General features: G+C 56.3%; 49 protein-coding genes (1 of these 49 running past the window's edge). 21 read left to right on the forward strand and 28 right to left on the reverse strand.

Features of this window, described 5'->3' with window-relative positions; all coding sequences use genetic code 11:
• Window positions 1-280 (forward strand): hypothetical protein (locus NZ823_15465; protein ID MCS6806525.1); only part of this gene is annotated, 280 nt, incomplete at its 5' end.
• 209 nt (window positions 281-489) lie between these two features.
• Here NZ823_15465 and NZ823_15470 read toward each other — a convergent pair.
• From NZ823_15470 to NZ823_15520, 11 genes are all read right to left on the reverse strand, one after another.
• On the reverse strand, window positions 490-702 hold the full coding sequence (locus NZ823_15470; protein MCS6806526.1) for a hypothetical protein: 213 nt from the start codon (window positions 700-702) through the stop codon (window positions 490-492).
• A gap of 201 nt (window positions 703-903) precedes the next feature.
• The gene (locus tag NZ823_15475; GenBank protein MCS6806527.1) at window positions 904-3,408 is read right to left on the reverse strand and encodes a heavy metal translocating P-type ATPase; all 2,505 of its coding nucleotides are present in this window, start codon (window positions 3,406-3,408) and stop codon (window positions 904-906) included.
• 142 nt (window positions 3,409-3,550) lie between these two features.
• Window positions 3,551-3,880, reverse strand: a complete 330-nt coding sequence (locus tag NZ823_15480; protein ID MCS6806528.1) for a YnfA family protein — start codon at window positions 3,878-3,880, stop codon at window positions 3,551-3,553.
• A gap of 116 nt (window positions 3,881-3,996) precedes the next feature.
• Window positions 3,997-4,281: a hypothetical protein gene (locus NZ823_15485; protein ID MCS6806529.1), complete on the reverse strand. Its 285-nt coding sequence runs from the start codon at window positions 4,279-4,281 to the stop codon at window positions 3,997-3,999.
• A gap of 164 nt (window positions 4,282-4,445) precedes the next feature.
• The gene (locus tag NZ823_15490; protein MCS6806530.1) at window positions 4,446-5,165 is read right to left on the reverse strand and encodes a hypothetical protein; all 720 of its coding nucleotides are present in this window, start codon (window positions 5,163-5,165) and stop codon (window positions 4,446-4,448) included.
• A 15-nt stretch (window positions 5,166-5,180) separates the two neighbouring features.
• Window positions 5,181-6,140, reverse strand: coding sequence for a lytic transglycosylase domain-containing protein (locus tag NZ823_15495; GenBank protein ID MCS6806531.1), 960 nt, complete (start codon window positions 6,138-6,140; stop codon window positions 5,181-5,183).
• Window positions 6,137-6,685 (reverse strand): nitrous oxide reductase accessory protein NosL, encoded by a 549-nt coding sequence (locus NZ823_15500; GenBank protein ID MCS6806532.1) that lies wholly within the window; start codon window positions 6,683-6,685, stop codon window positions 6,137-6,139. The genes NZ823_15495 and NZ823_15500 overlap by 4 nt, the downstream gene beginning before the upstream one ends.
• Window positions 6,686-6,726: 41 nt before the next feature.
• Window positions 6,727-10,014 carry an efflux RND transporter permease subunit gene (locus NZ823_15505; protein MCS6806533.1) on the reverse strand — a complete coding sequence of 1,096 codons (3,288 nt, stop codon included), beginning with the start codon at window positions 10,012-10,014 and terminating at the stop codon, window positions 6,727-6,729.
• A 6-nt stretch (window positions 10,015-10,020) separates the two neighbouring features.
• The gene (locus NZ823_15510) at window positions 10,021-11,451 is read right to left on the reverse strand and encodes an efflux RND transporter periplasmic adaptor subunit (protein MCS6806534.1); all 1,431 of its coding nucleotides are present in this window, start codon (window positions 11,449-11,451) and stop codon (window positions 10,021-10,023) included.
• Window positions 11,452-11,464: 13 nt separating this feature from the next.
• A complete protein-coding gene (locus tag NZ823_15515; GenBank protein ID MCS6806535.1) occupies window positions 11,465-12,745 on the reverse strand; it encodes a TolC family protein in 1,281 nt (426 codons plus the stop codon).
• A gap of 191 nt (window positions 12,746-12,936) precedes the next feature.
• Window positions 12,937-13,407, reverse strand: a complete 471-nt coding sequence (locus NZ823_15520; GenBank protein ID MCS6806536.1) for a hypothetical protein — start codon at window positions 13,405-13,407, stop codon at window positions 12,937-12,939.
• Between the two features lie 178 nt (window positions 13,408-13,585).
• Here NZ823_15520 and NZ823_15525 point away from each other — a divergent pair, with 178 nt between their 5' ends.
• Both NZ823_15525 and NZ823_15530 read left to right on the forward strand, forming a co-directional pair.
• Entirely contained in the window at window positions 13,586-14,887 is a 1,302-nt protein-coding gene (locus tag NZ823_15525; protein MCS6806537.1) for a DUF1015 domain-containing protein, read from the forward strand.
• A 146-nt stretch (window positions 14,888-15,033) separates the two neighbouring features.
• A complete protein-coding gene (locus NZ823_15530) occupies window positions 15,034-16,404 on the forward strand; it encodes a M48 family metallopeptidase (GenBank protein ID MCS6806538.1) in 1,371 nt (456 codons plus the stop codon).
• A 49-nt stretch (window positions 16,405-16,453) separates the two neighbouring features.
• On the opposite strand, the gene NZ823_15535 is transcribed toward NZ823_15530, so the two are convergent.
• On the reverse strand, window positions 16,454-17,461 hold the full coding sequence (locus tag NZ823_15535; GenBank protein MCS6806539.1) for an abhydrolase domain-containing 18: 1,008 nt from the start codon (window positions 17,459-17,461) through the stop codon (window positions 16,454-16,456).
• Between the two features lie 205 nt (window positions 17,462-17,666).
• Between NZ823_15535 and NZ823_15540 the strand changes: the two genes are divergently transcribed.
• The 5 genes from NZ823_15540 (at window position 17,667) to NZ823_15560 (ending at window position 25,789) form a co-directional block, all read left to right on the forward strand.
• Entirely contained in the window at window positions 17,667-18,467 is an 801-nt protein-coding gene (locus NZ823_15540) for an enoyl-ACP reductase (protein MCS6806540.1), read from the forward strand.
• 195 nt (window positions 18,468-18,662) lie between these two features.
• Window positions 18,663-19,526, forward strand: a complete 864-nt coding sequence (locus NZ823_15545; protein MCS6806541.1) for a DUF72 domain-containing protein — start codon at window positions 18,663-18,665, stop codon at window positions 19,524-19,526.
• Window positions 19,527-19,706: 180 nt separating this feature from the next.
• Window positions 19,707-21,389, forward strand: a complete 1,683-nt coding sequence (locus tag NZ823_15550) for a TonB-dependent receptor (GenBank protein MCS6806542.1) — start codon at window positions 19,707-19,709, stop codon at window positions 21,387-21,389.
• Window positions 21,390-21,421: 32 nt separating this feature from the next.
• Window positions 21,422-24,334, forward strand: a complete 2,913-nt coding sequence (locus NZ823_15555) for an ATP-binding protein (GenBank protein ID MCS6806543.1) — start codon at window positions 21,422-21,424, stop codon at window positions 24,332-24,334.
• A 39-nt stretch (window positions 24,335-24,373) separates the two neighbouring features.
• The gene (locus NZ823_15560; GenBank protein MCS6806544.1) at window positions 24,374-25,789 is read left to right on the forward strand and encodes a sigma-54 dependent transcriptional regulator; all 1,416 of its coding nucleotides are present in this window, start codon (window positions 24,374-24,376) and stop codon (window positions 25,787-25,789) included.
• A 34-nt stretch (window positions 25,790-25,823) separates the two neighbouring features.
• Here the strand turns inward: NZ823_15560 and NZ823_15565 are convergent, their stop codons facing one another.
• Entirely contained in the window at window positions 25,824-26,471 is a 648-nt protein-coding gene (locus NZ823_15565) for a hypothetical protein (GenBank protein ID MCS6806545.1), read from the reverse strand.
• Window positions 26,472-26,654: 183 nt separating this feature from the next.
• Here NZ823_15565 and gcvT point away from each other — a divergent pair, with 183 nt between their 5' ends.
• The 7 genes from gcvT (at window position 26,655) to NZ823_15600 (ending at window position 35,317) form a co-directional block, all read left to right on the forward strand.
• Window positions 26,655-27,758 (forward strand): glycine cleavage system aminomethyltransferase GcvT, encoded by a 1,104-nt coding sequence (gene gcvT, locus NZ823_15570; protein ID MCS6806546.1) that lies wholly within the window; start codon window positions 26,655-26,657, stop codon window positions 27,756-27,758.
• Between the two features lie 17 nt (window positions 27,759-27,775).
• Window positions 27,776-28,171 (forward strand): glycine cleavage system protein GcvH, encoded by a 396-nt coding sequence (gene gcvH, locus NZ823_15575; protein MCS6806547.1) that lies wholly within the window; start codon window positions 27,776-27,778, stop codon window positions 28,169-28,171.
• On the forward strand, window positions 28,168-29,514 hold the full coding sequence (gcvPA, locus tag NZ823_15580) for an aminomethyl-transferring glycine dehydrogenase subunit GcvPA (protein ID MCS6806548.1): 1,347 nt from the start codon (window positions 28,168-28,170) through the stop codon (window positions 29,512-29,514). Before gcvH ends, gcvPA begins: the two co-directional genes overlap by 4 nt.
• A 9-nt stretch (window positions 29,515-29,523) precedes the next feature.
• Window positions 29,524-31,053, forward strand: a complete 1,530-nt coding sequence (gcvPB, locus tag NZ823_15585) for an aminomethyl-transferring glycine dehydrogenase subunit GcvPB (protein MCS6806549.1) — start codon at window positions 29,524-29,526, stop codon at window positions 31,051-31,053.
• 74 nt (window positions 31,054-31,127) lie between these two features.
• On the forward strand, window positions 31,128-33,056 hold the full coding sequence (locus NZ823_15590) for a glycoside hydrolase (GenBank protein MCS6806550.1): 1,929 nt from the start codon (window positions 31,128-31,130) through the stop codon (window positions 33,054-33,056).
• A gap of 405 nt (window positions 33,057-33,461) precedes the next feature.
• Window positions 33,462-34,091 carry a hypothetical protein gene (locus NZ823_15595; GenBank protein ID MCS6806551.1) on the forward strand — a complete coding sequence of 210 codons (630 nt, stop codon included), beginning with the start codon at window positions 33,462-33,464 and terminating at the stop codon, window positions 34,089-34,091.
• 17 nt (window positions 34,092-34,108) lie between these two features.
• The gene (locus NZ823_15600; protein MCS6806552.1) at window positions 34,109-35,317 is read left to right on the forward strand and encodes a hypothetical protein; all 1,209 of its coding nucleotides are present in this window, start codon (window positions 34,109-34,111) and stop codon (window positions 35,315-35,317) included.
• A 405-nt stretch (window positions 35,318-35,722) separates the two neighbouring features.
• Here NZ823_15600 and NZ823_15605 read toward each other — a convergent pair whose 3' ends face one another.
• Entirely contained in the window at window positions 35,723-36,193 is a 471-nt protein-coding gene (locus NZ823_15605) for a YbaK/EbsC family protein (GenBank protein MCS6806553.1), read from the reverse strand.
• A gap of 200 nt (window positions 36,194-36,393) precedes the next feature.
• Between NZ823_15605 and NZ823_15610 the strand changes: the two genes are divergently transcribed.
• The 3 genes from NZ823_15610 to ftcD all read left to right on the forward strand — a co-directional run bounded on the left by NZ823_15610 (window position 36,394) and on the right by ftcD (window position 40,559).
• On the forward strand, window positions 36,394-37,932 hold the full coding sequence (locus NZ823_15610; GenBank protein MCS6806554.1) for an AAA family ATPase: 1,539 nt from the start codon (window positions 36,394-36,396) through the stop codon (window positions 37,930-37,932).
• A gap of 114 nt (window positions 37,933-38,046) precedes the next feature.
• The gene (locus NZ823_15615; protein ID MCS6806555.1) at window positions 38,047-38,976 is read left to right on the forward strand and encodes a lamin tail domain-containing protein; all 930 of its coding nucleotides are present in this window, start codon (window positions 38,047-38,049) and stop codon (window positions 38,974-38,976) included.
• Window positions 38,977-38,996: 20 nt separating this feature from the next.
• Window positions 38,997-40,559, forward strand: a complete 1,563-nt coding sequence (gene ftcD, locus NZ823_15620; GenBank protein MCS6806556.1) for a glutamate formimidoyltransferase — start codon at window positions 38,997-38,999, stop codon at window positions 40,557-40,559.
• 279 nt (window positions 40,560-40,838) lie between these two features.
• Here ftcD and NZ823_15625 read toward each other — a convergent pair whose 3' ends face one another.
• The 9 genes from NZ823_15625 to NZ823_15665 form a co-directional block, all read right to left on the reverse strand.
• On the reverse strand, window positions 40,839-41,909 hold the full coding sequence (locus tag NZ823_15625; GenBank protein ID MCS6806557.1) for a VWA domain-containing protein: 1,071 nt from the start codon (window positions 41,907-41,909) through the stop codon (window positions 40,839-40,841).
• Window positions 41,890-42,870, reverse strand: coding sequence for a VWA domain-containing protein (locus tag NZ823_15630; protein ID MCS6806558.1), 981 nt, complete (start codon window positions 42,868-42,870; stop codon window positions 41,890-41,892). Before NZ823_15630 ends, NZ823_15625 begins: the two co-directional genes overlap by 20 nt.
• 115 nt (window positions 42,871-42,985) lie before the next feature.
• Window positions 42,986-43,933 (reverse strand): helix-turn-helix domain-containing protein, encoded by a 948-nt coding sequence (locus tag NZ823_15635; GenBank protein ID MCS6806559.1) that lies wholly within the window; start codon window positions 43,931-43,933, stop codon window positions 42,986-42,988.
• A gap of 43 nt (window positions 43,934-43,976) precedes the next feature.
• Window positions 43,977-44,387, reverse strand: a complete 411-nt coding sequence (locus NZ823_15640; GenBank protein MCS6806560.1) for an acyl-CoA thioesterase — start codon at window positions 44,385-44,387, stop codon at window positions 43,977-43,979.
• Window positions 44,388-44,426: 39 nt separating this feature from the next.
• Window positions 44,427-45,386, reverse strand: a complete 960-nt coding sequence (locus NZ823_15645; GenBank protein MCS6806561.1) for a hypothetical protein — start codon at window positions 45,384-45,386, stop codon at window positions 44,427-44,429.
• A 467-nt stretch (window positions 45,387-45,853) separates the two neighbouring features.
• Entirely contained in the window at window positions 45,854-46,780 is a 927-nt protein-coding gene (locus tag NZ823_15650; GenBank protein ID MCS6806562.1) for a bifunctional enoyl-CoA hydratase/phosphate acetyltransferase, read from the reverse strand.
• Between the two features lie 7 nt (window positions 46,781-46,787).
• Window positions 46,788-47,852 (reverse strand): butyrate kinase, encoded by a 1,065-nt coding sequence (buk, locus tag NZ823_15655; GenBank protein ID MCS6806563.1) that lies wholly within the window; start codon window positions 47,850-47,852, stop codon window positions 46,788-46,790.
• 189 nt (window positions 47,853-48,041) lie between these two features.
• Window positions 48,042-50,441 carry a hypothetical protein gene (locus tag NZ823_15660; protein MCS6806564.1) on the reverse strand — a complete coding sequence of 800 codons (2,400 nt, stop codon included), beginning with the start codon at window positions 50,439-50,441 and terminating at the stop codon, window positions 48,042-48,044.
• Window positions 50,438-51,220 (reverse strand): protein-L-isoaspartate(D-aspartate) O-methyltransferase, encoded by a 783-nt coding sequence (locus tag NZ823_15665; GenBank protein ID MCS6806565.1) that lies wholly within the window; start codon window positions 51,218-51,220, stop codon window positions 50,438-50,440. Before NZ823_15665 ends, NZ823_15660 begins: the two co-directional genes overlap by 4 nt.
• Before the next feature lie 118 nt (window positions 51,221-51,338).
• Between NZ823_15665 and NZ823_15670 the strand changes: the two genes are divergently transcribed.
• Together NZ823_15670 and thiO are read left to right on the forward strand one after the other, a co-directional pair.
• A complete protein-coding gene (locus NZ823_15670; GenBank protein ID MCS6806566.1) occupies window positions 51,339-51,479 on the forward strand; it encodes a hypothetical protein in 141 nt (46 codons plus the stop codon).
• 8 nt (window positions 51,480-51,487) lie between these two features.
• Window positions 51,488-52,642 carry a glycine oxidase ThiO gene (thiO, locus tag NZ823_15675; protein MCS6806567.1) on the forward strand — a complete coding sequence of 385 codons (1,155 nt, stop codon included), beginning with the start codon at window positions 51,488-51,490 and terminating at the stop codon, window positions 52,640-52,642.
• Here thiO and NZ823_15680 read toward each other — a convergent pair.
• From NZ823_15680 to NZ823_15690, 3 genes are all read right to left on the reverse strand, one after another.
• Window positions 52,634-52,906: a EutN/CcmL family microcompartment protein gene (locus NZ823_15680; GenBank protein MCS6806568.1), complete on the reverse strand. Its 273-nt coding sequence runs from the start codon at window positions 52,904-52,906 to the stop codon at window positions 52,634-52,636. The two genes, thiO and NZ823_15680, sit on opposite strands and share 9 nt — an antisense overlap.
• Window positions 52,903-53,199 (reverse strand): ethanolamine utilization microcompartment protein EutM, encoded by a 297-nt coding sequence (gene eutM, locus NZ823_15685; protein ID MCS6806569.1) that lies wholly within the window; start codon window positions 53,197-53,199, stop codon window positions 52,903-52,905. The genes NZ823_15680 and eutM overlap by 4 nt, the downstream gene beginning before the upstream one ends.
• 68 nt (window positions 53,200-53,267) lie before the next feature.
• The gene (locus tag NZ823_15690; protein ID MCS6806570.1) at window positions 53,268-54,074 is read right to left on the reverse strand and encodes a class II aldolase/adducin family protein; all 807 of its coding nucleotides are present in this window, start codon (window positions 54,072-54,074) and stop codon (window positions 53,268-53,270) included.
• Between the two features lie 206 nt (window positions 54,075-54,280).
• Here NZ823_15690 and ruvA point away from each other — a divergent pair, with 206 nt between their 5' ends.
• Complete coding sequence (gene ruvA, locus NZ823_15695) at window positions 54,281-54,895, forward strand: Holliday junction branch migration protein RuvA (GenBank protein MCS6806571.1); 615 nt, start codon at window positions 54,281-54,283, stop codon at window positions 54,893-54,895.
• 481 nt (window positions 54,896-55,376) lie between these two features.
• On the opposite strand, the gene aroB is transcribed toward ruvA, so the two are convergent.
• Window positions 55,377-56,540, reverse strand: a complete 1,164-nt coding sequence (gene aroB, locus NZ823_15700; protein ID MCS6806572.1) for a 3-dehydroquinate synthase — start codon at window positions 56,538-56,540, stop codon at window positions 55,377-55,379.
• On the reverse strand, window positions 56,513-57,671 hold the 3' portion of the coding sequence (locus tag NZ823_15705) for a hypothetical protein (GenBank protein ID MCS6806573.1). Its footprint extends 335 nt past the window's final position; 1,159 of the gene's 1,494 nt are visible here — the last part of the coding sequence; its start codon lies off the right edge, out of view — the gene reads right to left on this strand; it ends in the stop codon at window positions 56,513-56,515. Before NZ823_15705 ends, aroB begins: the two co-directional genes overlap by 28 nt.

Consider the following 57,671-nt stretch of genomic DNA (forward strand, 5'->3'; position numbering starts at 1 on the left):
AGCCACGGCGTACATGGCTTTGCAGCAATACGACAACGCTGAGGCCGCTTTGCTGAAGGCCATCGCGCTGGATGATGCTCGCCCATTGCCGCATCTGCGATTGAGCGAAGTGTACGAAAAGCAAAATCGGTTGGCCGATGCTCTCGTTGCGGCCGAACGCGCGCTCGAACGCGACCCGACAGGCCAAGCCGGCCTCAACGCTGAACAGGTGCGGCAGCGCATCGCACGGCTGCGCCAGCGGCTTGCTTCTTCCAGCGCCAACCAATCGCTTCCGCATTGAACAGGCAACGGGAATTGTGTCCGCCTTTGGGGGCGTCGCTGTGTGCACGCCTGCTGACGTGTCGTGTTTTTCTGGTGCAGCGACGCATGTTTGCAGGCGCATTGCTGTGTGGCCTACACGATAGTAGCCAGACGCACAACGTCTGGGAGCCGCCATCCCCCAATCCCTCGCGCCTTCAACAGGCGCTACCCGTTTCCTCATCGGTTCGTTCATGCTGTGCAATCGCCGGCCACACGCGCGCTGCTCTGGCGCGTCTCCAACGCGCCACGATGGTTCGCTCTGTTGTTCCAGACGTTGCACGTCTGGCAACGTTGCATGCGCCGCTGGCGCGGCTCAGCAGAAACGAGCGTAGCACGGTGAATCCCAAAGGCCATCAGAAAATCGGTGAGTGCCGCCTGCGACATTCTGCTGCTGCGTTCCATCTGGCTTCATCAAACATGGCCTTGTTCTGGACGATTGGTATTATGCCGCTGGCTCCTTACTCCCTGACTTCCGGCTCCTGCCTCACACACGGCCTTTCTCTGGACGATCGGTATTAGCTCGTGCCTAAAAATTCAGATGCAGCGCCAGTGGCGTCTAGCACTGCTGCTATAGGCTTGTCTAGGCGATGTCGTTCTCGTCACTCACAGCGGCAGTTTTCGTAACCGTAGCGCGTTGGTGATGACCGATACAGAACTGAGCGTCATCGCTGCGCTGGCCAGCATCGGATTGAGCAACAAGCCCACGAGCGGATACAGCAGACCTGCTGCAATCGGCACACCGAGCGCGTTGTACAAGAACGCGAACAACAGATTCTGGCGGATATTCCGCATTGTTGCCTTGCTCAGCGTGCGTGCCCGCACGATGCCGCCAAGATCACCCTTCACGAGCGTGATGTCTGCGCTCTGGATGGCAATATCAGTTCCCGTGCCCATCGCAATGCCGACATCGGCCTGCGCCAGCGCCGGCGCGTCATTAATTCCATCGCCAGCCATGGCGACGCTGCGCCCTTCGGCTTGTAGCCGCTTGACGATGTCTGCTTTCTGGTTGGGCAGCACTTCGGCGACCACCTCGTCAATACTGAGTTTGCGGGCCACAGCTTCCGCTGTCGCGCGGTTATCGCCGGTCACCATGACGATGCGTAGGCCATCCCGCTGAAGCGCGATGATTGCGTCCTGCGTTGAAGGTTTGATCGGATCGGAGACGCCTACAACTCCGACGACGTTGCCATCAACGATGACGAACATGACCGTTTGGCCGTCCTGTTGAAGCTGCTCTGCGTGGCTCAGCAGGCTCGATGCGTCAACCTGCATCGCTTGCAAAAATGTTTCATTCCCAACCGCGACCGTTCGTCCTTCAACGATGCCTGTCACGCCCATGCCTGCGTGTGATTGGAACTGGGTCACCTGAGCCAATTGCACCTGTTTTGATCTGGCACCGTTGATGATGGCAGCCGCCAACGGGTGCTCGCTGGCGCGTTCCAAACTGGCCGCCAAGCGAAGGATTTCACGTTCCTCGTGACCGGGCAGCGCCACAACCGACATGAGCTGCGGTTTACCTTCAGTCAACGTGCCGGTTTTGTCCACAACGAGCGTATCAACTTTGCCAAGCGCTTCCAAGGCTTCGGCATTTTTAATCAACACGCCGGCTGTTGCGCCACGCCCGATTCCAACCATCACGGACATGGGCGTAGCCAACCCCAACGCGCAGGGGCAGGCAATCATCAGCACGGCGACGGCATTCAACAGGGCGTAGCTCAGGCGCGGTTGCGGACCGAGTGTCGCCCACACGATGAATGTCAGCCCAGCGATGACCACCACAGTCGGCACAAAGTATCCTGCAACAACATCGGCCACACGCTGAATCGGCGCGCGGCTGCGTTGGGCTTCAGCGACCATGTTGACGATATGGGCCAGCAACGTGTCACGTCCCACTCGCTCAGCCTGCATGATGAAGCTGCCGGCACCGTTGACCGTTCCACCGATGACCACGCTACCGCTGGTTTTCTCAACCGGCATCGGTTCACCCGTGATCATAGATTCATCAACGGCGCTATAGCCCTCAATGATTCTGCCATCAACAGGAATCCGCTGTCCGGGGCGCACGCGCAATAGATCGCCAACGTTGACGCGCTCGATTGGTATGTCTTCTTCAGACCCATCAGGTCGGACAATCCGCGCTGTGTGAGGTGTCAGCGTGAGCAATGCTCTGATGGCGCGACTGGTTTGACGGCGAGCGCGCAATTCCAGCACCTGACCCAGCAGCACAAGCGTGGTGATCACTGCTGCGGCTTCGAAATAGACGGCCACCTGACCGCTATGACCGCGGAATGCAGCAGGAAACATATCGGGAGCTAGTGCGGCAATGACGCTATAGATAAATGCTGTGCCGGTTCCGATGGCGATCAACGTGAACATGTTCAATTGACGAGTGACCAACGATGCCCACCCGCGTTGAAAGAACGGCCAGCCTCCCCATACCACGACCGGCGTCGCCAGCACGAGTTGCACCCAGATGGTCAACCGATGCCCCAGCGCGTGATGAATCGGTTGGCCAGGAATCATCTCTGACATGGCCAGGAACACGACCGGCAGTGTGAGCGCCAGACACCACCAAAATCGCCATGTCATCTGGACGAGTTCAGGATTTGGTGGCTCTTCGATGGTCACCATCCGCGGTTCCAGCGCCATGCCACATGCAGGACAGCAGCCTGGTTCATCGCGCACGATGTCTGCGTGCATCGGGCAAACATATTCTGTTTTGGTGGTAGGAGCAGTTGCTCTGAGAGGCTCCAACGCCATGCCGCATGCAGGACAGGGGCCTGGCACTGGCTGCCGAACGTCTGGGTCCATCGGGCATGTATACTCGACACCGCTGGCGGCAACCGGCGCTTGAGGCTTCACGCTGAGCGTAACCATCGCCTGCGTCGCCGCCGTCTCTGAGAGATATCTTTCGGGTGCGCTGCGAAACTTTTCCAAACAGCCTGGGTGACAGAAGTAGTACGTTGTGCCTGCGTGCTCACAAGAGCCTGCGGCCGTCGTTGGGTCCACCATCATGCCGCACACCGGGTCTCGTTGGGTTTTATTACTTGCGGCAGGTTGGGTAGGCGGCTTGTTCAACACGGTGAGCTTTTTCCCCGATGAGTTCATCGTTTTGTCCCTCTCGCCTTTTGTCATGACGGCATACCACACAGCCAATAGCGGCGTATTGCAAGATTCATCGTTTTGTCCCTCTAGCCTTGTGTCATGAGTGATCTGCCATCCATTCGTTTTCTACCGTTTGCTACCGGTCTCATCTCCTTGGCCAGTACATCATGATCGTCACGCCTACAAGAGCAATCAATGCACCCACGACATCTACTTTATCTGGAATGATCCCGTCCACTTTCCATCCCCACAACAGGGCAAGGACGATGAAGAAGCCACCATAGGCAGCATAGACACGGCCAAAGTGCGCCGGCTGGAACGTCGGCACAACGCCATAGAGAACCAGTGCGACCGCGCCGGCCACTGCGTATCCAATTCCTTTGTTGCCACGCAACCATAGCCACACGAGATACCCGCCGCCGATTTCACACAATCCGGCCAGCAGGAAGAAAAAGACTGATTGAGCAATGTTCACCGCGCCTCCTTCAAACGTTGTTCGTGGTTGAACATTCTACTGGGCAGCGGACATCCGGCGCAAAGCCGCCGTGGCCGAACCGGTCGGTCGGCGCGGGCAGCCTTGCGCCGAACAATTCAGGGCACTCGTTCGACTGTCTTCACGTGGATGCCGGTCAATCCGCCCTTGCTGTAGAGCCGGCCTGTCACTTTGACTTTTTCGGCAATGAAATCTTTCAGCTTGGCGTTGGGATTGGTGTGATCCACCGGCAACGAGATGTAGACCTTCTCTGTTTTCTCTTCCAAGACAGCGAGCGAGATGCCTTGTTTGACACACTGCTCAGCGCATTGGCGATGTTCTCGGCCTTTGGCGTTGTGAGCCAGGTAGCAGACCGGATCAATCACTTCACCAATGATTGTCACGTCCTTACTCTCACCGGAACCATGACGCGAGTGCTGCGCCTGGGCTCCGATGACGCTCACGAGCGCCGCTATCAACAGAAGCAAAGTTCTTTTCCCAATCGAAATCCTTTTCATAAGCGAAGTTCTTTTCCCAATCGAAGTTCTTTTCATAAGCGAAATTCCTTTCATTGGTGCTCTCCTTTATCAAAGTTGTGTTGTGGATAAAAGTCCGAAGGATGCAAGCGAATCCAGAGGTAATCATAGACCGCTGCTGGCAGGTCTTGTTTCAGATCGAAGTTGAAGCGTCGCGTCGGTCCGCCCAGCTCGTTTTCATACGAGAGGATGTCGAGGCGGAAACGAGTTGGGTAGCCGATATGCTGGATGTCAGCGTAGCGCCAATAGCGTGAGTCGCTCGGTCGTGTTGCTGAGCGAAAGGTGATGTGGTCAGTAAAGATTTGCAACACGCCATGGCAGCCGCCGAACGTATGCAGATGTTTGACGGGAAGCTCAAATCGGGGGGCATCGTCGGCCTCCGGCAGGATGCTTGTGGCGATAGGACGGGTCGCGCGGTTCATCAATAGCGCGCTCACGTCTCGCGTAATGGCGCCTTGCCGCAACTTGAACCTGAAGACCCGATTGCGACCGAGTTTCAAGCTCTGGTCCTCATAGGTGGTAATTTCGATCAAGGTTGGCGACGGCACGACGATTTGTTCAATCTCATGATACGACCACGTTCTTGAATCCTTCCCCTGATCGGATTTGAACGCGATTGTCTCCGGTGTGATGGTTAATGTACCGTGACGATTCTGCAACCATCGCTGTAATTCCACGCGATATTCAAACGTTTGACCGGCGACGATCGCAGGCCAGCCGAGCACTATACCAGTCAGGATTAGAAGTCTCATACTCTTCATCGTGGTTCATTCCTTGATTCGTTCACCGACAGAGGCGCTGGCTGATACCAGCGATGGACGATTTTGACCTACCAGGATCGCTGCCAGCACGCTGGGCACATAGTTGATAGTCTCGCGGGGCAGAAGCCCGCTGGCGCTCAGTTGCCAGAAATCCTTGGCGCCGGTTTTTCGCAAGGCGCGCAGGATGCGATATTCTCCGGCATTGTAACCAGCCAGCGCCAATGGCCAATCGCCCAACAATTGGTATAAGTCGCGCAAGTATTGAGCGGCGGCGCGTGTGGATTTCTCTGGATGCTGCCGCTCGTCCTGCTGGGCGGATTGCCTCAATCCGTACTTCTTGGCCGTCGCTGGCATGAATTGCCACATGCCGTGAGCGCCGGCCACTGACCGCGCATAAGGATTGTAGGCGCTCTCGACCAATCCGACATAGATCAGCTCTTCTGGCACGCCTTCTTCTCGAAACACGCGCCGCATCATTGTCTCATAGCGAGCGAGTCGGTGCCAGGCAGCCTGCACGAGGCGCTGGCCTTTGCCTCGATAATGACGGACGAATGCCTGCACCTGCGGATGCGACGCCCAGTGCAATGGACGCTGATTCAACACAGGAAGCATGGTTGCAGCGTGATTGCTTGAACGAGTCAGTTCCAAGAAGAGGGCATGCAAGTCGGGTTGATAGAAAACCGCTTCTTCGCTATCCAGTATCAGCTCGCGCGCGTGCGCCCGTTGGCGAGCGGCTGCCTGATGCTCGCCTTGCCGGTCGAGCGCTTCGGCCTGCTGCCGCAACTCGTGGACGCGAGCCATCAGTTCGGCCATTTTGGCGCGTTGATCTATCTTGGCGTGCAGCTCATCGAGCATGGCCTGCGTTTCAGCCGGTAAGCTGCTCGGACGCTGCGCAGCTTGACTCGGCGTCGCCGCGGCCACCAGAGCGAGCCAGACAATCATCCCGCAACGCCGTGCGTGGATCATTGATTCGCCTCCAGCAACGCTGAAGTGATTTGATTGAACGTGACGAGCTGTCCGCCGTGCGCTTTCTGAAATGTTTCTGCGTCCGACTTCAATTTGAACGGAATCGCGCCTTCACCCATCGGCGTTTGCTGCTTGCTGCCAAACACATAAAAGGCTGTTTGCGCGTCAATCGCCGATTTGCTGTTGAAATCGTTCACCGTCATTCGGACGATGTTGGCTTTGTCTTTGTGATAATCGCTCGCTGTGTATTCAGCCGCGTTCAGGTAAAATTTCAGCATGTGTTGTGGCACATCAAATGAGACGACCGAACCATCTTTATACTCAATCCTGGCCATCCACTGAGGCGAAAAGTCGGCAAACATGTTGCAGACCGGGCAGGTTGGCCGATTGGCTTGTGGAGACGGCGTCACTGCCGCAGTAGGCTCATTGGGTGTGCCAGCCTGTTCTGGCTCAGCCGATCGTTGACACGCCGTCACTGTGACGACTATCAGCAGGCAAATTCCTAGCATGTTGCGCCAGGGGGATAGGACTCGTTTGATTGGCATAGATTCTCTCCTTTGTTCGATGATGCTCATGATCTCAGGCTTCAAAGTGGAGGCGCGCCCGACCCGTTGGCTTGTTTCTTGACATAGAAATGCCAGCGCCATTCATGATAGATAGCCGGGTAGACCACCAACTCCATGATGAACGACGTGATGATGCCGCCGATCATGGGAGCCGCGATTCGCTTCATCAGATCAGCGCCTGTGCCCGTCGCCCACATGATGGGCAGCAATCCGATGAAATCAACGGCGACTGTCATGAACTTCGGGCGCAGCCGCTTGACCGCCCCTTCGATAATAGCTTCACGCAAGTGTTCTTTCGTCTTCATCAGACCCATTTGGAGTCGTTTCTTGTAAGACAATTCCAAGTAAAGCAGCATGAAGACGCCTGTTTCCGCATCCACGCCGAGCAACGCGATCAATCCAACCCAGACGGCGATGCTCAGGTTGTAATCGAGCGCGTAAAGCAACCAGATAGCGCCGACCGCCGAGAACGGCACGGCCAGAAATACGATCAGCGTTTGCGCCAGCGATTTGGTGTTGAAATAAACCAGCACGAAGATGATCACCAGCGTGATCGGCACGAGCACCCAGAGGCGTTGCTCAACGCGCTGCATGTTTTCATACTGGCCGCTCCACCGGAGCGTGTACCCTGGCGGCAATTGAACAGCTTGATTGACCGCCCGTTTGGCGTCTTCCACGTAACGGCCGACATCGCGCCCAGCGACGTCCACGTAGACGTATCCGCTCAGGCGGCCGTTTTCATTGCGGATCATGCCGGGGCCAGATAACAACTTGATCTCGGCCAGTTGAGCCATAGGAATTTGCCCGCCATCCATTGTTGGCACAAGCACGCGGTTGAGCCGGTCAACGGTGCTGCGGTAATCGCGCAAGTACCGAACATTGATCGGATACCGCTCGCGGCCTTCAATGGTCGTGCTGATATTTTCGCCCCCGATAGCCGACAGCACGGTTGTTTCCGCCTGAGCGATGGTCAATCCATAGCGGGCCAATTCTTCACGCTTGAACTGAAAGTCGAGGAAGTAGCCGCCGGTTGTGCGTTCAGCAAACGCGCTGGCCGTGCCGGGCACGTGTTTGAGCGTCGCTTCAATTTGCCGGCCGATCTGTTCAATCGTCTGCAGGTCGGAACCGAGAATCTTAATGCCGACCGGCGTGCGCACGCCGGTCGAAAGCATGTCAATTCGACCCTTGATAGGCATCGTCCACGCGTTGACGACGCCGGGAAACTGCATAGCTTCATTCAAGCCGCCTGGACCGTAGATCAGTTCCTGCGTGCTTTTATGGTCCGGCCAAGCTCGCCGCAGTACGCTTTGCAACCACGCGGGCGCCCACTCGGAGTACCACCGCGGCTGTTTGGGCCATTCCGATTGAGGCTTGAGCAGCACGGTGGTTTCCATCATGGAGAACGGCGCCGGATCGGTTGCCGTCTCGGCGCGTCCGGCTTTGCCAAAGACGCGCTCGACTTCGGGAAACGATTTGAGCACACGATCCTGCGCCTGTAGCAACTTCTGCGCTTCGGTGACCGACAAGCCGGGCATCGTCGTGGGCATGTAAAGCAACACGCCTTCATCGAGCGGCGGCATGAATTCGGCGCCAAGGCGCCAATACACCGGGATCGTTGCCATAACGATCAATGCGGCTGCGCCAATCGTCATCCATTGATGGCGCATGACGAATTCTACGACGGGTTGATAGAGGCGCATGAGTCGGCGACTAATCGGATGATGCTCTTCGTCATGAATCTTGCCGACGACAAGAGCATTCACTACTCTGGCCAGCAGCCGCGGGCGAAACGCAAACGGCTTCATGTGCGTGAACAGCAACCGCACTGCTGGGTCCAGCGTGATGGCCAGCACCGCGGCAATCGCCATCGAGAAGTTTTTGGTATAGGCAAGCGGCTTGAACAAGCGACCCTCTTGCGCTTCCAACGCGAGCACGGGCACGAACGCCACCGCAATGACCAGCAGGGAATAGAAGCTGGGCGGGCCGACCTCTTTGACAGCACTAATCACCACCTCTTTGAAGTCTCCAGGACGACCGGCGGCCTCCCAATGCTCCAGCTTCTTGTGCGTTTGTTCAACAACGACAATTGAAGCATCCACCATCGCGCCGACAGCAATGATGATGCCGCCAAGCGACATGATGTTGGCGGTGATGTTCATCCCGTACATCGGAATGAATGAAATAATGACGGCAATCGGAATGGTGAGAATGGGAATAATCGCGCTGGGAATGTGCCACAGGAAGAGCAAGATGACCAGGCTCACCACCGTCAGCTCTTCGGTCAAGGCAGTGGTCAGCGTGTCAATCGAGCGCTCGATCAGTTCCGAGCGGTCATAGGTGGTGACGATCTTCACGCCGGGCGGCAGGCTCTTTTCAAGTTCACTGAGTCGCTCCTTGACGCGCTCGATGACATCCAGGGCGTTTTCGTTATAGCGCATGATGACAATCGCGCCGACCACTTCGCCTTGTCCGTCTAGTTCGGCGATGCCGCGGCGCAAGTCTGGCCCAAGCGTGATTGTGCCGAGCTGCTTGAGCAGAACCGGCGTGCCGGCGCGCGTATCGGCAGCCACAGCGATGTTCTCCAGATCGCGGAGTGAACGAATATAGCCGCGCCCTCGAATCATGTACTCGCGGCCTGAAAATTCGAGCAATCGCCCGCCAACGTCATTGTTGCTTTGACGAATTGCCGTCAGCACCTTGTCCAGCGGGATGCCATAAGCGGCCAGCGCGTTCGGGTCGAGGTTGACTTGGTATTGCCGAACGAACCCGCCGACCGGCGCCACTTCGGCGACGCCATCTACAGATTGAAGCTCATAGCGCAGATGCCAATCTTGCAACGAACGTAAGTCGGCCAGGCTGTGCCGGCCTGTAGTGTCAACCAGCGCGTATTGAAAAATCCAGCCAAGCGCCGTGGCGTCTTTGGCCAACTCCGTCTGCACGCCGTCGGGCAGCTTGGGTAGGATATTGCTTAGGTATTCCGCCGTTCGTGATCGCGCCCAATAGATGTCCGTGCCGTCTTCGAAGATCACGTAGACGTAGGAATAGCCGAAATCGGAGAAGCCGCGTATGTCTTTGACCTTGGGCACACCCAGCAATGAGCTGACAATCGGATAAGTGACCTGATCTTCCATGATGTCAGGGCTGCGATCCCAGCGTGAAAAGATGATGACCTGCGTATCAGACAGATCAGGAATCGCATCCAGCGCGATGTGCCGCATCGCGTGCAGGCCACCGAGCACAGCCAGGCCAACGCAAACGAAGACGAGGAACCGATTGTTAGCGCACAGTTCGATGATTCTGTTAATCATGACTGCTCACCTCTGATGCGTGGCATGTCCGGTGGCGCTCAACGCCGACTTCAAGCGGCTCTCAGCGTCAATCAGGAAATTACCGCTGGTCACGATTTTCTCGCCGAGTTTGAGACCGCTCAAGATGATGTACCGTTCGTTGACGCGCGGCCCCACCTGCACCGTGCGTGGTTCAAAATAGCCGCCCTCGTGCGCCACGAAGACGATCTGTTGCGTGCCGGAATCGAGCACCGCGTCTTGGGGCACCGAGAGCGGTCGGCCGTAATCAATCCGCAGTTGCACATTAGCGAACATCTCTGGCTTCAGTTTGAACTGCGGATTGGCAATAGCGATGCGGACCTTCAGCGTGCGGGTCGTCGCGTCCAGTTGTGGGTTGATATAGCTGACTCGGCCGTGAAACGTTTCACCGGGAAAATACGACAAGGTGATGGTGGCCGGCTGGCCGACGCGGATTTTCGACGCCTCATATTCATACACATCGGCCAGTACCCAGATCGTTGATTGGTCAGCAATGGTGTATAGCTCTGTGTCCGGCGTAATGCGCGCGCCGGTCAGCGCGTTGCGCGTCACCACGAATCCGGTGATGGGCGAATAAAGGGTCAGCGTCTTGGTGGGGGCGCCGCGCTGTTCGATCTCGTTGATTTGCGCGTCGGAGATGTCCCAGAGCCGTAGGCGTTCTCGCACGGCATCGTACAGCGACAGCGCGTTAGACGAAATCTCGCGCAACGGTGTGTCGCCCAGCAGCCGTTTGGCTTTGGCGGCGATCAACAATTCTTGTTGGGTTGCGACCAGTTCGGGGCTATACACATCCAGCAAGGGTTGACCTTTCTTGACCAGTTGCCCGACGAAGTCTACATGAACACGCTCGATGTAGCCCTCAAATTTGGCATAAACGCGCGATAGCTTCGATTCGTCGTAGGTGAGCCGGCCTACGGTGCGCACCAGCTCACTGAGTGGCTCGGCAGTGACTTCTCCATAGGTGACGCCGATCAGTTGTTGCTTGTAAGGCGTGATCTGAACGCTGCCGGGAGGCATCGGCTGCTCGGCCACGGCGCTCATTTCATGAGATGGAGCTTTCACCAGCGCCATGTTGCACACAGGGCAATCGCCCGGCCGCTCAGATGTGTAATCCGGGTGCATCGGACAATACCAGACTTCTTGTTGAGCTTGTTCCGTCGTGCGCTGCTGTGGTTCAGCTTTGACTAACGCCATGTTGCAGACGGGACAATCGCCCGGCTTATCAGTTCGGTAGTCCGGGTGCATGGGACAATACCAGATCTGATTGGCCGAGCGTGATGGTTGGACGCCGAATAATCGGCCTACTACTGTGTTTCGTAACCAATCCCGTCGAACATATCCGCCGATGGCCAGGCCGGCGATCAGGATCAACACGACGAGCCAGACCGTTCGTCTCAGTTTCTTTGTGGCGATCACCATACAGAGCCTCCTTTCACTTCGTCAGCTCCAGGCCAACGAAAACTTCCAGTCGAGCTAAGGCCTTCTGATATTCCACCAACGCTTCGTGATATTTCAGTTCGTAGTCAAGCAGCGTCGTCAGGTCGTCAATTAGCGTCAGGAAGTCAACTTTGCCCACCTGATAGTTGGCCACAGCCGATTCCAGCGATAACGTAGCTTGGGGAATGACGGCATGGCCATAGAGCTGCATGAGTCGTTCTGACGTGGTTGCAGCCAGGTAGGCGTCTTTCACGCGAAAGTAGAGGAGCGAGAGCAGATTGTCGCGTTGTTTTTGTGCGCCGGCCAGAGTGCTGGCCGCGCTATCCAGTTCCGGGCGCTGCCTGCGCCAGAAATAGAGCGGAATCTTCGCCTTCACCGATAAGCCGTACATCTCCGGCGTTGCCGCGCGATTGAAGTAGGTGAAGCCGACAGAAAAATCCGGGTAGAATTGCTTCCTGGCCAATTGCACAGCGTAGTGTTGCCGATCAATCTCTCGTTCTTGCGCCTTCAGTTCGGGAAAATTGCGACAGGCCAGTTGATAGAGTTCTTCCAGCGTGTAGCGCAACTCGGCTTTGTGCGCATGCGTGGTGACTGCCATGTGCGAGCCGGGCGGCCGGTAAAGCAACGTGTTCAATCGCGCCTCGGTGATGTCGTGCTGTTGTTTAAGCACGGTGAGCCGGTCAATGAGTTTGGAAATTTCTACCTGAGCTTTCAGCAAGTCTTGTTGATTGCCCTGACCGACGCGGTAGCGAGCATCGGCGATTTGCAGAAATTTTTGGAGCAGTTCTTTGTTTTTCTCTACGACGTTGATTGATTCCTCAATGTGGTAGAGGTCGTAGTAAGCGAGTTTGACGTCAGCGATGATCGCTCGGCGCGTTTGTTCGTAGTTCCACCACTCAGCCTCTGCTTCCATCGAAGCCATCCGCCCTTTCAGTTCGAGTTTGCCGGGGAAGGGAATGTCTTGTTCGATGCTAACGGCGCGCGCTGATGCAGGATCGCCCGATTGCAAGACCGGCGGTAATAGCTCACCCATCGTTTGAAACGTAATCGTTGGTTCGGGCAGCGTCTGCGCCGGCGCGATCATTGCCCGCTTGGCATCAACCAGACGTCGCGCTGCCTGAATCGCCGGGTGGCGCTCCAATGCTTCCTGAACGAGTTCGTCTAAGGTCGCCGGCGACGCCGTGCGCGGTGCATCGCTCGTCGGTGATTGAGCCGGCACAATCGTCCGGCTGACTGCAATGATAATGAACATCCATACGATTCGCGCTCTAAGCATATTCCATCCTCCAGTGGGAGTCCCAGTGGGAGTCAGCGATAAGAACTCATGCACAGGACTCAAGAAGCACCGGCTCAAGCATCAAGATTTGTGTGCCTGCGCTCAACGGCCTGCGCTGAGCGAGCTGCTCCTTGACGCAGGAACACACACGGGTTCCGACCGGCGTCCTGAGTGTGGCGTTTTTGGGCTTTTTAGATTCGGAGGATGGCCAGGCGCAAATAGGTTTGCGTCCCATCAGCAGAGGCCACGCCGGCGTTGAATATAGGTAACAGCCCGCGTGGTGAAAAGTCAGGTTGCTGAGTCACTCGTGCGAGCAGAGGAACTTGATCGGCCGTGTGAATGCACCGCGCAGACAACAGCGGTGGAACGTCGCCGGGTAATTTCGGCGATGCAGGTGAAACGATGCAGCAGGTCGCTTGCTTTGACCCGACACGCGAGGGCGTGTGTTCAGGTTGACACGCACCGCGCCATAGCGCTTGCATCTTCGGAGAAGGCGTTGGCTTCAGCAGTGTGCAGCAGCACAACATTGCCTGTGTCGGGCAAAGGGAGCGAGCGCACAGCACCGCTGCGCGTGCGCTGGCGCTGCCGATCAGCAGCAGCACGATCAATCCGATGGTGCGCTTCATCATCATAATGAGGCAGTTTGAGTGTAGCGGTCGCATGATAATCGCGTCAAGTAAAAGCTAGTAAAAAGGCACGGCCTGATTTGCATTGCGTTGCGCCGGAAGCGCAGCCGTTGAAAGTTGAAACGCTGCCCTCTGTGCGCGCGTGTGCCGGTGACCGTTCGTTTGCTTGACACTGGCAAATCCTGACCGTTATGATGGCCGTCACGGCAGGCGTATGGCAAAAGTATTCCCGTTTCAAGCGTGGCGATACAACCTGACAAAGGTCGGCGATGCCGCGCAGGTGATGACGCAACCTTACGATAAGATTTCGCCTGAGATGCAAGACCGTTACTACGAGCATCCCTACAACCTGGTCAGGATCATTCTGCCGAAAGCTTATCCAGACGATGATCCTCGCTCCAATGTCTATACGCGGTCGCTTCTCACTTATCGTCAATGGTTAGCCGAAGGCATCTTCGTTCAAGATGAGCAGCCGGCCTTCTACGTCTACTATCAACACTACCGCAGCCCTGATGGACGTGAGCGCGTGAGAAAAGGCTTCATCGGATTAGGCCAACTTGAAGATTACAGCGCCGGCATCATCTATCCGCATGAACGCACGATGATGGGGCCCAAGCTGGATCGGCTCAAACTGCTGCGGCTAACACGCGCTCACTTTGAATCGCTGTTCATGCTTTACCGTGACCCGCAACATCAGATTGAGCGGTTGCTGGATCAGCACATCGAGGATAAGCCGGCTCTGGCAGTGACCGATGAATATGGCGTCGTGCACCATCTCTGGGCGGTCACCGAGTCGTCCACACTGGCCCAAATACAGCGCCTGATGGATGACAAGTCCCTGATCATCGCCGACGGACATCATCGCTACGAAACGGCGTTGGCCTATCGCAACGAGCGACGCGAGGAAGGCGGGACACTGGGCCGCTGGCGCAGCTTTCACCGAGCCATGATGACATTCGTCAATGCCGATAGCGATGGCCTGACGATTCTGCCCACGCATCGGGTCATCACCTCAGACGTTGACTTTGATCTGCCGCGATTATTGGAATTTGCCAAAGAGCACTTCACGGTGGAGCCGGTCTCCAGCGCCGAGCAGTTGCAGTCAGCGATGCGCAACACATCAGAGCAAACCGTGATTGGACTCTATGCAGCCGAGACGAATGCTTTTTATCTGCTGCGCTACCTGGCTCAGCCAGGCTCGCTGGCACTCTTGAGCGACGTAAGCGCCCGGCAACGTCACCTTGATGTGTCAATTTTACATTCGTTGCTGCTTGAGCATGGCTTGGGCATTGCGCCTGACGACCTGGCGCAACGGCAATTGATTCGCTATGTCCGGGAGTTTGACGTGGCGATTGACATGGTCAAGGCGGGGCAGGGACGCGCGTGTTTCTTTTTGCGGCCAACCACGATTGAGCAAGTTTGCGACGTGGCATTGGCCGGTGAAGTTCTGCCGCAGAAATCAACCGATTTTTATCCAAAGCTGCTGTCGGGTCTCACCATCTACCGAATTGATTGAGTGACAGCGGAAGCCTTTGGCGCTATTGTCAATGGAGATCATCGGGTCTCACCATCTACCGAATTGATTGAGCAACCGACTGGCCGAAAGATTCATCGGAGAGCAGGCATCAATAATCAATACCTTTGGGGAAGGAGAACGAAAGCATGGCAAATTGCACCTCACCGTTTGCCCAACGAGTCACAATCAGCTTGATGGTGGTGTTGGTGATGACGTCGTCCGTCGCCACACAAACCAAAGTCAAACCCGGTTTCAATTTATTCAGCGTTCAGCAAGACGTTGAGTTTGGCCGAGAGGCAAGCAAGGAAATAGAGAAGCAAGTCCCGATTCTGGACGATGAGATCGCAACCCGTTACATTAGCCAGTTGGGGATGAATCTGGCCAGAAAGTCCACCATGCCGGATTTACCCTGGCAGTTCAAGCTGGTCAATTCGTCTGACGTTAACGCCTTTGCCTTGCCTGGTGGGTTCATCTATGTCAATCGCGGATTGATCGAAGCGGCGGAGACAGAAGGCCAACTGGTCGGCGTGCTGGGTCATGAGCTGGCGCACGTCACGCTTCGTCACGGCACAAATCAACTTTCCAAAGCGGTCTTGGCGCAGGGCGGTCTGGCCATCTTAGGTGGATCGCTGGGCAGCGGATGGGGCGCTGTGGCCGCTCGGTTGGGCGCTGAATTTGTGGTCGGCACATTGTTCCTCAAATTCGGGCGCACAGCAGAGACGCAAGCCGACATCATCGGCACGCAGTTGATGGCTGCGGCCGGTTACGATCCCTCCCAAATGGCTAAGATGTTTGAGCTATTGGGTAGACTGCGTGATAAAGAGCCAGGGCGATTGGAAGAGTTTTTCTCATCTCACCCCAACCCCGGCAATCGCGTCAAGCGCGTCAATGACGAGATCAAGAAGCTCCCGCCGGTCGTCAATCCGATCGTCACAACCAATGAGTTCATGCAGATTCGCGCTCGACTGAAAGCCATGCCGCCGGCGCCCAAGGTGATGCCGGGAAGCACCGGCGCAGGCAGGACGCCACCGCCGCCGTCACGCGAGCTGAGCGGCTATCGTCACCCGCACGGTTGGTACGAAATTGCTTATCCGTCCAACTGGAAAGTTGCCGAGGCCGAGAATAAACAGAGTGTGTTATTCGCTCCAGAAGGTGGCGTTCAACAGGGTGGCATGATTGTGTATGGCGCTGTGGTAGACCTATTCGAGCCGCAAGGCTCGCCACGCTCGTTGGAAGAAGCGACAGAGCAGTTAATCGCCAATCTGCGCAGGACCGATAGTTACTTACAGGTGGTCAGTGGCTCGCAACGCCGTCAGCGCATCAATGGCATTGATACATTGCTGGTCGTGCTGGAAGGGCGACCGCCGCAGCAAAATTATCAAGAGCGCGTGACATTGGTGGTGCGATGGCTCGGTCGTGAACTCATTTTCCTGGCTTGTGTCTCACCGGTCAATGACTATGCCACTTACCAACCCGCTTTTGAACAGATGATCAATCGGTGGCGGTTGAACAACTGAGCTGAGCCTGACGGACGACACGCTTGTGTGTGCGGCCGCGATGGTCAGCTCATCTGAGGTGTTTTCTGAAGTAGCGGGCGATGAGGAAGCCGTCCATGTATTTGAACGGTGTCACGCCTGTTGTGTAATGACCGCAAGGAAGCGTCGCTGTATCAAATGGCACATTCCATCGCCTCAGCTCGTCAAAGAACAGATGCGTCAGGTACGGAGGAAACGAAAGGTCATAGCGTGCCCAAATCATCAGGCTTTGACGTGTTGTTCCCTGAAGCCGAGGCACAAATGTCTGCGGACTGATGAGCGACCAATATCGTCGCAACTGCTCAAGGCTGATGTGTTGCTGAAGGCTTTGCCGAACATGTTGAGTGGTCAATCCCTGCCAGACCACATCGGCAAAAAAGCTAGACGCGTGATTAAAAACGCCGACCTGGAACCGCTCATCGTGAGCGAACGTCAAGAACGCAATGCACGAACCGATACTCGTGCCTATCAAGCCGAGCGCGCGATACCCCTGTTGTTGCAGCCAGGTGGCGGCCAGTCGCGTTTCTTGCACGGCCTGGCGACAGGCTTGAATGGTACGACCCAGATTCGGCCCAATCATATAATCGGCGCGTTCCAGATGCGCAGGTCGGCGATGCTCGTGGTAGGGCATCGTCAATCGCAACGCCGCAATGCCGACATAGTTGAGCAATCGGCAGAGTCCAACGTGGCTATCAGATTGCGCGTTCCATTGAGGCAAAACGATCACAGCTCGCCTTGTGGAAGCAGCGGGGAAAAATTGGCCGTAAGCCACATTGTTTTCCGGATACGCTGACTGAATTGGGCTGGGGAAAGTCAATTGGCCGTCACGGTAAATGAAATCGGTCTGGTGGGGTGGTTGATAAAACGCATCGCTGGAAGCGACCGCCTGATCCACGAAGGCCTGTAATACCTGCTCTGGGGCGTCCTGCTGAGCAGACAGTCCGAGATGTTCAAGGCCCCACTCAAACGGCCAGACACGCCGATTCGTATCCCGACGCATGAGCGCGTGTTCCCATGCCGTCATCAATCTCTTCAGCATAGCCACTCTCAAACACGGACGCGCGCGCCGGCCTAGCGCTGAGTCGCAGGCCCCAATCCGCGCTGTGCGCGACGCGCCGACCCGGTGACTCACCTGAAGGGCGCTGATTGTATGAGGTTGACAGAAAAAATCAAGCAAACATCTCGCTCATCGGTGGGACATCTGGCTTGACGCTCCTGCCCACCGTTGGTATGGTTTCCCGCCTATGATGAACGGAAAAATAGGAATTGTCTTTGGCGTCGCCAACAAGCGCAGCATTGCTTGGGCAATTGCGCAAGCGCTCGGTCGCGCCGGCGCCCGTTTGGTGATCACATATCAAAACGAACGGTTCGCCGATAAAGTCAGTGAGTTGGCCAAAGAGCTTGACCAGCCGCTGCTGCTGCCATGCGATGTCACCGAGGATGCCCAACTGGATCACGTCTTCAGCACGGTTGAAGCCCAATGCGGCGGACTGGATTTCCTCGTCCACTCTATCGCCTATGCCCCCCGTGAGGACCTGGAAGGCGATTTCGTGGATACATCGCGAGAGGGCTTCCGCATCGCTCATGACATCAGTGTCTATTCGCTCATTGCGATGAGTCGGCGAGCGGCTCCGTTGATGGAGAAGCGCGGCGGCGGCAGCATCATCACAATGACCTATCTGGGCGGCGAGCGCGCTGTTCCCAACTACAACGTCATGGGCGTCGCCAAAGCCGCATTGGAATCCACGGTTCAGTATCTAGCCCTCTACTTAGGTCCGAAAAATATCCGCGTCAACGCCATCTCCGCTGGACCGATTAAGACGCTGGCAGCATCGGGCGTCTCTGGTTTTTCCCAGATGCTCAATATGGTCGGTCACATGACGCCGCTGAAGCGCAATATCGAGCCAGCCGAAGTCGGCGACACCGCCTTGTTCCTCTGTAGCGATTTATCGCGTGGCATCACAGGTGAAGTCATTCATGTGGACGCTGGCTATCACATCGTTGGCGTGCCCGACCTGGCGCTGTTCAAGAAAAGCGATGAGTGATGGGTTGATCGAGCGATAGAGCCATAGGATGCGCGAGCAGGTGTGTGTGGTCTGCCCCGTCCTTTGTCAAGAGACCTTGGCTGCGTTCGATTTTATTTATGTCCCAACGCATCGTGATATGAGAAAGCTTAGTGCATCGTGACATAGCAAAGTCTCAACGGATCATGAGATGACAAAGCCTCAATGGATCGTGAGATGACAAGCCTATTGCCTGCCAATCTGCGCGTCGGTACGTCAAGCTGGAGCAGCACCGATTGGTATGGCGTATTCTATCCGCCTGAGCTTGCGCCCGGTGAGTTCATCACGTACTACGCTCAACACTTCGACACCGTTGAGATTGATTCCACGTTCTATCGGCAGCCGAGCGACTCACTGGTACAGAACTGGGCGCGTCGTGTGCCCGCAGGATTCACATTTGCTGCCAAAGTGCCACAGGTGATTACTCACGAAAAATACCTGCAGGATTGTCAGGATGAGATCACCCGGTTCGTCACCACGATGTCGGGGCTAGGGCAGAAGTTAGGACCGATGCTGTTGCAGTTTCCTTACCTTGCCAAGAAGAAGGTTGGACAGGAATATCAAACCGGTGATGACTTTCGTGAGCGATTGGGTCGGTTTTTGGCGGCGCTGCCCACCTCAGAGTTTCGATTCGCCGTCGAGGTGCGCAACAGTCATTGGTTGAAGCCTGCGTTGCTTGATGTGTTGCGTGAACATCGAGTCGCGTTGACGCTCTCGTGTTACTACACGATGCCGGCGTTGCCTGAGTTGATGAAACGGATGGATGTGGTGACGGCTGATTTCACATACATCCGCTTCCTTGGCCATCATCAGCACATGAATACGTTGGTTGACAGGCTGATGAAAGAGCAGGGCAAAGAGAAACATTGGAATGAGCTGCTCGAGGATCGAAGCCGCGAGATGGAGTGGTGGATCGGCGCGATTCGTCAATTGGTTCAAAGGGATATTGACGTGTTTGTTTATTTCAATAATCACTACGCCGGCTATGCGCCCGGCTCGATTGAGTTGTTCAAGAAGCTCTGGCTGAAGGCCGTTGATTAAGTGGCTTGGGACGGCCAGCCCAGCGCGTCAAGGCAATGCCTGTGCTTGACACGTCCAGTCTCATTCGTAACAATTTGACCAGCTTATGGCCGAGGATTTGAGACAACGGATCGCACGCTGTGTGTCAAGTACGCATAGCCAAGAGATCACCGGCGTGAGCCACTGCTGATGGAGGAGAGTATGAAACGACTAGCCGTTTTGATTGTCATCATCTGCATGATTGGTATGACGCCCGTTGGACAGGCGGCTCCAAAGCCGCGTCCGTTGGGCACAATTGCCGGCAAGATTATGGATGAGCACGGGCGTGGTCTGAGTCGCGCGGTGGTTCGATTGCTGAGTTCAATGTCTGCCGCTACGACCAATCGCACCATTCACGCTGATGAGCAAGGAAATTTCTATGCACGCAGCATTGTGCCTGGCCCCTACTTGTTGCGTGCCGAAGCCCAAGGATTCGTGTCTCAGGTCAAGGCCGTCGAAGTTCGCCCTGATGTGGTGTTGAGTCTCAAATTCGAGTTGCAGCGGAGCCAGACATTGCTTGATCAACGTGAGGATCGCCATGCCTATCGCTGGGTGGTTCGCGGTGTGCCGCGTCCTGTGCTTCGCTGGCAGCAAGGTGAAGGTTCGGCTGTGACTATGGCAAGCGCGGCCGTCTCCAATTTTGAACGGGCACGGCTGCTGCGTGGCATGGTTCAACTGGTCAGCGGCGCGCCCCTGGGTTCGCCGAGCCTGGCCACGCCGTTTGCTGGAGTGAATCTGGCGTTGGCCGGGCAGGCTGCGCCCAATGTAGAGTTAGTGTTTGTCGGGCAGGTTTCGTCCCACACGGGCGTGCCCAGTCGTATGGAGGTGATTGCCTCCACGTTCGCCACTGATACGCACCAGGTGACGGCTCGGCTCGGATATGCTCGATCAGGCCTCATCGGCAACCGGCTTTCGCCGCGTCAGTTTCAACAGGCCTCGCTGGCGTTGATGGATTCGTGGCAGGTGGCTGGGCCTGTGGCCGTGACCTACGGCGTGGATGTCACGGGCTACTTCAATGGGGCGCCTCAATGGACGGTGTCGCCTCGGCTCGGTGTCGGCTATGCGCTTAATAGCACCACGCGAGTGCGAGCTGAGTATTATCCTGTTTCATCCTATGAAGTCAGCAGGCAGGGCGAGTTCAATTATGAAGGCGGTCAAGTCATTTTCTCTGATCCTTGGCCGCTGGCTTTGGTCGCCGCTCATGGTCAAGCCGAGCGTGCCGAACGGTTCCAGTGCACAATTGAGCGACAACTGGACGACGCTTCACACCTGGAAGGCGCGTTGTTCTTCGACCATTACGCCAATCGCGGCGTCGGCCTGTTAGCCGTGCCTGTCGAAGTTGCCGGCGGACTACAGACGCAATGGCGCTCACTAGCGCAAGACGGTCAGGCACGCGGCGCGCGCGTGGTCTATCAACGTCAACTGACCCCGTATCTGACCGGCATGGTGGGATATTCGTTTGGGCAAGGCCAGCGTTGGACGGGCGAACCGCTCCATGAGGCTCACGAGTTGTTCCAGAATGCGCCGTTTCAGGTCATCTCACTACGGTTGGATGCAACAGTGACGCGGACACGGACGCGCATTTCCTCAATCTATCGTTTGAGCCATTCGGATGCAGCGTTTGCAATTGATCCATTTTATGGTCGGCTGGACGTGCATGAACCGAATCTGAGTGTGGTGGTCACTCAAGAGATTCCTGACCTGGGATTGTTGCCGGGTCGCTGGCAGGCCAGTGTGGATGCCCGTAATCTGCTGGATCAGCAAGAAGGCGCGGCAAGCGAAGGCAAGACGTTGCTAACGCAAGCGTCGCGCAGCATTCGTGGCAGTCTATCCGTGCGATTTTAACGTTCATCAGTGAGGGCTTCACGGACGTCGTCATGAAGATCGCCCCAGGACTGAATAGAGCCGATCTACGAACCGCGTTGTTGCTGTGTCTGACCTGCGTGTTGGTGGTGATCGCCATCTTGAATCTGCGCGCGTGGATTGGGCAGCCACAGGTGGCCTGGGATGGCGTCACCTGGGAAGATGCAACGCGGGGCGTCGTGGCGCGCGCCGTTGAGCTGGGCAGTCCGGCGGAGCGAGCCGGCGTCCGGCGTGGCGACCGACTGACGGGCGTGAGCCTGGATGGCGGCTACCAATTTGAGCCGATCGCTCACGCTTCTGATGTGCAGATTTATCTGGAGGCAATTGGTGTTCATAATAAAATTTCCTACCTAATCGAGCGAACCAATCTGGCTGGCTCGGTCTCGCGGTATGCCGCCGACATTGATCAACTATCAGCCAAGCCGGTCCGATTGTGGCCCTACGGGTATTTCGTGATCGTAGGACTGGCCTATTTGATCATCGGGTTATACGTCTTGCTGCGTCAGCGACAAGCCCGTCATACGCTCCACTTTTATGCGGTCTGCTTGACCGCGTTCGTGGTTTATGCGTTTCACAATACCGAACGATTTGACCGGCTCGATTGGGTCGTCTTTTATGCTGATAACATCGCGCTGATCCTGCTGGGGCCACTGTTTCTGCATTTCTGCGCTGTTTTTCCTGAAAAGCGAAAAATTTTGCAACGCCATGGTTGGGCTGCGTCGCTGATTTATGTGCCGGCCGGTGGGTTGTTGCTCGGTGAGCTGAGCCTTCCATTTTTAACCGATCAATTAGGCGAGCAGGCCCGCATGGTTCGTGTTCAACTGGATTTCCTCACGAGCAATGTTCAGTTCATTGCCTGCTTTGTCGGTGGCGCGGCATTGCTGTTGCAGAGCTTCATGACGGCGACGACGCCGCTGTTGAAACAACAACTCAAATGGGTTGTCTGGGGCATGCTCGGCGGCGTGCCGTTCACTTTGTACCTATTGTTCGTTCAGTGGATTCCCACGTTCTTGAAGCCGAGTTTGGAGGCTGTAGCCCTGATTCCTCTGATTTTCATCCCGTTGTCGTTCAGCTATTCCATCGTGCGTTACCGATTGATGGACGTTGATGTGATCATGCGGCGCAGTCTGGTGCATCTGACCACCACATTGGTCATGGCCGGTCTGTTTGTGCTGTTGTTGCTGTCGGCGCGCGATTTTGTGGCAACAGCCTCCGATGTCGTCATCGTGTTGATGGTGATTGGCGCTGTCGTTCTGGCCATGCTGTTTGCCCCGCTGAAAAGTTATTTGCAAGAGCGCATTGATCGGTTCGTCTACGGCGAACGCTATAGCGCGCGCGCCGGCGTGCGCGAATTCGCGCAAATGCTCTCGACGATGACGACCTTGGAGCCGATGTTGCACTCGGTCAGCGAACGCTTGCAGAACATGTTGTTCGTTGAGGAGATCGCTTTGTTCATCCGCGACGCGCACGAGCCATCTGGATTTCAGCTTGCGCATCGGCGGCATCTGCGTGGTCCGGTGAAGCTGTCGGCTGCCTTCTTTGATCAGTTGCGGCAGAGTGAGCCGCCGTCGGGCATCCTCTGCCTGGATGAATCGGCCACTGAAATAAGCGAACATGAACAGTTGAACGGCCTTCGTTATTTTGTCCCATGTCGCGCTCACGATCGGTTGATCGCCGTGATCGGGTTGGGTCGAACCAAAGACGGAGATTTGTTAACATCAGAAGACCTCGATTTGCTGGCGGCGATTGCCCCCTATGTCGCCGTCGCCGTGGAAAACAGCTTGCTCTACCGTGAGCAGGCGCAACGCGCTGAAGAATTGGCTCACCTGAAAGATTTCAACGAGAGTATTGTTGAATCTATCAATGTGGGTATTCTGGCTGTTGATCCGGACGGCACCATCACGACGTGGAATTCGGCGATGGAAGAGCTGCTGGGCATCAACCGCATGGAAGCGATCGGGCGACGGATTCATCGCGTGTTTGATCCTGAATTGATTCGCGCGTTGCGTGGCGTGATCGGCGGGTCACGGTGGGCCGTGCCCGACGCGCGCCATCTCTATCAATTCAGGACGCAAGGTCACAATGGCCGCGAGTTGTGCTTGAACCTGTCCATTGCTCCCTTTAAGACGAAACAAGGCGAGCGGGTCGGCTCACTGATCGTTGTGGAAGACATCAGCCAACGCCAACGGCTCGAACAACAACTGCAACAGAGCGAGAAACTCTCCTCCATCGGCTTGTTGGCCGCCGGCGTCGCTCACGAAGTCAACACGCCGTTGACGGGCATCTCCAGCTATACGCAGATGCTGTTGAAGCAACTGCCGCCGACAGACCCGCGGTTCAAACTGCTCGTCAAGATTGAAGAGCAAGCGCGACGTGCCTCGAACATCGTGACCAACCTGTTGAACTTTTCGCGCACGGGCGCGACCGAATTTGTGCCGTTAGACCTGAACCGTGTTGTCGAAGACACGTTGCAACTGGTCGAGCCGCAACTGCGCGGCAAAGCAATTCGCTTGGTCAAACAGTTGTCCGACCAGCTTGAGCCTGTGATGGGGAATGCGACCAAGTTGCAGCAGGTGCTCATGAATCTCTTGCTCAATGCGCGCGATGCGATGCCTGACGGAGGCGTGCTGACGATCAAGACGCGCCTGGACGCCGGCATGGTGCTTGTCGAAGTGGCCGACACGGGCGTCGGCATTGCGCAAGAACATATTCGCCGCATCTACGATCCGTTCTTCACGACCAAAGGAATCGGCCAAGGAACCGGCTTAGGATTAGCCTTGAGCTATGGAATCATTCAAGAACATGGTGGACGCATTGATGTTGAAAGTCAGGTCGGACAGGGAACGCAGTTCACCATTTACCTGCCCACCTACCAGCCGCAGATGAATCGTCGTCGCACCGAGCTTCGGCTTGTTTCGGGAGATTGAACGTCACACATTCCCTGACTCCACCAGGCCACAAAGATCATGAAAAAGGGATCGGTTCTCATCGTTGATGATGAAGAAATCATGCGCGACGTGCTTGAGAGTCTGCTCTCGAGCGAAGGCTATCGTGTCGAGCTGGCCACGACGGGTGAGGAAGGCTTGGAAAAATTTGTCGAGCGGCCGTATGACGTCGTCCTGCTCGATGTGGCCATGCCTGGCATGGGAGGCATTGCTGCGTTGGAACAGATTCTGACGATTGATCCGGAAGCCGTCGTAGTCATGATCACGGCGTATGCCACATTTGATACGGCGGTGACGGCCTGGCAGAAAGGCGCGTTCAGTTGTATCCGAAAGCCGTTTGAAAACGAACAGATTCTTCGTGTCGTTGAAGCCGGATTGCGCCGCCGACGAAAAGACGAAGAGCGACGCAATCTGAGCGTCGCGTTGCGAGCCAGCGCTGATTTGAAGAAGATTGTCGCCCGCAGTCACAAGATGCGAAAAATTCTCGACCTCATCGGACAGATTGCCCCCACGCGCTCGACAGTGCTGATTCAAGGCGAATCAGGCACGGGCAAAGAACTGGTGGCGCGCGCCATTCATTTTTCCAGTCCGCGCGCCGAAACCGGCCAGTTTGTGGCTGTCAACTGTAGCAACGTCTCTGCCGAGTTGCTGGAGAGCGACCTGTTTGGCCATGTCAAAGGCGCCTTCACCGGAGCCGTCGCCTCCAAGAAGGGACGATTTGAAATTGCCGATGGTGGAACGTTGTTTCTTGACGAGATCGGCAACATCAGCACAGACATTCAAGCCAAGTTGCTGCGCGTGCTTCAGGAGCGCGAAATTACGCCAGTCGGCGATACATCGGTTCGCAAAGTGGATGTTCGCATCATTGCCGCCACCAATACAGATTTGAAGAAGGCGATGCTCGAAGGGCGATTTCGTGACGACCTCTATTACCGACTCAATGTGATTACCATCTCCATTCCACCGCTGCGCGAGCGCAAGGAAGACATTCTGCCGTTGGTGCAACACTTCATCCGCAAATACAATCAAGAAAGTGGACGAACGCTCTCGACGGAAATTGAGCCGGAGGTCTTACGGCTGCTGGAGGAGTACCCGTGGCCGGGCAATGTGCGTGAACTGGAAAATTTGATCGAACGCGCCGTCGTCATTGCGCGTGGTGACCGCATTGATATGGAGTGCTTGACGGATGAAGTCTTGGACCCGCGCGCTGCTGAAGAGTTTCTGCGCCGCGTCTCTGACAGCAAAATGGCCGCGCATGAGGTGGAGATCGCCGACGGCTTTTCGTTTTATGATGAAGTGGCCCGCTTTGAGATCAGCTTGATCCGTCAGGCGCTGGAGATCACCGGCGGCAATCAAAGCCGCGCTGCCCGACTTCTTGGCCTCAATACGACCACACTCAACAACAAGATCAAATCCTACAACATTACGGTCAAGTGATTCAGCAGCGGGTCTGTTACCCAGGCGGTGATGATTACTCCATCTGTTCCGTCTGCTGATTGGCGAGTCGGCCTGTTTCAATCTGCTGATTGGCGAGTCGGCCTGTTTCCAATGGATTGGTCTGGTAACTGCGCGCGGCTATCGGCGGCGAGAGCAACGCGCCAAGACGCTGTTGCACGAACTGGTATCGAACGTGTGATACCGGCTGGCCGCGAATCAGCTCGCTCAGTTGCTCGCATTCTTCGACAGAGATCAGGCCGCGTGCGGCAATCTGTCGTAATGCGCTGATCTCCTCCTCGGTGGACGGTTCCTCATCACCGGTAAATCCCATGAACGTGTAGGCGTCACTCAGATGACGGTCCTCCTCTTGGAGGACTTGCCGCCACAGGTGTTGCAGTTCAGCATCGGAGACAAGTCCTGATTGGCGCAGATTGATCATCTCTTCAATCTCGCGGGCGATGGTCGGTTTCTGGAATGTTGTGCCGCCCATCAATGTGACGATGGTTGTCCGCCGTGCGCCGCCAACGTCGCCGTGCCATCCGCTTTGTTGTTTCTTCAGCCGGCGAATTCTTTCAGCGACCGTTGGCAACAGGATGTCGGCTCCACCCATGATGGTGATGATGAAGTTGGAATCATCTTCCAAACGGAATTCCGAAGCTCCCATCATCGTCAGTCGGAACATGTCAGCCGCTCCTGCGGCTCACGATCATAGGGATGGCACGCAACACTTGTCAATGAGAAGAAGCAACATGCAACAATCACCAAAATAGCATTGGCTTGACGAAGCTAGGTCGCTATGTTAGTTTTCCACCTCGCTTGAACTGGCAAACTTGATGGCCTCATCTTAGAAGAAGAACTAGAAGAAATGGCAAAGCAGACTCCACTTTACGAGGCTCACAAAGCGCTTGGAGGAAAGATGATTGAATTTGCCGGATGGAGTCTGCCGGTACAATATAGCGGCGCAATTGAAGAACACATGGCCACGCGGGAGGCAGCCGGTTTGTTCGATGTGAGTCACATGGGGCGACTTGAAGTGGTCGGCCCTGATGCGATCAAAGTTGTTCAGCGGCTGACGACGAACGATGCCGATCGTTTGGCCGACGGACAAATTCAATATTCGGTCATGACCACGCCGCAAGGCACGGTGATGGATGATCTGACGGTCTATCGTTTCAATCGCCACTTTTTCCTCCTCGTGGTGAATGCCGTTAATCTGGAGAAGATTTATCGCTGGATTTGCCAGCATTTGGTCGGCGTTGAAGCCTCGCTTTACGACGTCAGTCGGCGCTATGCGCAGATCGCCATTCAAGGTCCGGCAGCCGAAGACATTCTGCAAAGTCTAACCGACATTGAACTGGATCACATCCGCTACTATTGGTTTGATGTCGGTGAAGTGGCCGGCATTCCGCGAACCATCATCTCCCGCACGGGCTACACCGGTGAAGATGGATTTGAGTTGTATATCCCGATGGACAAGGAGACGAACGCGGAATGGGTGTGGGGACGACTGCTGGAGCGTGGCCGTCATGAAGGATTGAAGCCGTGCGGCTTGGCCAGTCGTAATACGTTGCGATTGGAGGCAAAAATGCTGCTCTATGGCAATGATATGGACGAAACGACCACCGTGCTGGAAGCCGGGTTGGATTGGATCACCAAGTTTGAAAAAGGCGATTTCATCGGACGCGAGGCGCTGCTCCGACAGAAAGAGGCGGGATTGAAGCGTCGGTTGGTTGGATTTGAGGTGTTAGACCGTGCGCCGGCGCGTGAGCATTATCCCGTCTGGATTGATGACCAGATGGTTGGTCACGTCACGTCGGGCAGTCCGGCGCCGTTTCTGAAAAAGAATATCGGACTGGCTTACTTGCCGATTGAGTACACCGGTGTCGGGACTCGTTTTCATGTCCAGATTCGAGACCGTCGGGTCGAGGCACAAGTCGTGCCGACGCCATTTTATAAGCGCAAGAAATAACAATCGGGAGGAACATCATGGCTGAATATCCAGACGATTGCCTTTATAGTAAAGACCACGAATGGGTACGAATTGAAGGAACGACAGGCGTGGTTGGCATCACTGATTATGCCCAGCAAAGCTTAGGCGATGTCGTTTACGTTGAATTGCCTTCGGTCAACCAGACCTTCGATGCCGGTGAAGCGTTCGGCACAGTGGAATCGGTCAAAGCGGTGAGCGAATTGTTCATGCCGGTTGCCGGTCAAGTGACGGCGGTCAATACCAAACTGGCCGATTCTCCTGAATTAGTTAACCATGATCCCTACGGGGATGGGTGGATGGTGAAAATTGAATTGACTCATCCTGACGAGACGTCGCACCTGATGTCGGCCTCCGCTTATGAAGCCTATGTGAAGGCCGAAGCCAGCAAATAGCCATGCGGTATATACCCATTTCACCGGACGAACAGGCCGACATGCTGGCCGCAATCGGCCTGCAGACGATTGATCAACTCTTTTCCAGCGTTCCGCCGTCGCTCCGACTCCAAGAACCGTTGAATCTGCCTCCAGCCCACTCTGAGATCGAGTTGCTGCGCCGGTTAACCATCATGGCCGCGCGCAATGCGACCAGCGAAACATTCTCGATCTTTCTTGGAGCCGGCGCCTATCATCATTATCGTCCCGCTCACATTGACGCGCTCATCACGCGTTCGGAATTTTTGACCTCCTACACGCCCTATCAGCCGGAGATCAGTCAAGGGACGCTGCAGGCGATTTTTGAGTATCAAACATTGGTGTGTCAACTGACCGGCATGGAGGTTGCCAATGCATCGCTCTATGATGGCTCCACTGCTGTTACGGAAGCGATCCTGATGGCTCATCGGTTGACGCGTCGCCGACGTGTGCTGGTGGCAGCCAGCGTGCACCCTGAATATCGTGAAGTGGCTCGAACACTGACGCAAACGCTGGGACTGGAGATCGAGCTGATTCCCTACAATCGAACGACCGGACAACTCGACCTCGGCGCTGTGAGGCTAGACGCTTCGGTGGCCGCTGTGGTGGCGCAGTCGCCCAATTTCTTCGGCGTACTAGAGAATCTTGAAGCGATCAGCCACGCCGCTCATCAGGTCAGCGCATTGATGGTCAGCGCTGTGGCTGAGCCGATCAGTTTGGGACTCGTGCGAACGCCCGGCGAACAAGGCGCCGACATTGTAGCCGGGGAAGGCCAGTCGCTCGGCATCCCGCTCAGTTTTGGCGGGCCTTACCTGGGCTTGTTCGCCACACGACAAGAATTCATTCGCCAGATGCCCGGACGGCTCGCCGGAGAAGCCTACGATCATCACGGGCGTCGAGGTTTTGTGTTGACGCTTTCCACCCGTGAGCAACACATCCGTCGCGAAAAGGCCACATCGAATATCTGCACCAATCAGGGGCTGATGATGCTCATCGCCACAATTTGGATGGCCAGCCTGGGGCGTCAAGGGATGAAGGAAATTGCTTGGCAAAACGTGCAAAAAGCCAGTTATGCAGCCCAACGCATCGCTGCGCTGGATGGCTATGAGCGCCGATTCACGGGTCCGCATTTCAATGAATTTGTCGTCAAGACGAGGCGACCTGTTTCAGAGACGCTTGCTCGATTGCAAGAAGATCGCATCATCGGCGGATTACCCCTTGGACGGTTCTACCCGGAATTGTCCGACTGCCTGCTGGTGTGCGTGACTGAGATGAATCGGCGTGAGGAAATTGATCAATTGGTCAACTGCTTTGATCAGATGTAGGGAACAACGATGAGTCACGATCAACAGGCCAAACCAACGGCAACGCACATTGTGCGCGACGAAGCATTGCTATTCGAACGATCTCGTCCGGGGCGCAAAGGCTATGCGCTGCCGGCGTTGGATGTGCCTCAGCAGCCCATCGCTCAGTTAATCGGCGAGGCCTATCTGCGGACTGATGAGCTTAGCGGGTTCCCTGAACTGAGTGAGGTGGATGTGGTTCGACACTTCACCCGCTTGTCCAGTTGGAACTACAGCGTTGACATGGGACTTTACCCGCTCGGCTCATGTACCATGAAGTACAATCCAAAGATCAACGAGGTGGCCGCGCGGATTCCCGGCTTTGCGTTGCACCATCCTTACACGCCTGAAGAACTCTCTCAAGGCAGCCTGGAACTGCTCTTTTGGTTGGAACAACTTTTGTGTGAGATCACCGGAATGGGAGCAGCAACGTTGCAGCCGGCAGCCGGCGCGCAAGGCGAGCTGACCGGCATGCTGGTGATCCGCGCCAGTCTGGCTGCTCGTGGTCATCCACGTCAAACGGTGCTCATTCCCGACTCTGCGCATGGGACAAACCCGGCCAGCGCCGCCGTGTGCGGTTACCAGGTGAAGACAATTCGATCCAATGAGCGTGGCTTGATTGATTTGCATTCGCTCCGCCAGGCGGCTGATGAAACAGTGGCCGCCCTGATGCTGACGAATCCCAATACGCTCGGACTCTTTGAAGAAGAGATTCATCAGGTGGCGGAGATCATCCACGGCGTAGGTGGCTACGTCTACATGGATGGCGCCAACATGAACGCGCTGCTTGGCATCACGCGCCCCGGTGATATGGGCGTTGATGTGATGCATCTGAATACGCACAAAACATTCTCGACGCCACATGGCGGCGGTGGTCCCGGCGCAGGCCCATTGCTGGTGACAAAAGCGCTGGAGCCGTTCCTTCCGATCCCCCGCGTGGTCAAGAGCGAGGATGGGACCTATCATCTGGACGTGGATCGGCCCCATTCGATTGGTCGAGTCCGAGCTTTCTATGGCAACTTCGGCGTGCTTGTGCGTGCGCTCGCTTACATCTTATCCAACGGCCCCGACGGGCTTCGCGCAATTGCTGAAACTGCTGTGCTCAACGCCAACTATGTTGCCCATCAGTTGAAAGATGTTTACGACATCGCGTATGCTGGCGCCTGCATGCATGAAGTGGTCTTTTCTGACAAGCACCAACTTCCGTATGGCGTCAAGAATTTGGATATTGCCAAGCGGTTAATTGATTTTGGATTCCATCCGCCGACCATGTCTTTCCCCCTGATTGTTCCTGGGGCATTGATGGTGGAGCCAACTGAAGCCTACGGACGTGAAGAACTCGATGCCTTCATTGCGGCGATGAAGACAATCGCTCAAGAGGCGAGAGAGCATCCTGAGCAGTTAAGATCGGCGCCACACTTGACGCGCATCGGTCGGTTGGATGAAGTAGCCGCTGCCAGAAAACCGGTGCTCAGATGGCAGCCACAGAGTGCCTCGGCCAAAACCGATACGAGCGCCTGACCAACGAAGGGCGCATGACCAGCGAAGACGTATACCATCGTGGCTGGCCACCGGCACAATAAGGAGTGCAAACTATGACAAGCAAGATTCGTCGTGGTTGGCGGTTCGGTCTCTTTTGCCGGTATGGATTCTATGGCGTCACAGTGGCAATCTTATTGCTTGTTTCACTGGCGCCGATGGTGACGTCTCAAGAGGAACGTGAGAAACGGTTGCTCGATCTGTCGCATCGGCCACGATTGCCAGCTCGCTTTTCCTATGGTCCTGAGTGGGACAGCCTGCCTGCCCTCCTGATCGTGAAACTGCGGTACGACGACGTATCAGAAGCCGTCACAGTGGTCAGCTACGGCCTGTCACGTGGCAGAGTCTTACGACCTCGCTACCATTCCCAAGACCCGGTGTGGTACCAAGTGATCTCGCAACAAGGCGACGTCATCACCGAAGGAACCTTCTGCCCACCTGTGCCGACGAGCTTGGCGTCAGACATGTCGGCTACGCCTGATAACGTGGTGTATATGGGCGAGCACACGTTCCTTTTGCGGATTCCCTATCGAGCGGATATTCGGGGATTGAGGTTTTTCAGAAACGAACCATCGCTGAGACAGATCGGCTCGGCCTCGATTTCTGAGAAGGTCGAACCCATCCGGCCGGCCGTGCCGGTGTCCGCCAGAGATGAAGGTGAGTCCTCATCGGAAAGTTTAACCGCGTATCTTCAGCAGCAGGTTCAGAGCAACTTCCGGCTCAATAACGAGGAAGAAGAAATTCCACAAAACGAGTGCTACATCGCCATCAATCCGCGTGATCCAAACAATCTCGTGGCCGGCGCCAACGACTATCAATCAGGTGGCATCGCCGCGTATACGTCCACTAACGGAGGCCGGAGTTGGAGGAGTCAAATCCTGCGATTGCCGTTCAGTCTTCGTATCGGGTCGGACCCAACCATTGCCTTTGATTCACGGGGAGACGTCTACTATGGTTTTGTCGCATTCAATGTGAACGCCCGAAACCTTCCCACCGACACCGGCATCTATGTGGCGCGGTCAACCAATCGCGGGCAATCTTTTGGTGAACCGGTCGCCGTCGTTCAACACGTGCGACAACCGGAGGCCGACACTGAAGACAAACCAATGATTGCCGCCGATCCAAATCCGATGAGTCCCCATGTTAACAATGTCTATGTCACATGGACCACCTTCGTTGGCAATATAGAGAACATCCAGGCGATTGACATCAAACTTGCGCGTTCCACCGATGGCGGCCGCCGCTTCTCGTCGCCGTTACTGCTGCGCCGGTCCGACTCAATTCCCCAGCAATGGCCGCAGCCGGTGGTTGGTCCCAACGGCGAGCTCTACGTCGTCTGGATGTCGGGGATCAGTTATCGAATCGCCCGCTCGTTGGATGGAGGGCAGACGTTTGAACGGGATCGTCGCGCCGCCGGCTTTTATCTGATCGGGACGCTTGATCCGGAGACCGGACGGCAATTCCTCAATGGCGGATTTCGCGTCATCAATTATCCGGTCTTGGCTGTTGATACCAGCACAAGCTCAACACGCGGCAACTTGTACCTGGTCTGGTCAGATGGATTCAATGGGGACGCCGATATCTTGTTTACTCGCTCGACCGACGGTGGGGTGAGTTGGCAATTGCCTTTCATGAGGCTCAACGATGACCCGCTCCGCAACGGACGAGACCAATTTTTCCCCTGGATGACAGTTGATCCAACCAATGGGGATGTCATTGTCATGTTCTATGACAGACGCAATGATCGGGGCAATCTGTTGATGGATGTTTACGTCACTCGTTCGACTGACGGTGGGGTGACCTTCAGTCCGAACGTGAAAGTCACGACCGAACAAATCAATCCGCTCGTTGGCAGCGAACCGTTTCGTGGCATGTTCATTGGCGATTACAACGGACTAGCAGCCTGGGCGCGCGTCGCTTTTCCCGTCTGGACGGATACGCGCCGTGGCCAGCAGGATATTTATGGCGCGCAGGTTCGCTGGTAAGCGCCATGCGAATGGCGCTGGCGGCGTGTGTAGCAGCGACACAAGATCGGTAAACCTCAGATTTGTTGGTGAGCGCCGTGTGAGTTGCTCTAGCGCCGTGCGAATGGCTCTGGCGGCGGCAGCCGATGCAGAGCACAACAGCCCCGTCGTGGCCCTCACAGATGCAGCAGGCGCATCGGCTCGCCAGGCGCTTGAGCGGCGACGATGAATGCTGATCCGAGGCGATGAGCGTCGAAGAAAGCGGTGTCAGGCTTCTTGACGTGAACAATTGACTGTCGGTAGCATTACATCGTCAGCATGCTGCAAGTGATTTTAGCCCGGTCGCACGGCTGATCATGAGTTGAATTTTGTTATGATCCTGACTCGTGAACGATCTATTATCCAAAACACACCTGGAGGAACCGTATGAAAGCATTCTTTCGTAGCCCACGCTTGCTGACTCCAAAGAGGGTCGGTATCTGGCTTCCTATTGTGGTCATGCTCGGTATCTCAATTGACCAGCTCGTTGAAAGGACCGGATTGGCTCAAGTCAAACGTGTCACTTTGTCAGAAATGGTTACTGCGTCCGGCACGGTTGTGTCGGGCCGTGTCGTCCAAGTGCGAGAAGGACGGCATCCTCACTATCGCAACATCGCGGTGACGTTTGTCACCGTCGAAGTTGAGGAGGTCCTGAAAGGGGCTGCGTCGCATATCACTCGCCATGAGTTCATGCAGTTTGGCGGAACGGGCATCACGCGAATCCATGATATACCCTCATATCAGGTCGGCGAAGAAGTGATGCTGTTTCTCTATCCGGAGAGCGAACAAGGCTTCACCAGCCCTGTCGGGGGAGGCCAGGGCAAGTTTTACCTGAAGCGGGACAGTCAAACCGGCGAGCGATGGGTCAGCCAGGCGTTGCCTAATGCCAGCCTGTTTGACGGCATCAAGATGCAAAAACTCACCATGGCCGAGCGAGAGCTCATTGGCCGCGCCGGCAGCGCAATGAATTATCGCGCCTTTTCATCACTGGTGAGAAAGCTGGCCCAACAACAGTAACATGCTGGAGGAGACCTATGCGCCAACAACAACGATTCTTTTACCGGTCTGTTTGGGTGATTTTGTGTGGCCTACTTCTGTTGTTTGTCTCTCAACGCGATCAGGTGAATGCTGGGGGACCGTTATTTGTGTCGGAGCTCGGCCGTCCATTCTTTTGGCCAGCAGCGATTGGACGTGGCCTGCCGTGGACGCCGGATCAAGGCCGGCTGGGCCGACTCTCTAATGCCGATGCGATCCGATTCGTCGCTGATTCGTTTGCCGTTTGGCAGAATGTTCCGCTAACCCGCGCCAGGTTCGTTCAATCGGGTCAACTTCCTGTAGACGTGACGGCCAGCAATTTCATGTCAGTGTTGGATGGTCTCGTCAATGATTGCCTGGAATCCCGCGGCTGCATCACGCCAATTGTGTTTGATACGGATGGGCGTATTATTGATGCTGTCTTCGGTCGTGGCGCTTCATCGCAGATTCTGGGCTTTGCCGGCCCGAGTGTGTTTCGTGGGAATCAGATCCTACAAGGCCGCGCCGTCCTCAACGGCCGATTCGGGACCGCTGATCTGCAGGGAACGATGATTCACGAATTCGGCCACCTGATGGGTCTTGATCACAGTCAGCTCAATGTGTCGTCTGGGTTGGATGCAACGACACGAAACGACAACGAGGTGCCGACCATGTTTCCATTCATTGTGCAGGACAGCGAGAATCTGCATCTGGATGACATGGCCTCGATCGGATTCTTGTATCCTTCGCAGTTATTTTTGCAGCGCGGCCAAATTTCCGGCCAAGTGCTTTTGCCGGACGGCAGGGGCTTTCAAGGTGCCAATGTGATCGCGCGTAACGTTGAAGACCCAAGATTCACGGCTGTCTCCTCTGTCTCTGGGTTTCTTCACCGTGGGACCCGGCGAGGGGAAAACTTTGGGTCCACAGACCCGTCCTTGTTGGGCTTCTATCAAATTGTTGGATTGCCCGATGGCCGATACACCGTTGAAGTGGAACCCATCCGTTCTATCTTCACCGATGGCTCTGCTGTCGGCCCGTTGAACCCACCGGCAGACCTGTTATTCCCGCCGGAATTCTACAGTGGCGATGCTGAATCAGCTTCAGATAATCCCAACAGCCGCGCTGAAATAGAGGTCACAGGCGGCGCCCGAGTCACCGATATTAACATCATTCTCAATGTGGGTAACCAACCCCAGTGGGCTGCTGTGAAACAATACCGTCGTCCTTGAGCTGACCGTCAATCAAGATTACGATCAGGCCGAGGTGAACCGTTTGCTTTTCAGGCTCACCTCGGCCAGAGCTCAGCACGCGGCTGCTTGCCTCCGATGCGCGTGCCGTTCCATTTCCTCTGTGATTGCGCCAAATACTTCGATCTTCCCTCTCATCATCGCCCGATTGGCCTCTCTTTGCACTGGGCGTGAGCGGGGGTCGTTTCGTGTCATGCCAATTGCCTTTGGAAGCGCTGTACTCAGTTGCCCATGGTCGCTTTCAATCTGACCGTTATCTCGATCTGCGATGCGCAATCCGCAATCGGACTAAGTTATCACCTGACCGCCGAGAGGCTCGCGCGGTCGCCCTCGCCTAGGTCTGCAACGCGACGCTCGTGACCGATTCAATGCAACACCGGCCGCCGCTTACGGCACGAATGTGAAGTTGATGGGAATCGGCTTAACGAGCCGTCCATAGTCAGCCCCTTTCATGCGAATGGCGTCTCGGTGCGTGCCGGCGTTGAAAACGATCTCCTCTTCGTTGGTGAGCGGTTCGGCGACATACACGGGCATATCATACAGGTTGCCAAACGGCGGCATGGCACCGACCTCGCAATCGGGAAACAGCATTTTAAGCTCCGCTTCGGTGGCCAGCTCGGCTCGCTGCGCTTGTGTGGCCTGGCGCAACTGTTCAAAGTTGATGTGATGGTGGGCCGGTAGAACAAGCATCGTGTATCGCCCGTCCAGTTTGACGATCACCACTTTGGCCAGGTCCCGCCCCGGCACGTGCATGACCGCAGCCAGTTCTTGAGCCGTGTAGGCCAGCGAATGGGTTATAGCTGTGTACTTGATGTTGTGCTGATCCAAATACTCTTTCAACTTGGCCGAAATGGACATAACTTTCAACCTCCTTCACCGTATGCTCCCCGGTGGTTGCTGAATGAGTCAACCGGAGACGCGGGCTCAATGATTACTCTACACTGAGAGTGTTAATCGAGCAACCACAAGGTGAATAAACTTGGCCATGCAATCATCACGCGTCGTCGCGCATGTCGCGGATGGAAATTTGACATCAGCAAGACGTATAATCCCCATCTGTGAGAGGACAACGAATTGAAGTGACAGACAATCTGGACCTGCTGCTCGAAGTCTTGCCGCCGCCGATTCGCGCCCGACTCGTTCAGCAAGGCAACGTCGAGAATCTGATGGAAATCGTGCTTGACTTGGGGCGTGAAGCCGAAGCGCGGTATATGGATCGGACGGTTTATTTGGATGGTTTTTGGGTCACGCGCGACGATATTCATCATGTCGTCAGTCGCATTGGCAGTTTCACGGCTGACAATCGCGCGGGTATCGAACGCACGCTGCATCGGATTTCAGCGGTTCGCAATCGTCATGGCGAGATCATCGGATTGACTTGCCGGGTTGGCCGGGCGGTGTTTGGAACGGTCGAGATCATTCGAGACGTCATTGAATCGGGTCAAAGTGTTTTGTTACTGGGGCCGCCGGGCGTGGGCAAGACAACGTTACTGCGCGAAGCCGCGCGCGTCTTGGCCGACGAATTTGATAAACGTGTCATTGTAGTGGATACATCCAATGAGATCGCCGGCGACGGCGATATTCCCCATCCGGGCATTGGCCGCGCGCGCCGTATGCAAGTGCCTTCGCCGGAGCGCCAGCATGCCGTGATGATCGAAGCGGTCGAGAACCACATGCCCGAAGTGATTGTGATTGACGAAATCGGCACCGAGGCCGAGGCGTTGGCTGCGCGCACCATTGCTGAGCGCGGCGTTCAACTGATTGCCACCGCGCACGGTCAGACGCTCGACAACCTTCTGCTGAATCCGACATTAACCGACCTGGTCGGCGGGATTCAGCCGGTGATCTTGAGTGACGAAGAAGCCCGGCGTCGTGGCACACAAAAAACCGTGCTGGAACGCAAAGCGCCTCCCACGTTTGAGGTGTTGATTGAGATTCAATCCAAGGATCGGCTGGCTATTCATCGTGACGTGGCCACCGTCGTGGATCGCTATCTGCGCGGCGCGCTGACCTCGCCCGAAATTCGCATCAGAAATGCCGATTACGAAATTGAAATTGTGCCGCCAGAAGAACCGGCGCAACAGGAACTGATGCACAGTGCGTGGATGGTCAGCCAGTCACAGGCGAGCGAGCCGCTGCGCATTTATCCATACGGCGTGACCCGACAACGGCTGGAACGGGCAATTCGAGATGGCCGCGCGGCAGCAGTGGTGGTGGACCGGCTCGATCAAGCAGACGTGATCCTCACCCTTAAAGGTCATGCCAAAGGGTTGTTCAAACGATTGCGAGATGCTCAGCAGCAGCGGCTGCCGGTTTATGTCATCAAGAGCAACACCTACAAGCAAATGATGGAGTTCCTCCGCGAGCGGTTCAGCGGCGCTGCGCGCGCAGCAAATCGGCGAGCTGCTGCGTTGCAAGAGGTTGAGGCGGCGGTTGCTCGCGTCATCAGACACAAGCAGCCGGTTGAATTGTCGCCGACAACTGCCTATTGGCGCCGACAGCAACATGAGCTGGCCGAGCAACTGGGTTTCATCTCTGAGAGCATTGGTCAAGAACCCTACCGTCGCGTGGTCATCCACCCACGGTTTCCAGAGTGAACAGCGCAGGATTTTCGGATTCGTCGCTGATCTGCTTTGAATGGGCTCCGTCAGTGTGATATTGTTAGAGCCGTCAGGCAGTACGTTTATTACATGAAGGAGGAAGGTACAACAATGCCCAAGCATATTCGTGTAGCGTTTTATCTGATGAGTCTGGTCAGCCTGTTTTTGCTTGTATGCCCGAATGGAGTTCAGGTGAACGATTCAGTCAGTGCTGCTCAACGTCCCCCGTTGGTCATCAATGAGCTGTTGGCGCGCGTTCCTGCTGATGATCCGGCGACACCGGATGTGATTGAAGGCGACGCCAATGGTGATGGCGTCCGAGATGCCAATCTGGATGAGTTTGTTGAGCTGGTCAACACGGGCATGGAGCCATTTGACATCAGTGGGTATGAGGTTGATGATAGCAATAGTCCGGGCAGTTTGCGTTTTCCTAACGGCACGATCCTTCCTGCGGGTGAAGCGGTCGTCATTTTTGGCGGCGGTGATCTGGTGATGTCCAGGTTGGAGTTTGGCAATGCGCGGGCGCTTGGACTGCTGTTCAGCGTGGGGGGCGCCAACGGCTTTGGCTTTGGGAACGCCGGTGACGCGGTCATTGTCAGGAATCCGCAGGGGCAGGAGGTCGCGCGGCTGGATTATGACAACATGAATCCTGTTCCACAGCCGGTCTTTCAATCGTTGAATCGCAATCCTGAGCTTACCGGCCCGTTTATCAACCATCGTGATGTGGCCGGAGCCGGGCAACGCGCGTTTTCGCCGGGCACGCGGGTGGACGGTCGCGCCTTCCGCCGTGTGTTGACCGGGGCTTCGCCTCAAGTCGGGCCGTTGAGTGGTGGCACCCAAGTGACGCTCACCGGCGCCGGATTTGGCAGTCCGATTGAGTCTGTCTGGTTTGGTTCCCGGGCGGCAACGGATGTGATGAGAATCAACTCGCTCCAGGTGGTGGTGCGCGCCCCAGCCAGCACGACTGCCGGGCCTGTTGACGTCAAGGTGATTGATCGGTTTGGCGAAATTGTGGCGCAAGGCCTCTACACCTACCAGTAGGCGCGCGCCGAGTGTCGGTTATGAATAAGCTGGTTGAATGCGTGCCGAACTTCAGTGAAGGTCGCCGCGCGGACGTGGTTGCTCAAATCGTCGCGGCCATCGAATCGGTCAAAGGGGTTGCCGTCATTGATCAGGAGCGAGACCCGGATCATAACCGCTGTGTGATTACGTTTGTGGCTGAACCTGACGCTGCCGTTGAGGCCGTTGTGCGAGGCGCGGCGAAAGCCTGTGAGTTGATTGATCTGAATCAGCATCAGGGCGAGCATCCACGTCTTGGCGCCACCGATGTCGTGCCGTTTGTCCCGATTCGCAATGTGACCATGGAAGAGTGCGTGGCGTTGGCCCGACGGGCTGGTCAACGAATCGCCGAAGAATTGCACATCCCTGTCTACCTCTACGAGTACGCGGCGACACGGCCTGATCGGCAGGATTTAGCCAACATTCGCAAAGGAGAATTTGAAGGGCTTCGGCAAACGATCGGCACTGATCCCAATCGCAAGCCCGATTTTGGCGAACCTAGAATCCATCCGACGGCCGGTGCCACAGTGGTCGGCGCGCGCGCGCCGTTGATCGCCTACAACGTCAATCTCAATACCAACAACCTCGATATTGCCAAGAAAATTGCCAAGGCAATTCGTGGACGAGATGGCGGATTGAGTTACGTCAAAGCGCTTGGCTTTGAGCTAAAAGATCGAGGCATCGTGCAGGTCTCGATGAATCTGGTCAATTACGAGAAGACGCCGATTTTTCGCGCGTTTGAGTTCGTCAAACAGGAAGCTGAGTACTATGGCGTCGCTGTGTTGGAAAGCGAGATTGTTGGCCTCGTGCCGCAACGTGCCCTGGATGCTTGCGCTGAGCGAGCTTTGCATTTGACGGGGTTCAGTCCTGATCAAGTGCTTGAAAATCGCCTTCAAGCGGTGCTCGGTCAATCGGCAGCGCCCAGCGGTGACTTGTCCAGCTCAATCGGCCACTTTGCCGACCTGGTTTCAGCGGGAACACCCACGCCCGGCGGCGGGAGCGTGGCAGCTTATGCCGGCGTGCTGGCGGCTGCGTTGGGTCAGATGATGTGTCACATGACCATCGGCAAAAAAAAGTTCGCCGATGTCGAAGCCGATGTGCGGGACATTCTGGCTCAACTGGGAGAGCTGCGACATAGCCTGACGCAAGCTATTGCCGCCGATGCCGAAAGTTTTGATCAAGTCATGGCAGCCTATCAATTGCCCCAGCAGACCGACGAGCAACGTCAAGCCCGGCAGCAAGCCATCCAGGCGGCTAGCAGACGAGCGACGGAAGTCCCACTGACCACTGCGCAGCGCGTGCTTCGTGTTTTGACATTGCTGGCCTCGTTGGCCAAGCTGGGCAATCCAAATTTATTGACCGATGTGGCGACTGGGGCGCAACTAGCCGTGGCCGCCATCACCGGCGCTTATTACAATGTGATTGTCAACCTAAGCTCCATTGACGATCAGCACTACGTCGCTGCCTGTCGCCAGCAAATTGGGGAGATCGTCGAGCAAGGGTGCGTGTTGGCGGCCGAAGTCGAACATATCACGTTGAGCAAGATATCGTCGTCAGCAACTTGACGGAGCCCATCATGCTGATGCAGCAACCTGACGGAGTCGCCACGCTGGTGCAGCAACCCGCTTGAGGCGGAACGTGTGTAAAACGGCTTCGTCAGCAGCTTGATGAAGCCGTGCCTACAACTGATGCGGTTGACCTGCGACGACCGCGTGATAGATCGTGTGCGTTCATTTGCCATCACGCGATATGAAGAGGCCGCTGACACGGTTTGCCGGCGCGTGGTGGTTTGGCTCATGAGCCGGCGGTTCCTTAACAACCAGTTGTTTTTGTGGATCACCGGGTCATCTTGCCCGCTTGGACTCGGTCAATGGATTCGCATAATAACCCGACCGTGTGCGAACTGATGCTTTGTGGGTCTTCTCTGATGGTTTGAGTTCAACTCGAACAGTGCGCCACTTGCCGTCTCGTTCGGCGTTGGTGGGGTAATAGCCGATAACATACTGCGCGCGTAGCTCTCGAGCGATGCTCTGAGCAATTCCGTCCAGCTCACTCAATGACTCAGGGTAGAAGACGCGCCCGCCAGTGGCCTGGGCGATGTGTTCCAAGTAGCGCCGTGCGCGTTTTTCCTGTCGGCTGATCTTTCGTTTTCCGGTGCCCTTGAAAATGTTGTATTGGTCAGCGCCAATGCCGGCGGTGAACCCGATGACGTAGACTTGCACGTCAGAGGCGCGAAGCGCTTCCAGCACCTGTGATTCCGTGTAGTAGCTATCGCGTTCCTCCCCGTCGCTAATGAGGACAATCGCTTTTCGCCGATGCTTGGCCTGCTTTTGTGCATGTTGAACAGACAGGTAGATGGCATCGAGCAGCGCCGTTTGACCGTGCGCCACCAGATCACCGAGGGCTTCTTCAATGTCTTCTATCTTCTTGGTGAAATCTTGCACCAACTCGGCTTGGGCTTTGAATTCAACCAAGAAAAATTCGTCTTCGGGATGACTTTCCCGAATCAGGCGCAGCGCCGCAGCGATCACATTGTTCAGCTTCGGGGCCATGCTCCGACTGGTATCCACCACCAGACCGATACTGGTGGGCACTTCCTCCTGACTAAAGAAGGCCACCTGTTGTTTGACATTATCTTCAAAGAGGATAAAGTCGGTTTGCGTCAAACCGGTGACGAAGCGATTCTGTGAATCCAGAACGGACACATCCAATGTGACAAGCTCCGACAGCAGCTTGATCGTGTCAGTCGGCTCTTGTTGCGGCGAAGTAGCAGGTTTTGGGTTTTGTTGTGGCTGAGCGTTAGCCCATCCAATTTGATGCGTGCCTGTCAGGGATACACACAAGCCAATGGCGATGATGAAGTCGAGGAGGGAAGAGAGAGCTTGGCGGCGTGCATTACGGTTTTCGTGGCGCATAATAGCCCTCTCGACCGCGAACCCGCAGGCGCGGCAAGCCCCGTTGAGGAGTCACTTTGACGCGCAGCTTTCGCCACTCTCCATTGGCGGCTACATTGGTCGGGTAAAAGCCGAGGCTGTATTGATGCCGCAGCTCCAGCGCGATGCGTGTGATTACGTCATCCAGTTCAGGCACCGTGTTGGGGAAGAATGCCCGTCCGCCTGTGAGCGAGGTGATCTCCTCAAGGATCGCTCGGCCCATCGGCTCCTCCTGTGAGTAGCCGCCAAAGGTGCTAAAGACGCCGATGGCGTATATCTGCACGCCGGTTTCTTTGATCTGTTCGCGCAGTTGCCGGTAGGTGTAACGTGATGAATTGTCCATGCCGTCGCTAATAATGAGGATTGCGCGACGTCGTTGCTGACCCTGCGCCACCTTCTCGATCGCCAGATAAGCGGCATCATACAGCGCCGTCCGTCCTGATGGTTCGCGTAGCATGAGCCGTGATGTCAGTTGTTGTCCGCTCGTGGTGAAATCTTGTAGCAATTCCGGTCGTTCATTAAAGCCGATGAGGAAAAACTCGTCATCAGGATGGGAAGCGTCAATGAACCGGCTCAAAGCTAATCTGGCTCGTTGAATCTTTTCCTTCATGCTGCCAGAGAGATCGAAGACAATTCCAATGGTGATCGGAGCGTCTTCTTCAGCAAAGAAGACGACCTCTTGCTTGATCTTCTCATCGTAGATTTCAAAGTGTTCCTTGCGCAGGCCGGTCACAAAGCGATCGTATGGGTCCAAGACCGTGACCGGCACGGTGACTAAGTCAACGTCCAAACGTACTGTGGCCGCTGTCTCCGGTTGTGTCGGCGAAGGCGTTCGCTGTTGAGCGCGAAGGTTGAGCACGGCGATGAGGGCTACGACAACAACCGCCAATGGAGCGGCCCTCTTGATGATTCTTTTGACTGACTGGCTCGTCGAATTCATCATGGCCGTCACTCCTTGTGTAGTCTCACAGGGGATTATCCATATCCTGTGATCGGCTGTAAAGACCGTTCATGATGAATTGAGAAATGGCGTCGGCTCGCCGTTTCATGAGCATTCCTCAGGGTCTCTTGACAAATTTGGGGAATGTTTGACGAGTGATGATCACCGGTTGATCGGGGGTGATCGTAGGCGGCAATTGAATTTCGCGCCCATTGATTGTGACCAGCAGTTGAGAGGCATCGCCATTGTAGATAACGATACGGTTCGTGGCCTGGAAGACGCGCCGGTCGCCTGCTTGAAGCGTTTCGCCACGCGCCATGTCAGTGTCAGCTTGGACCACCACATAGCTGGAGCCAACCGCTCGGATGCTGAGGTCAAGGCGAGTTGGAATCGGAATATCTGCAAGGGGCGGCGGCGAGGTGGATGGTTCTGGCTCGGGCTGTGTCTCAGCCGATGTGTCCAGTGGTTCTGTCTCAGCGGCGGCGCGGGGTTGTTGGGCTGGAGGCTGCTCCGTGGCCGGCGCTGTGACAACTGCTGGCGGCTCCTGCAGTTGTTCTGCTGGCGGAGTCGGTAAGGAGGGCGCCGGTGGTGTTGGTGTTGGCATCGCCAGCGTGGGCACGTCGGTCGAAACAGGCGTGGTTGCGTACGTTCGCTTCCAATAATGCCAACCGGCCAGCCCACCCAGGGCTAGGACAACGAGGATCGCGCAGGTGATGACCACATTCGCCCACCGTGGCGACCCCGACTTGCTTGCCAGCGCGCTCGGCGCCAAGTGAGGCGGGGTCGGTTCCGGCTCTCCAGACTGTTGATAGTACAGTTTCAGCGCATGAGTTTCATCCATGCCGACAGCGCGAGCAAATGAGCGAATGAAGGAGCGGGTGAACAAGCCGCCCGGCAGCGCGCTGAAGTCGTTCTCTTCAATGGCGCGAAGGAATCGCACGCTGATGCAGGTGGATTGCGCAATATCGTTCAGGCTTATTCCCAGCCGCTCGCGCCGTCTTCTTAGCTCCTCGCCGAGAGTGGCAGCTTGCGCCTCTACCACAACTGACTCTACCTGCGTCTCCATACATCACCAGTAGGTCATAATATGGTTACAACCAACAGTACTGTCAAGCCTGCATTTGGGCGATCAATTCTGGCGGCATCGCGGTGGGACGCCGCTGCCGATTGAGAAAAATATGCACCGTCTCTCCTTCCGCTAACAGCGTTCCATCGGTTGCGCGAATCGCTTTATATGCAAACGTCAGCGAGCGGCTCCGCAATCGTGTCAGTTGCGTCGAGATTATGATCTGGTCGTCATAATACGCCGGATGGCGATACCGACACCGAGCCTCAGCAACGGCCATGAATAACCCGTGTTGTTGTTCCAGGTCACGATAGTTGATGCCGCGTTGGCGACACCATTCAACGCGGGCGACTTCAAACCAGATCAGGTAATTGGCATGGTAGACAACGCCCATTTGATCCGTTTCGGCATATCGAACGCGCAGGTGTGTGATCGTTGTTTTGGATGCGTTCATGAAGTTGATCAGCCGCTCTGTCGTTTGTCAGCAGGTTTGTTACTCAATCTGTTTGACCATGAACGGAAATTCTCCAACAGGACTGAGCCTCGTCCCGCTTTTTCCGTAGACGCGAATCGTGTATCGCTGCTTTGGCAATAGCTCTCGATGAATAGTCAGATTAAATGTCTCCAACCGATTTCTCTGGAGTTCATCCGTTTGCCAGACAATCTGTCCTTCGTCGTCAACAATCTCTGCGCGATAGAGTTCAAACCGCGACCGGGATTCCGGATTGAGAATGAGATGAAATCCCGTCGCCGTCTTGGGCAATTCGATTTGATTAACAGCGCGAGGCCCGCCACTTTGTCTGAGAAAGGTGGAGGAAAACAAGTCAAACACCGGCCAATTCACCCACGGTCCTGAGTACTGCTTCAGCTTTTCATTCAGTTGGTTGATCTCCTGAGATTTCGTCTGTTGCATCACTTGGTTCTGTTGTTCCAGCTCTTGAACCTGAGTCCAGAGCCGGGCGATGCGTTGTTCCGCTTGAGCCTGCACGTGCTCGACCTTTCTTTTCATCCACCACTGATAACCGACCAGAGCGAGCAGCAGGCCCAGTAGCAGTGAGAATACAATGAGCGTGCGTCGGTATCGCTGCTGCGTCACAAAGCCTCGCGGCGCGCGCCGTCTGCTGCTCAACCCAGGTTGATGAAGCGCGGCGGCATCAGCGCCGGCTTGTTGATCTAACGGCAAGCGACGTCGGTTCTGCTCCCATTGTTGAATGATTTCGTGAGGCAGCATGCCTGTTGTGAAATGATCGAGCAGTTGGCTGATCTCATGCGCCGTTGAGTTGCAGAGGTGACACTGGAGCAGGTGTTGTTCGATACTCTCTTGTTCTTCAGGAGCAAGATTGCTACCACGGAATGCCACCAGTCGCTCCAGGCTTGGATGCTCCGTCACAGCCGAATTAGCATTCAGAAGCGAGAACGAGAATGAGTTTTGGCCCCTTCGTTTGTTTGGCATACAAATTCCAACTGTTTGTTTCGGGCGTAATCATATCATAGACCAGGGCAATGAGCGACAACCGTCAAGACGCCAATCGCAGGCTGCGCCGGCCATACGAGCGGAATGTAACCGGGGGTGCGGCCTCTAAGTAGGTGGACAAGCGTTCTGGGACATTTTGGGGTGACAGGACGTTTTAGCGTGCGGTGACGTGTCACCGCTTTCCGGCCAAAGCTGCGACATGTCGCAGCACTCCAAAAACGCCACGAACTCTTGTCACGTTACTTAGGCAGCGGCCGACTACCACAGGCGTGGTGAAGCTGCGCGACCTCTGGTCGTGTTGCCGTAGGCGCGCCAATGGAGGCTGCAACGCTCTGATGGTGAGTTCTCTCAAGACCGGGGCTGCAGGCTCGTTGCAGGCGTGCGCCAGACGTTCCCACCGTCATGGGTTGAATGATCGCGTGCCGATGCTGATCCTTCGCCGCGAATTATTCTGACCGCCCAGATGGCTCCGACATCAGCAGTCCCAACGCAATGGAGAAGAGTTTGGCCTCTGCTGTGTCAGACCGTGAGGGAATCAGGATCGGCGCGCGCGCGCCAACAACGACATGCGCAAGCCGAAACCCAGCGAAATAGGTCGTGCTCTTGGCCAATATATTGGCCGCTTCCATATCCGGCGCAACGAGGATGTCTGCATGACCCGCGACTGGCGACTCAATCTGTTTGACGCGGGCTGCATCGGCACAGACAGCCGCGTCCAGCGCCAGCGGGCCGTCTACCACACAGCCTGGTATTTGCCCGCGACGGTTCATCTGAGTGATGATGGCCGCGTCGAGCGTCGAAGGAATAGACGCCGAAACTTTTTCAGTGGCCGACAACAACGCGACTTTTGGCTCTGCGTAGCCGAGCGCGTGAGCCACCTGTACGGCGTTCAGGATGATCTGGACTTTTTGCTGGCGATCCGGATGAGGAACCACTCCGCCATCGGTGATCAGTATCAGCTTGGTCTCATTCGGTTGCCGGACTTCACACACGAACACGTCGCTCAACAAATGCCCGATGCGCAATCCATCGGCTGGGTCCAGCACTGCTTTCATCATGGTCGCTGTGTCCACAGCGCCTTTTAACAAGATCGAAGCGTCGCCCGCATGCACCAACTGAACAGCGCGACGGGCGGCCGTTTCGTCATCCGCGCAATCCAGCACCGATTCGGGGAAAACCTCTGCGGCGGCAACATCTGACCACGCCTGCTTGATCTCATTCGCGGGTCCAAGCAGTATAATCCGAACAAGGCCGAGTCGTTCAGCTTCGATAGCTGCCGTCAGCGCTGTGCGGTTCTGTGCGCCGATGACGGCAGTGGTTCGTCGCCCTACACGCTGCGCATAAGTCAGAAGTTCATCAAGGTTGTGAATCATCGCTGCCTCACTCATACTCGCGAGCTGATTCCTCGCCCCGCAGCACGCGCAGGGCGCCCAGCGCCAATGCTTCCATTTCAAATTCGCCAGGCATGACCATCACCGGGGCAATGAACAAAACCCGCGCGATAATCCAGCTCGTCAACATGCGAGAATGTGCAAGCCCGCCGGTCAGGATGATGGCATCCACTCGTCCGGCCAATACTGTCGCCATCGCGCCGATCTCTTTAGCGATCTGGTAAGCCATTGCTTGATATACTTCATGAGCCAATCTATCGCCCTGAGCAATGCGTTGCTCCACTTCAGTGGCGTCATTGGTGCCAAGGTAGGCCATCAGCCCGCCTTCCCCCATCACCATGCGTCGCACTTGCGATTCGGTGTACCGGCCAGAGAAACAGAGCGTGATGAAATCCTGAAGCGGAAGACCGCCGGTTCGTTCCGGAGAAAACGGGCCGCTGCTGGCGGCGTCATTGGCGTCAATGATGCGGCCGCCCCGAACCGGGCAAACAGAAATGCCGCCGCCCAAATGGGCAACGACCCAGTGCGAGTGCTCATAGGATTTTCCTAATAACTGAGCTGCGCGTCGCGCCACAGCATGGATATTCAGCGCATGAGAGAGGCTCCGGCGTGCAATGGCCGGATGCCCAGAGTAGCGCGCCAATGGCTCAAACTCGTCAACCGAGACGGGGTCCACCACGAATCTGGCTGTCTGCTCTGGTTCTCCTATGTCAGCGGCCAGCGCCGCGCCCAAGTTCGATACATGCTGACCTTGCACCCCACGCCGTGCATCCTCCAACATGCGCTCGGTGATGCGATACACGCCGCCAGGCACCGGCTTGAGCAAACCGCCCCGCGCGACGACGACGTCAAAATCGGCTTCCGTATAACCCCAGCGACTGAGAGCTGTTCTGATCGCCTGCCGTCGAAATTCAAACTGGTCCCACACCGTAGGAAATTGCTTCAACACAGCCGCCTCATGCGCGAGCGACTCGCTGATGATCATCCGCTCGTCTTCAAAGACAGCGACTTTGGTTGATGTCGCGCCTGGATTGATAACCAGAATCCGGTACATGCTCCTCCACTTATCGAGAACGTCGTTGGTCGGGCAGCGTGTTCACCTGCTTCTGCTGAGGCCTGCCCGAAGCGCCCTGTGCGCGCGCTCGTAGTGTATCCTTGTTTGCGCGGTTCGCGCGCTCGCGTCGCACATGAACAACTTGGAGCGGGTCTTGGGCGTGTGGCGTTGCGTTTGAGCACATAAACATCATTTCTTCCGCAAATGATAGAAGAGGCCGCCGGCCAACGCATAGCATCCCGTTGCGATCAGTGTCATTCGCGAGAACCCGATGCTCATGGCCAACAGCGGTGCGCTGACCGTGGCGACGACCGACGCAAATCCATTGACTGCCCACGCCCATGGAATCAGCGCCGGCGCTGCTTCTGCGGTGCGTCGCAGTCCCATCGGAAAAAGGTGACCCAGCGCGAAGGCCAATGGCGCCATCGTGAATGCGGCGTTTGCCATCCGCCATCCCAGCGGCCAGGATTGAGTCAACGCCAACCACTTATCGAGCCAGGAGAGGTAGCTCAGTGAGAGCGCAACGATCACTGCGGCCGCCGCCGTGACCACATGCTGCGGCGTCGCTCGCCATCGTCCGCTCCACTGACTGCCCAGGCCGCCAAACACCAGAAATGTGGCGATCACTGCTGCTGCTGAATAAATCGGATGTGAGAGGTAGAGAATCAACTTCTGCAGAAATCCTATCTCCAGCAGCATGAACCCAACTCCCAGCATGCTGAAATAGGCCAGCGTGATCGTTCTTCTGCTGACTCCCCGCAACGCAGGCAAGCCCGGCAGCAGTGGCGCCAGGATCATGATCGAGGCAAGCGCCGCAACTTGGATGAGTGCCACCAGCAGCAACAATGAGCCAAGTTCCAAAAAGGCTGGCAGCGTCCCCTTCAGTTGCTCGCGCATATCGGGCAAGGCGCGCCACCGGACAAACTGATTGAAATAGGGTCGGTCATCCGTCGGCGCTTCAATGGCGAAAAGGTATTGACGTAGAAACTCGGATCGGCTCGGTCCGAGCAATGCCTGGAAGGCTTCCACCTCATAGGTTTGATCTATGACGTGGAATTGATTGGTTTCGGAAGGATGCAGGTCAGGCAAATAACAGAGATCAAACCCGCGATCCTGGCTGAATGAACGGATACGTTGCAAGGCTTGCGGCGTCCACGGCTGTGTTGCAAGCAGCAGGGTCGCTGTCTCCCAACTGCGAATCATCGCGAGATGCGCAGCCGGCTCCAGATTGCGGCGGCGCAACGTCTGCGCGGCCAGATCAAAGATGCGCAGGTGGTCGCGCGGTGGATGTTTGGTGTAGACAGTCACAGAGAGCAGGCCTCGCTCAGTCAGGTGATCAACGAGCATATCAAATGCCTGAACCGTGTACAGGTAAGATTCCATCGCTGCCCGCAAGCTGCCGCCGGTTGTGCCGGAGGGATCAAAGAGCGGTAGTTGAATCAGATCAAATCGTCGGCTCGCAGCGGCCAAGAAGCCTCGCGCATCCTGCTCGTGCAGTTCGACAGTCGGCGCCCGATAGATTGAGCCGCCCAGATCGGCCAACGGGCCGAGCATCGTTTCGATGATCTGTCGGTTGTTTTGCAACGCTACGACCTGCTGGCTTCGATGAAATAGCGCCAGCCCGATAGCCGCGCCGCCGCCCGCTCCGATGACCAGCGTGCGCGGTTGCTCAACGAGCTGATACGCCAATGCGCCTGTCGTGTAGTCAAGAAATGCCCATGCCTGTGGATGCTCGACATCATAGATGATGTTCGTCTCATCTCCGTCCACAAGCAACAGAACACGCGAGGGAATCGGATGCGGATTGAGCAGGCTCATCCCCGGCGGGGCATCGTGAACGGCTGGCCCTCGGACAACATCAATGCGCCCCAGCGGCCCGAACTGCGTATGAATGATCTCGGTTCCCGGCTTGGCCAGCTCTAGCGAGAGCTTTTTGTATGGCGACAGAATCACGGTGGGAGGAAACAACCAGCCTGTCAGAAATAATCCCACGCCGACGAGCGTCATCACGCCGATTGCTTTGGCGCGCGGCCACGGCACCAGCATCACAGCCGCCAGATACGCGAGCGCGGCCAGCGCCATCAGCACGCCTTCCAACGGCAGCAGCTCCATCAGCACAATCGCGCCGAGCGCGCCCGCGCCCGACCCCATCATGTTGGCCGCATAGTGTCCGTGAATATGCTCAGGCCGGTCCATCAGCGCCAAGCCGATCAATCCTCCAGCCAGAAGAAATGGCGCAAGCATCGCGCATTCCAGACCGAAGATATGAAGCCACTGACGCGGTAAATTCCAGGCCAGATAGTGCTCGTCGAGAGGAATTTTTTGACTTACCCAGACCGACAATGGAAGGCTATAGGCAAACGTCACAGCCAATCCCCAGAGCCATGCTGCTCGGCGTTGAAGAATAGGTTTTTGCCAGAGCGTGAGCGCCGTGCCGCTTGCGCCGAAGCCGAGCAAGGCAACGCTGATAACCATTGAGGCAAAGTAATACCAGTAGCGCAGCGAGAGCACTCGCATGAGCGCCAGTTCCAATCCGATCACGGCCAGTGACATCAGGAAGATGGCCAGCCGCAGACGCCACACACTCATCCTTTGCCTCGAACGAGCGGGACAAACCGTACTGGCATCAGATTTCGCGTTCGGATTTTCCCGTCAGCATTTTTCTCCACCAGCATCAACGATTGCGTGCCCAGCGGCGGGCCGACGGGGATCACCATGCGTCCGCCTTTCTTTAACTGGGCGATCAGTGGCGGCGGAATTTCGCCGGCGGCAGCCGTCACGATGATCGCATCAAACGGCGCTTCTTCCGGCCAGCCGTAGTAACCATCACCGTGCCGCACTTTCACCACCGTATAACCCAATTTGTGAAGTCGCGCCTGCGCCTGTCGCATCAGTTCGCCGATGATTTCGATGGTGAAGACATGAGGCGTGAATTCCGTCAGCACAGCCGCTTGATAGCCCGACCCGGTGCCGATTTCCAGCACACGAGAGTCCGGCTGCAAACGGAGCAAGCGGGTCATCTCCGCTACGATGAACGGTTGGGATATGGTCTGCCCGTAGCCAATCGGAAGCGGCGAATCCCTGTAAGCTTCTGCGGCGAGCCGTTCAGGAACGAATTCGTGTCGCGGCACGCGCGACATCGCTTGTAACACAGCTTGATCGCTCAACCCATACTCCTGAATGCGTCTGACCATGGCGTTGCGCTCGGCTTGACGAGCCTCAAATCGCGGCGGTGACCATGTCTGTTTTTGTGTGGTCGGCTGACCGGCCATGGGCGCTCCGTAGGCTAGTGAGACCGCAATCGCGCCGACGAGAAATCGGATCGAAACCGTAGTGAGTTTATCCTGTTGAATCCGTTTCAGTCGCATCATCCATCAACCAGTTGCTCTGAATGTGCTCGATTATTCTACACCGTTTTCATTCGAGGGGAAACATCGCGGCCATCTGAGGAGTTGCTCATGTCGCCGGTCGCGACAGCCCGAAACGATGAGCATGGAGCACCGGCTGGAACGCCTGTGCCACACGGCTCAGGAAGTGACGCGCCGTGGTCGGTTCAAAGCGGCGACGTTGCCTAGCGGGATGGCCGATCGCTCGAATATCCTGTCGCTGGCCGGTTGCATTGCATGAGAGCGAGAATGTATAACATCACCATGAAGTGCACCAGCGATGTCATCATCATTGGCGGCGGCATCATCGGCTGCTCGATTGCGTATCGTTTAGCTCAAGCCGGACTGCGCGTCATCGTGGTCGAACGCGGACAGCCTGGCTGTGAAGCCTCGACCGCAGCCGCCGGAATGCTGGCTCCGCAATCAGAAGCTGCTCATGGCGTGTTGGGCGCATTCTCTGAGTTATGTTACGCCAGTTGGCAGTTGTATCCTGACTTTGTTCAGCACCTGCAAGAGGACGCCTCGTTCACGGTTGATTACCGTCGTGATGGGAGTCTCTTTGTCGCTTTCGATTACGTAGAGGCAGAGGCGTTAGCCGGCCTGGTCGAGCGTCAACAAGCGGCGGGTCGTCCGGTTGAAGAATTGTCACCCGCGCAATTGCGAGAGCTGGAGCCGCTTCTCTCTGAGCACGCGCAGGTAGGCGTCTGGTTGCCTGACGATCATCATGTGGATACGCGCCTTTTGATGAATGCCTTGACGGTGGCGTGTTTGCGGCGTGGCGTTCAGTTCATCACCGAGACGCCGGTGATTGGTCTGGCATCTGAAGGTGCTCGCGTCATTGGCGTGCGTGTTCCCGGCAGCCTGCTCTCAAGCGCATTCGTCGTCAATGCCGCTGGCAGTTGGGCGGGATTGGTTGATCCTTCCATGATGCAATTTCCTATTCGGCCGATTCGCGGTCAGATGGTCCAGCTCAACATCCAACCACAGCCGGTTCGGCATCTGCTCCATTCGACAGGCTGCTACATCGTGCCGTGGCCAGATGGACGATTGCTGATTGGCGCGACTGTGGAAAATGTCGGATTCAACAAATCAGTGACGGCTCAAGGCGTTCATCAATTGCTCAGCGCGGCGTTGAAGATGTTGCCAGCTCTGCATGGGGCGACCGTTCAAGGAACATGGGCTGGATTGCGACCTGATACGGAGGATAATCTCCCTATTCTCGGCCCTGCTCAATGGCAGAACGTGATCATGGCGACAGGCCATTTTCGCAATGGTATCTTGCTCGCGCCAGTGACAGCGCAGTTGCTCACGGAGCTCATCACCACGGGGGAAGCGTCGCGTTCGTTAGCGCCTTACAGTCCGCAGCGATTTCTCAAGGAGTCAACGGAGAGCGCTTCAAGTTGAAGCGATTTGAACCGTATCCACGATGCCTACGATGGCCGCGTCAATGGGACGATCCTTACAATCGGTGGCCATGCGAGCCGAGCTGCCCGACACCACGATGACCGTTTCGCGGTATCCCGCGCCAACGGTATCAACCGCCACCAGGTAGCCGGATTCGTCGTGCCCTTCAGGGCTGACTGGACGCACCAGCAGGAGTTTTTTCCCTTGTAGCCGTTCGTCCTTTCGCGTGGCCACCACTGTGCCGAGAATGCGTGCCAGGATCATGATGATTTCTTGGTGCGGGCTTTGGGGCTGACGGGCAACGCCTCGTCCACCGCTTGATGCGGACGAGGGATGACGTGAACGCTGACCAGCTCTCCAACCCGTCGTGCCGCGGCCGCGCCGGCGTCGGTGGCCGCTTTCACCGCAGCCACTTCGCCACGCACAATGGCCGTGACGAAGCCGGCACCGATCTTTTCGTAGCCGATCAAGGTGACATTCGCCGCTTTCACCATGGCGTCGGCAGCTTCGATCATGGCTACCAGACCCTTGGTCTCGATCATTCCCAATGCATCCATCGTGCTATCCTCCGATTCATGTTGCCGCGCATATCATAGAAAGCTCTCGGATCAGACGCAAGGAGCGTTCACCGTCCACGTTGCTCGGCGAGCGCGCGCAGCAAGAGCTCCACTGACTCAGCGATCAGGTCAATCAATTGCTGCCGGCTTAATGTGATCGCCTCATCAGACGCCGCCTGGCGATGAGCCGTCGTCATAGGCATTTGCGCGCGGCACAGTTCCGGCGTCGGCGACGACATGCCGGCCTTCTGACGAATTTCAAACAGCTTGCTGACCGCCTCCGGCGTCAACGGCTTTTCTTCACCCACCAATCGCGCGACCAATGCAATGCGAGCAAAATGTTCCAACGTTTCCATCCGGTAATAGGCTTGCTCAACTGTAGCGCCGCAGGTCAGAGCGCCATGATTGGCCAGCAACAACGCATCGTAATGAGCAATGTATGGTTTGATTGCGTCGGCCAGTTCAGGCGTTGTGGGTGTGCCATACTCAGCCAGCGGAATGCAGCCGAGCGTCAGCACCACTTCTGAGATCAACGGCGTCGTCAACGGGATGCCCGCTGCGGCAAAGCCTGTGCCAACGGGCGGGTGAGCATGGACGACCGCCTGCACATCAGGGCGTTGATGATAGATCGTCAGATGCATGACAAGCTCCGACGACGGCTCAAGATGTCCCTGCAGTTTCCGCCCCTGCTCGTCCACGACAACGAGCATATCGGGCGTCAAAAAACCTTTGCAGACGCCGGTCGGTGTAGCCAGAATCCGTCCCTTGTCAGGAAGTCGGGCGCTAATGTTTCCGTCGCCAGCGGCAATATAGCCTCGCTGGTACAAGCGCTGACCCGCTTCGATGATTGCGTGACGAATCGCCTGTTGATCCATGCGCGGTGCAAAATAGCTTGGCCAGCTTGATCCGTCAAGAGGCTGGTTTTTCGCCGACTGTCGTGAATATGCAAATCGGCTCGGGGCGAGAATGCAACGTAGTCCGTCAAGGGACTGATTTTCGCCGATTGTCGTAGGCACTGCGCCAGCAGTAGCTCTTGTCGGTCTTGTCTCTGCTGCGCGGACAGGCCAGAATATCCGCCCGTATGATCGCAAGCTTAACCGGCATTCTCAGTCACAAGCAGCCGACCAGCATCATCGTGGATGTTCATGGCGTTGGCTATGAGGTGAAGATTCCGCTTTCAACATACTATGAATTGAACGACGTCGGCTCGCCCGTCTCGTTGCTGATTTACACCTACGTGCGCGAGGACACGTTGCAACTGTTTGGCTTTCGCACGCAGCAGGAGAAGGAGCTTTTCTTACACCTGATCAATGTCAGCGGCGTTGGGCCGAAGCTGGCCGTTACGATCCTCTCCGGCTTGAGCGTGGATGAGCTGGTCATGGCGATACGCACCAATGCCGTCGCGCGGCTCTCCTCAGTGCCGGGGATTGGTAAGAAAACAGCGGAACGATTGGTTGTTGAACTGCGCGATAAGCTGGCCGGCATGACCACTGCCGAAGCTGAAGCGGCGTTTGCTCACGCGACGGCAGCAGATGCAACCGGCGAAGCTGTCAAGCAAGACGTCATCTCAGCGCTCATCAATCTCGGCTATAGCCGATCAGCAGCAGAACAAACGGTCACCGCCGTCATGGCCACAGAATCAAACCACGCGATGGAATGGATTTTGAAGCGGTCGCTCCAGCGGCTGTTTCGCTGAACGCGAGAGACTAGAGCGGTTTGCCAATCACTCTACCCTGGGGCGCGCACTTGCAGCGTGCATGAGCCCGCAGACGGGCGCTCCCCGGGTAAAGGCAATGGAAGATCGCTCTAAGTGAACAAGCTGATGGAACGCGGATGACACGGATTGGGCTGATCAACGCGGATCAATCCGTGAAAATCCGCCGCATCCGCTTCATCCGCGTTCTATCGAAACTCCACTAGCTTAGAGCGGTTTGTGAATGAGTTTACCCTGGGAACGCACGGTTCCAGCATGCATTAGTCCGCAAGATGTGAGGCCTCAGCTAAACGCAACTGAGGATCGCTCTAGGTGCTGCGGGGATCATGGAAGAAAGTTGAGCAACGTGTCACGCTGCGCCTGCTTCCTGCTCCTGCTTTCCATGTCGCTTTATCACACATGGCCTTTCTCTGGACTATCGGTATCATCATGTCAATTTCACTTCATTGTCGCCCAGAGCAGGCTATTTCTGTTTGGCCGAGTGGATGAACTGATGGAGCACCTGTTGAATCAGGCGCTCCGGTACATCATGGACGATGGTTGCTTCACCAATGCGCACCGGCGCGATGAACGTCAGGCGCCGATGGCGAGCTTTCTTGTCATGGCGCATCGCTGCCAACCAGGCATGTGCATCGAGGTCGGCCACTGTCGGTAAACGACCGATGGCATACACGGCGGTTTCAATCCGATCAACGTCAGATTGTGGCAGCAGAGCCAACTGGCGGGCCAATCGGGCCGCGAGGATCAATCCGTACCCCACTGCCTCGCCATGGAGAAATCGGCGATAGCCTGTGATCGCTTCCAGCGCGTGGCCGAACGTATGACCGAGATTGAGCAGTTGCCGTCGGCCTGCTTCGCGTTCGTCGCTGGCGACGATATCAGCTTTAATGCGGCAACAGCGAGCAATCACGTCAATCAGTTGTGCTCGTGTATGAATCCCCTGACTGATTTGCTCGAATAAAGCGGGATCAGCCAGCAGGCCGTATTTGAGCGCTTCGTATAGACCTGCGCGAAACTGACGTGGCGGAAGCGAATCCAGCAGGGCGACGTCGGTGATGACCAATTTTGGTTGATGGAATGCGCCGACGAGATTTTTGCCTTCAGGCAGATTGACGCCGGTTTTGCCGCCGATCGAGCTGTCAATAGCCGCAAGCAAGGTTGTTGGAATGTGGATCAACGCGATGCCGCGCATGAAAGTGGCAGCAACGAATCCGGCCACATCGCCGACCACGCCGCCGCCGAGCGCCACGATGGCCGCATGCCGATCCAGATGCTGCTGGGCCAGTGCCCGATGAAGGCGGGCCACCGTGTTCAATGTTTTGTAACGTTCGCCATCGCCCATTAGCGCGGTCACCGTGTGAAATCCCGCTGCGGTTAAACTGCTGGTCAGTGTCTGGCCATACAGGGCAAGTACGCTCGGATTCGATATGATGGCGAGCGAATGCGATGAGCGACCGAGCGCCGAGCGGATCAAGGAACCGGCGTTCGGCAACAGGTGAGCGCCAATACGAATGTCATAGCTGCGTTCGCCAAGCTCAACGGAGATCAGCCGTGCGCGGCTGGCGCCTCGTTGTTGTGTGATGTGAGAGGTCAGGTCGGTCATGTTCGTTTGAGGGAGCGGGTGCATTCACTGATCACCTGATCGAACGAGAGTGTGCCCAAGTCGGCCAACGAGGCCAGTTCTTCTGCTGTATACTCGCCGCCACTGCTCCACAGATCAATCAACATATCTGCCGCTTTCTTGGATGTCCACCATTTCGTGCCGTAGCGTGTTTTCAGGCGCTCCCGCAATGCAGCCTCGAATAGCCAGCCGCGCAACCGATCAATGGCTGAGTCATCATCGTGGAGCACGTCAACGCAAGCGTCACCATCATGGCGAAATCCTGTGGCGTCTGTCAGGCATTGCGCGTATTGCTCAGTAGTGGCAGACCAGTCGCCGGCGGTGTGAAGCGTCTGCTCCACAGGTACGGTCGCCGCCGCTTGGCGGATGAGAAGCAATTTTTGCAGCCAGCCGAGCGTAATCAGCGTGCTTGATTTGACAATATGTAACATTTGCTCGAGCCAGACTCGATCGAGCGTCAAATATTCAAATAAGAATCCGAATCCATGAAGAAGGGCCGGGTCGCCGCAGACACGGAATTCAATGAGCAACGTCGGCGACATCCAGGCGTAGCGTTGTGCGCGTCCAGCTTCGTGGAGCAGGCATTGGTAGTGACGCAGTCCGCTGCCGACGGAGACGGATAAATGAATTTCATCAGGGATACGCGCCGGAAAGGTTCGCGTCCAAGGTCGCTTGCCGACTCGTTCGTGGGCGTCAATACGGATGTTGGTTGCTTTGTCTCGATCAATTCCGAGGTCATGCTGAATTTCACGATAGACTGCCAGCAAGCCATCTTCGGGGAACTGTGGGGCAAACGAGGGCAGATGCAGGAAGTAAGGAAGGTCGGCTTGCGTCGCCTGCCCGCGTGGTAAGCCGAGCAGATTTGGCAGCGCGTGGTCGAGTTGATCGAAATAGACGCTCTCGGTCTCTTGCAGAAGACGCGATGCCGCGCGGAGGTACTCTGATCGGTCAATCGGAGTGTGGCTCGCTCGCATTGATTCGTAGTCAGCGTATCCCAGCGATTGAGCGGCCGCGTGTCGTTCGTGCCATTGCTGTTGTCGCAGCTCGTTGGTCCGCGCCAACCAGTCAAGATATTGTTGGTGCAAGTGGCGACGGTGGCGCGCGTCTGCTTCCGTTGCCAAGGCCTTCACCGCGGCA

It is taken from the genome of Blastocatellia bacterium, from assembly GCA_025054955.1.
Classification (GTDB): Bacteria; Acidobacteriota; Blastocatellia; order HR10; family J050; genus JANWZE01.

Coding starts and splice junctions, on each gene's coding strand:
- NZ823_15470 (MCS6806526.1), bottom strand. CDS start 702: ATGGAACGCAGCAGCAGAATGTCGCAGGCGGCACTCACCGATTTTCTG.
- NZ823_15475 (MCS6806527.1), bottom strand. CDS start 3,408: ATGAACTCATCGGGGAAAAAGCTCACCGTGTTGAACAAGCCGCCTACC.
- NZ823_15490 (MCS6806530.1), bottom strand. CDS start 5,165: ATGAGACTTCTAATCCTGACTGGTATAGTGCTCGGCTGGCCTGCGATC.
- NZ823_15495 (MCS6806531.1), bottom strand. CDS start 6,140: ATGATCCACGCACGGCGTTGCGGGATGATTGTCTGGCTCGCTCTGGTG.
- NZ823_15500 (MCS6806532.1), bottom strand. CDS start 6,685: ATGCCAATCAAACGAGTCCTATCCCCCTGGCGCAACATGCTAGGAATT.
- NZ823_15505 (MCS6806533.1), bottom strand. CDS start 10,014: ATGATTAACAGAATCATCGAACTGTGCGCTAACAATCGGTTCCTCGTC.
- NZ823_15510 (MCS6806534.1), bottom strand. CDS start 11,451: ATGGTGATCGCCACAAAGAAACTGAGACGAACGGTCTGGCTCGTCGTG.
- NZ823_15515 (MCS6806535.1), bottom strand. CDS start 12,745: ATGCTTAGAGCGCGAATCGTATGGATGTTCATTATCATTGCAGTCAGC.
- NZ823_15520 (MCS6806536.1), bottom strand. CDS start 13,407: ATGCGACCGCTACACTCAAACTGCCTCATTATGATGATGAAGCGCACC.
- NZ823_15525 (MCS6806537.1), top strand. CDS start 13,586: ATGGCAAAAGTATTCCCGTTTCAAGCGTGGCGATACAACCTGACAAAG.
- NZ823_15530 (MCS6806538.1), top strand. CDS start 15,034: ATGGCAAATTGCACCTCACCGTTTGCCCAACGAGTCACAATCAGCTTG.
- NZ823_15535 (MCS6806539.1), bottom strand. CDS start 17,461: ATGCTGAAGAGATTGATGACGGCATGGGAACACGCGCTCATGCGTCGG.
- NZ823_15540 (MCS6806540.1), top strand. CDS start 17,667: ATGATGAACGGAAAAATAGGAATTGTCTTTGGCGTCGCCAACAAGCGC.
- NZ823_15545 (MCS6806541.1), top strand. CDS start 18,663: ATGACAAGCCTATTGCCTGCCAATCTGCGCGTCGGTACGTCAAGCTGG.
- NZ823_15550 (MCS6806542.1), top strand. CDS start 19,707: ATGAAACGACTAGCCGTTTTGATTGTCATCATCTGCATGATTGGTATG.
- NZ823_15555 (MCS6806543.1), top strand. CDS start 21,422: ATGAAGATCGCCCCAGGACTGAATAGAGCCGATCTACGAACCGCGTTG.
- NZ823_15560 (MCS6806544.1), top strand. CDS start 24,374: ATGAAAAAGGGATCGGTTCTCATCGTTGATGATGAAGAAATCATGCGC.
- NZ823_15565 (MCS6806545.1), bottom strand. CDS start 26,471: ATGTTCCGACTGACGATGATGGGAGCTTCGGAATTCCGTTTGGAAGAT.
- gcvT (MCS6806546.1), top strand. CDS start 26,655: ATGGCAAAGCAGACTCCACTTTACGAGGCTCACAAAGCGCTTGGAGGA.
- gcvH (MCS6806547.1), top strand. CDS start 27,776: ATGGCTGAATATCCAGACGATTGCCTTTATAGTAAAGACCACGAATGG.
- gcvPB (MCS6806549.1), top strand. CDS start 29,524: ATGAGTCACGATCAACAGGCCAAACCAACGGCAACGCACATTGTGCGC.
- NZ823_15590 (MCS6806550.1), top strand. CDS start 31,128: ATGACAAGCAAGATTCGTCGTGGTTGGCGGTTCGGTCTCTTTTGCCGG.
- NZ823_15595 (MCS6806551.1), top strand. CDS start 33,462: ATGAAAGCATTCTTTCGTAGCCCACGCTTGCTGACTCCAAAGAGGGTC.
- NZ823_15600 (MCS6806552.1), top strand. CDS start 34,109: ATGCGCCAACAACAACGATTCTTTTACCGGTCTGTTTGGGTGATTTTG.
- NZ823_15605 (MCS6806553.1), bottom strand. CDS start 36,193: ATGTCCATTTCGGCCAAGTTGAAAGAGTATTTGGATCAGCACAACATC.
- NZ823_15615 (MCS6806555.1), top strand. CDS start 38,047: ATGCCCAAGCATATTCGTGTAGCGTTTTATCTGATGAGTCTGGTCAGC.
- ftcD (MCS6806556.1), top strand. CDS start 38,997: ATGAATAAGCTGGTTGAATGCGTGCCGAACTTCAGTGAAGGTCGCCGC.
- NZ823_15625 (MCS6806557.1), bottom strand. CDS start 41,909: ATGCGCCACGAAAACCGTAATGCACGCCGCCAAGCTCTCTCTTCCCTC.
- NZ823_15630 (MCS6806558.1), bottom strand. CDS start 42,870: ATGATGAATTCGACGAGCCAGTCAGTCAAAAGAATCATCAAGAGGGCC.
- NZ823_15635 (MCS6806559.1), bottom strand. CDS start 43,933: ATGGAGACGCAGGTAGAGTCAGTTGTGGTAGAGGCGCAAGCTGCCACT.
- NZ823_15640 (MCS6806560.1), bottom strand. CDS start 44,387: ATGAACGCATCCAAAACAACGATCACACACCTGCGCGTTCGATATGCC.
- NZ823_15645 (MCS6806561.1), bottom strand. CDS start 45,386: ATGCCAAACAAACGAAGGGGCCAAAACTCATTCTCGTTCTCGCTTCTG.
- NZ823_15650 (MCS6806562.1), bottom strand. CDS start 46,780: ATGATTCACAACCTTGATGAACTTCTGACTTATGCGCAGCGTGTAGGG.
- buk (MCS6806563.1), bottom strand. CDS start 47,852: ATGTACCGGATTCTGGTTATCAATCCAGGCGCGACATCAACCAAAGTC.
- NZ823_15660 (MCS6806564.1), bottom strand. CDS start 50,441: ATGAGTGTGTGGCGTCTGCGGCTGGCCATCTTCCTGATGTCACTGGCC.
- NZ823_15665 (MCS6806565.1), bottom strand. CDS start 51,220: ATGCGACTGAAACGGATTCAACAGGATAAACTCACTACGGTTTCGATC.
- NZ823_15670 (MCS6806566.1), top strand. CDS start 51,339: ATGAGCATGGAGCACCGGCTGGAACGCCTGTGCCACACGGCTCAGGAA.
- thiO (MCS6806567.1), top strand. CDS start 51,488: ATGTATAACATCACCATGAAGTGCACCAGCGATGTCATCATCATTGGC.
- NZ823_15680 (MCS6806568.1), bottom strand. CDS start 52,906: ATGATCCTGGCACGCATTCTCGGCACAGTGGTGGCCACGCGAAAGGAC.
- eutM (MCS6806569.1), bottom strand. CDS start 53,199: ATGGATGCATTGGGAATGATCGAGACCAAGGGTCTGGTAGCCATGATC.
- NZ823_15690 (MCS6806570.1), bottom strand. CDS start 54,074: ATGGATCAACAGGCGATTCGTCACGCAATCATCGAAGCGGGTCAGCGC.
- ruvA (MCS6806571.1), top strand. CDS start 54,281: ATGATCGCAAGCTTAACCGGCATTCTCAGTCACAAGCAGCCGACCAGC.
- aroB (MCS6806572.1), bottom strand. CDS start 56,540: ATGCACCCGCTCCCTCAAACGAACATGACCGACCTGACCTCTCACATC.